The organism is Citrobacter sp. Igbk 17 (genome assembly GCF_028069775.1).
Lineage (GTDB): Bacteria > Pseudomonadota > Gammaproteobacteria > Enterobacterales > Enterobacteriaceae > Citrobacter.
Window position 1 is genome coordinate 1 of record NZ_JANEWI010000033.1, and the last position, 57,671, is coordinate 57,671.

Genomic DNA, 57,671 nt, shown 5'->3' on the forward strand with positions numbered 1-57,671 from the left:
TTATTAACTAAATTCTCCATTCACTGAGAAATATTAATGTGATAATTGGTTCTACCCACATAATGAGGCCCCAAAGCGAGGTTCTGATTTGCAAACTTTTCCAGGATGAGTACGCCACAGCTATAACATGTACACCTATCAATCCGCGACCAGCCAATAGGCAGTAGAGTGATGCCACTGGCGTTAATACCGCCCCTCATTCAACTAAGATTACCCGGTCCATATATAAAACAACCAGTAGCACTCTGCGTAATGACCCGGATCGGTACCCATCGCTGATGGAGATGCTTAATGAAAGCGATAAGGCGATGTACTCGGCAAAGCGCCGGAAGCACGTATAAGCTTTGGTTACAACGTCTGGATGCAATCAGTCACCGGGTAACCCAGCATGTATTCGTTTATCCGCCACGGAGTAGATTGTCCTGAGTGAGGTTTTATGTACAAAAGCGAATAAGACAAGCTCTCTGAAACAGCCTAGGGTGAAACGGTCCTGTTATTTTCCAGGAGCAAACGACAATTCTACGACTTGTCCTGGAAGCATCAGTCATCACGCAAAATTCAGCCCCAAAAAATATCAATAAAAAATCAAATAGATAAATAACACTTTCCATATCAATACCGTCGCCACCCTTTTTGCACCTTCCCTTCAACGCAAAAAATCAAAATCCCCAACAAACTCAACTACCTCCCCCACCAATTACAAGGACGCCAGCCAAAATTCTCCATCGGTGATTACCAGAGTCATCCGATGAAGTCCTAAGAGCCCGCACGGTGCAAGCCCTGCGGGCTTTTTTGTGCCCGTTACAGCCCGAGAACATCCAGCTAAATCCAGAGCAAATTGTGCACCGCCTCATGTGAGCGGATATAGCGATAGCGAACGGCAGTCTGGTTAATCTCCTATTTTGTCACGTCGATACTGTTGCGCAAACCCTGCATTCTGCGCAGGCTCGGTTCGTCACCGGCAATGAACTGTTCGCAATATTCCCATTCAAAGTCGGCCTGCCCACCAAACACCGGTGAAAAGCCCCTGGCGTAAGCTGAGGACGTTTTGTCTCTGTTCGGTTTAACCTTAGCCCCACAAAAATGGTGGTTAGGGCAACATATCACCTGCTTTCTGCCATTCAATTAGGCGAATAAAATAGAATGAATACATCCGATTTTAATATATATATCCACAAAAATGAAAATCACATGGCACAATAGATAATAATCATAACATCTAAAATAATGGTAAAGTTCTTAGTGAATTTAATAATAAATAAAAAACCGCGAACCATGAAAATTTAGCTTTAGTCAAGCAATAACAATAAGTTAGAACATCATTGATTGCATTAATAGAATGTTTCATGGACAATAAAAAGCTGTTCTCCATTTTAAATTCATGCAGGAGGCATGATGGAGCAGCTTGATAAACAGGTCATACCCATTCGTCAATTACTTTCTGTTAAGCAATTAGCGATTCCGAGTTACCAGCGCCCTTATCGCTGGAATAGCAAAAATATAGCTGACCTTTTTGCCGATCTGGGATCGCACCGCGATAAAACGGCCTATCGACTAGGTTCCGTTGTTTTCCATAAGCACTTGGAAGAAGAAAAAACGTGGCTGGATATTGTTGATGGTCAACAACGAACCCTGACCTTAATGCTGGCAGTCAAAGCATTGACAGAAACTCGCCTGCACAACCTCAAACGCAAAGACCTGGTCGAGCAACTTACCAAACTCAAACCTGATGTCGATGCTTTTATGGCACGTCAGCGTTTTGCCAGTCTGGATTCACAAGCCAATCTTCGACGTAATTACCTGGAGTTACTCAGGCTTGTTGAACGCACCGAGTTCAGCGAAGAACTTATCGACTTTATGCTGAACCGCTGCGAAGTTGTCACTTTCGTGTTGAATGAAGTTTCAGAAGCATTTCAGTTCTTCGATTCACAAAATGCACGCGGTAAAGATCTGGCTCCCCACGATCTACTTAAAGCCTTCCACTTACGTGAGTTTTCCTCTGATGAAGCTGGGCTAAAAGCTGAAGCCGTCGCTCACTGGGAGAGGATGCCTAGCGAAAGGCTGGCAACGCTCTTTGCCAATTACCTGTTCCGGGTTCGTCAGTGGGCAGAGGGTAAATCAGCCCGCTTCTTTGGCAAAGGTGAAGTTGACCTGTTTAAAGGGATCAATATTTCTCAGATCGCGCATTTCCCGTATGTGAGTTCATTGCGGATCGCCCACCACTATGTCGATGATTACAACAGTCAATACCAACGCAAAATTGACGGTCAGAGCCTAAGTTTCCCCTTCAGTCTGGATCAGATGATCATCAATGGCCGCCGTTTCTTTGAAATGGCTGAACATTATCAAAAGCAGGTCGCTGTTATTATCAACAGAGAAAAAGATGCTGATGAGAATAAGCCAATTACGCTATTGAATGAGGTGCTGGAACCCTGCGCAAGTAATATTCTATACACCCTGAACAGCTATGTCAGGCGCACCCGCACTGGCGATCGCTATGTCCGGGCGATGTTCGATTGCGCTCTGATTTTTTATATAGATAAATTCGGGACTCAGGAACTGTCTTTGGCGATAGAAAAATGCTTTATCTGGGCATATACCTGCCGTATCGGTCAGCAGGTAGTTCAATTAGCTACCGTCGATAACTATGTGCTACATAACAACCTACTACGTACTATCCGTGATGCACGCCACCCCAAAGATCTACATGCTTTCCCCCTGCGCACGCTCGGCATCCAGGATAATAAAAATAATCGCAATGGAACTGAAGATGAGCTAATCATGCTATTCAGGAAGATGAGATATTATGAGTAATTCCCACGTACGGCCTTTTTTTATAAATGATTTACTTAGTGACCGCGCAAAATATTTGATTCCAATGTACCAGCGTAATTACGCCTGGGGCCAGGGCGAAATCACTCAGCTTTTACAGGATGTGCTGGATTATCAGAAAAAATCCGCTTCCGCCAGGCACCCGCAGACTTATTACATCGGTACATTAGTGGTGTTTTCCCGGGGGGATGACTGCTATGAAGTTATCGACGGGCAACAACGCTTTACAACGCTCTCCCTACTTGCTAATTGGCTGAAATGCCACGCAGATAAATCTGTTGATATGCAGTGGTATCAAAAACTCAATCTTACTTTCGAAAGTCGCCCTGTCTCTACCCTCACCTTCGAAAAGTTATGGCAAGGCGTAGATGTGCAACATATGCGCGGTGACGATTATAACGAAGGTTTGATCAGAGGTTACGAAATGATCGGCAAAGCGTTGGCTGAGCTTCAGCTTAAAGGCCGCGCGTTGAAGGTGTTTTGCAAGTATCTGTTCAATCACGTGCAGATTTCTCGTATCGAAGTGCCCGCAGATACCGATCTTAATCATTTTTTTGAGGCGATGAACAATCGTGGCGAACAACTCGAAAAACACGAAATCGTCAAAGCGCGTCTGATGAATGTCCTGAATGGGATTAGGAATACCAAAGAGCGACACAAAAGTCTTGATACTCTGGCCAGAGTATGGGACGCGTGTTCGAATATGGAACGTTACGTCCAATACGGTTTTACGCCAAAAGAACGTCAACAACTGTTTGGCAAAAAGCATATACATCAATTTAATCCAACCAGTTTCTCCAATTTGGTTGAATTGCTGGATCAAGCGGGCTCATTTCCAGATACCGACGCCACAGAAGCACAACATCAACGCCAGGGGCAAACTCTGGAAGAAATATTGTGTGACACTCGTCTGGATAGTACTCTCCAGCAAGAGGAAGACAGCGCAGGCTCAGAGCGTTTTAACAGCGTGATAAATTTTTCAAATTTCCTTCTTCATGTACTCCGTCTTGTCAGCAGAGACCCAGGTACAACTGAGGGAGTGCCACTTGATGACAAACAACTTGTAGAGCAATTTGAATCACGCCTGCTGAAGCAGGAAAAGCCAATCGCCGCGGCAAAAGCTTTCATTTATAGTTTACTGAAATGCAAATATCTTTTTGATCGCTATATTATTAAACGAGAATTCACTCAGGGCACAGACGGATGGAGCCTGAAACGCTTATATCAATACTCGCCCCAAAGTGTAGGTTATATTAATACCTTTGATAATAACGAGGGAGAGTTTGAGGATATAAACCGCCAGGTCCTGATGTTACTATCAGCTTTCCATGTCTCAACACCAACGCTGGTTTATAAACACTGGCTCAATGGTGCGCTGACATATTTGTTTGATGAGCACAGCCCGGAAGATGAAATTGATGCTGGAGACTATCTGGCTTATCTTGAGAACATGGCTCGCCGCTTTGTCTTTATGAGATTTTTAGCCCAGGATGAAGCTGCATCATATTACAATATGATTTTTGGTGATGATGATGTTCTTCCAGAAATCATCTGCGACAAACGTTGGTCGCAGGCTATCAACGCTAAATTACGATTCGGGACTATCGAAAATAACTTTGTTTTTAACTATCTTGACTATTTACTGTGGAAAAAACAAAACACGAGTAATGATATTGCCCGCCGTTTTGAGTTTACCTTCCGAAGCTCGGTGGAACATTTTTACCCTCAGCACCCTATAGATGGCCATCCCAGAATGGATGAAGAGCAGTTACATGCTTTTGGGAATCTCTGCCTGATTAGCCACAGTAAAAACTCGCGGCTAAGCAATTTCCAACCCCAGCAAAAGAGAGAGCATTTTGAAGCCAGCCTGGCTCGAAAAGAGATCGACAGTCTGAAACTTCTGGCAATGCTCGAGTTGATGAAGCGCAATAAGCAGTGGGGTGAGGAGGAGATTATCAGTCATGGTAAGGAGATGGTAGCGCTGCTGGCCGAGGAAGTGGAAGAGATGTATTAATGCAGAAAGCCGCTCCCGGCAAGGTGTCGCGAGCGGATATAACATTGTCGGCGTATTATGGCGGAGCGGGCATCTATGGCGTCATGCTTTCATTATTTATCAATGTTGCCAGGCGCTTAATCTGTTGTCCTTCGCTATCAAAATTACGCTCATCAAGCCAAAGAGTGAACGCTTCGCGTAGCGCCGGATATTCACTATCAATGATTGAATACCATGCGGTGTCCCGATTACGCTGGTGTACGACAACAGCCTGACGGAATATGCCTTCAAAAGTAAAACCAAAGCGCGTGGCTGCCGCACGAGAAGGCGCATTAAGCGCATCACATTTCCATTCAACGCGACGATACCCCAGCACCTCAAAAACATAGTCTAACAGCAGCGACATGACCTCCGTTGAAACCCGCGAACGTTTCATGCGTGATGAATAGGTCACCCAACCCACTTCTATTACGCCATTCGATGTATCAATGCGCATAAGTGCCAGCGTGCCGACAGCCTGCATGCTGGCCAAATCGATTACGGCAAAATGCATGGGGTCGGTCTGCGCCGCAATCGTCGTTAAATAGCTTAAGAAAGAATCAAAGGTCGTGAATGGCCCTGACGCGAGATAGGTCCAGTCGCGAGAGTCAGGCGTATCGCAATAGGCGTCATAAAGCGCCTTTGCGTGGCGTTCGACGTTAATACGCTCAAGTTTGCAATAACGACCGGTGATGTGCTGAGCCGTGGGAAGTCGCGCACCTTGCCAGTCCGGTAACCCTAAACCAACGGGCTGCTGGAATTCATTAAACGTGGATGACATGCTATTTACCTCTCATAATAGAGTGTCAAATGACAGCAGAATAAGAGACATCTGACGGGGTAAAAAGAACCACAATGGATGTTTTTAACAGATCCACATGACAATGCTATACCCAACTCCAGCACCGTATTGCTTATCCACAATTAAAAAATACCGATCATGCAACTGTTGTGGAAATAAGAAATACGGCCATTAATGACATTATTACGCGCATCGCTATCAGCATCAAAGCGACGTTACATGGCATGGGCAAGACGACGAATACCCTCAACAATAACCTCTGTAGGGTGATTCGCAAAACCGATCAAAATCCCCTGCCGGGAGATACCCCCATGATAATAATGACTCAATGATTGAATCCCCATCCCCAACATTCTGGCTTTCTGTTCGACCTCATCGCCAGTCAACCCGTCATGCAACCAGCAGACAATATGCACCCCAGAATCAGAAGGCTGGACGGTCATTTTATCGGCAAGATAGCATTGAATAGCATTGACCAACGCCGTTCGCCGCTCGTAGCATGCCTTACGAACCCGTCGCACATGGCTGGCGTAATGTCCTTCTTCAATAAAACTCGCCAGTACCGCCTGCTCAAGATAACTGGAGCCGATATCGGAGAAATATTTAGTCACGATAAACTGTTCTTTTAATCCTGGCGGGACAACTAAAAAACCTAAACGAAATTCTGGGTACATCATTTTTGAAAATGTCCCTGAATAGATTACCCGTTGATGCTGATCTAATCCCTGCAAGGCTTGCAAAGAACGTGCGGCATAACGAAATTCACTATTGTAATCATCTTCAAATATCCATGCCCGGTTAACCCGAGCCCATTCCAGTAGCTCAAGTCGTCGGGATAAACTGAGTGTCCCGCTAAGTGGGTACTGATCGGAAGGAACAACATAGGCCAGTTTCGCATGAGGGAAATGATCAATGCCGTATTGAACATTCATTCCTTCGCTATCCACTGGCACAGGTCTCACCATTGCCCCTGTTGACATAAATACCCCGCGCGCACCTTTATAACCAGGGTCGTCCAGCCAAACGTCATTTCCTTTCGTAAGCAACGCTCGGGCAGTAATATTTAACGCCTGCTGAATACCGTTTACGATAATTATCTGATCTTCACTACAGTTAACCCCTCGCGTCGTTTTCACGTAGTGACAAATGGCTTTCCGTAAGGGATAAAAACCGCAGGGGCTGGTATGAGAGCCGAGTTGATGCCGGGATTGTCTCCAGACTCGTCCCAGTAACTTGCCCCATAATGAATGAGGAAAGAGATCGGTACAGCCCACACCAACGGCGAACAGACGGTTCATTTCACGCCCTTCAACATCGCCAGACCATAAACCGCGAACGGATACGATATCCGCATTTAGCTGCCCATCAGCGGGCAGTTCACCGCCTTGCAGCGCTTCAGGATAGAGACCGCTGATGCTGCGGTCAGGAAGACATGGCGTGACAAAGGTTCCAGCGCCTTTACGCGTCTGAATATACCCTTCGTCTAACAGTCGGTCATAACCCGCAATTACCGAGTTCCGTGAAATTGACATCATCTCGGACAGTCCCCGGGTTGAAGGTATCTTTGTCCCTGGCGGCAGACGGCCTTCTACAATTGCGTTGCGTAGCGCATGGTACACCTGTTCCTTAATAACGCCTTGCTCTAAAAAAAGTTCCTGAAATAAAGGTGCACTATTTTTTTTCATTGCACTCGCTCTTACGTTAAAAGTGGATCCTGGAAATATATGCAAAGTGTCTCTTTGCGGTGGCTTAAGCAATATTTAGGATAACCGCCATAGAACACCACTCTGACAAAAATTATCAGGAGACCTATGAGTAACCAAAACACAACTGCGCCGATTACCATCGAACCCGTCACCCAGCAAGACTACGCGGGCTGGCTGCCGCTTTGGATAAATTACCAGATTTTTTATCGTACTGAAATTTCAGACAAGGTCACCCAATTAACCTGGGGTCGTTTTCTCAATCCTGTGGAGCCTGTTTTCTGTGCTGTCGCAAAATCTGACGGTAAAATTGTCGGTCTGGTGCATTATCTCTTTCATCGCTCAACATGGGCGGAGTCTGATTATTGCTATCTGGAGGACTTATTTGTTAGTGAAGAAACCCGGGGCAAACACATCGGCAAGCAGCTTATCGAGTATGTTCAAAAGCACGCCCGCAAGCGCCATGCTTCAAGATTATACTGGCACACACATGAAACAAACCTCCGCGGTCAGCGCCTTTATGACTGGGTTGCCAGCAAGAGTGGGATGATCGAGTATCGTATGTAAAATAAATAACCCCCATTAAATCGGGTAGTTTTCTGTAAATATCCTCCCGTACTGCACCTTAATTTTTCAACACATCGTCTGCGGCTGTGTTTCGCAAAGCCGCAGAATCTGAAATTGTCCGATTTCCGAGGCCAAATACCCGCTACGCTGGGAAGTGACATATTCATATATATTCTAAATTATCCATCAATAAAAACATTACTTTTCAACATACTGCACATATCTTATTGCCCATGCGTTTTATTTCTACATAAAATTGCCCTACACTTATTTCTACATCTCTATATTGCCGGAGCGACCTCTGAACACCCCGCCGGGTTGCATCGGTGCGGCATGAGTTAATATATCAGTAAATATACTTTCTCATACTTTTGGGTGATAACAATTTGGCTCACTGGCGATCAGGAGGTGCTTGAGGAACTGGGTAGTAAAATAATAGCGTAACCAGGCAGGATATTTCCCTCAACGTTAAAAGCATCATTTTCACACACAAAGGAGAAAAATAGGGTGCCGGAATAGCAACTTACGCTGCCCTTCTGGTCGTAAGCGAAGCATTTGATTGATGGTGTAGAGTAAAATGAATCAAATACGAGAGTCATTACACAATGTTGTTTTCCCTGATATTATGCCCGACTTATGGCCTTATCAGTCCTGGTGTTCACCTGCAGATATTGATACCGATATCACCTGGTATTCTTTTACTGAACTCGATTTAATCCTTGATGTTTGGCCAGGAAAGGACTCGCTGGTCCCTGTCAGGAAGACCGTTTGGGGGTTCGTTTACGAGAATGAACCATTGGTCCAGATCAATATTAAAGATGAAATTGCTTATGTTGCAGTCAATCGAAGATTTTATTCATGGGTCATTATTGTGGCTGGCATCTACAATTTAAACATCAGCCTCGACTTAACGACCATATTTAAACACACCGCATTAGCTGATACGGCTCTTTGTATTATCGCCAATAGAGTTGACATAAAATCAGCAGATATATCACTTAACACAGCAAAATCTTTTATGAACTTCATTTTTTTCCATGAACTGGTTCATCTCACCTGCCGCCAGCATGAGTTGAGTAAGCATAACGGAAATCTGTTTCCCTACATCAGAACGATGGAATTTATTGCCGATTTTTTAGCCTTCGAAAACACGCTCATACCATTAGCCTATGCAGATAGCCGGCAAAAACAAAACAGGGATCTGCTGGCAAAAACATCCCGTTGCCTTGGCTTTGTCATTGCATCCTATTTTATTATCAAGACCAGGCAAATGAGCTATCTCAATCAATACCCAACCATGAATGAACGGACTATTTTATTGTTGAGTTATATATTAACACCCTATTTAAAGCGGAGTGAACGCGTCGGTATATTACTCAAGCATGAAGCCAAAGGAATAATGGACGCCTATAGCAGACGAGAAAAGCTAGGCTTTACTATCAACAATGATGACTTCATCATTACCCCTGAAAATACCGAGTGCCAATGCAATTGCTCTAAATGCAGTTCATTCACCAAAGAGGTATATAAAAGAGCCAGGCCATTAAATGCCGAGGTTTTAAATCACCTTGACGTTTATACAAATTGTTTCCCTAATAACAATGTTATACGCACCTATCCCGATCTGGGTGAAATAAACAGTAAGACATCTTATTTTTGCAGTTTAAAAAATCCGCTATTGTTTTCCTTAGAGAGAACGATTAAAGGTTTAATTTAACAGCATAACGATAAATCCTGTGACTCTGGAACAGCAGAGCCACAGGCGTTTGATACTAATCAGGCTTTACTAGGTATTGCACCTACGGCATGTGAACCTTTTACGGTCAACGTCACCACGGCGGAACATAACAGTGCGGCGATCATAAAGATAAACGCACTGTTGTAACTTCCGCCGCTGCTTTGGATTAGCCAGCCAATAATCGGCGCAGAAACTACCCCCGCCATCTGACCGCCAAAGTTAACGATACCGGAAGCCCGCCCCATGATATTGCTGGGGATGGTATCCATTAAAATGCCCCAAAATGTCGCCATGGCAAAGAACATAAACAACGCAGAGATACACTGATAAACCACCGCCATATCCGCACTGCTCACGCTGAAAGTCAGATACAGGAAGCCCGCCGCAATAACCGACGTCACGACATACAACGTTTTGCGCATCGGTTTGAATTTATCTGAGCAATATCCGCCGATTAATGTCCCACCCGCACCAAACAGGAACGGAATTGCCGCCATCACCCCCGTCTTCGCCAGCGAGAATTCACGAACGGTGATCAGATAGCTTGGCAACCAGGTTGAAAACCCCCAGAAGGTGATATCAAACAAGAACCAGATACTGGCCATCTGCCAGAGCACCGGCATCCTGAGCACGTCTTTAAACGCGATAGCGCTCGTGTTTTGCAGGCCCCCCTGATCGTCAGCAGCTAAATCGGCCAGATCCTGTTGCGTAATTGCAGGGTGATCTTTCGGGTTGTCACGCGTAAATAAGTAGATACCCGCAGCAATAAACAGGCCCGGGATCCCCAGCACAATAAAGACCATGTGCCAGCCAAACGCTCCGATAATACTTGCAGCGACCACCACCGCCAGTGCGGGGCCTAAGGTATTTACCGTTGACTGAATTGCTGTAGCCCGACCGCGCTCTTTCGAAGGAAAATAGGTGGAAATCATTTTCCAGGAAGCCGACGGGAAGCACCCTTCGCCAATACCGAAGAAGAAGCGAACAGCCAGCATCAACGGCAGCGTTAATACCGCACCGGTTAAGCTGGTGAAGACAGACCACCAGGCAATACCAATGGCCATAATTTTACGTGAGCCAAACTTATCCGCCAGTAAACCACCGGGGATTTGGAACGCGGCGTAACCAATGAAAAAGGCGCTAATAATTAAACCTTGTTGGGTTGTATCAAGATTTAAATCTTTGCCGATATAAGGCAACGACACACTCATGACCATTCTGTCGAGGAACGAGAGTAGCCACGCCAGCCAGATTAACGTCAGGACGGTATATCTTGCTTTCCAGGTCTTAGGTTTACCTGAAGGTAAAGATGTTTGTAGGTTCATTGTGATGTCCTTGGGGTGTAGTGATCTACCGCGGCCAAAAATGGTCGCGATAGATCAATGCGTGTTTAGCGTTATTTATTAATATTGTTTTCTGATAACAGTACCGCTACAGGCATAACTTTCCGTGCCATTAATTAAGGCAATGCGTCCATTAACCATCACAATTTCAATCCCTTCCGGATACTGATTAGGTTCAACAAATGTCCCCTTATCCGCAATAGTATTAGGATCGAACATCACAATATCCGCCGCATACCCTACCTTCAGTAATCCGCGATCCTGCAGACCCAACACCTCAGCGGGTTTGCCTGTCATCTTGCGGATTGCCGCTTCCCAACTCAGGCATCCTTCTTCACGCACGTATTTACCCAGCACCCGCGGGAAGGCGCCAAACACACGTGGATGTGGTTTACCCGCGCCCATCAGTCCGTCCGTGCACACGTTCTGTTCTGGCCGGCAGAGAAACTTAATAACGTGCTCTTCAGTACCGTAGAAATCGACCATGCCAACGGCGTTTTCTTCTTCAAACAACAGATCGAAGGTGGCGTTGTACGGATCTTTACCGCGCAATTCCCCGAGTTGAACAAGGTTCAAACCAACAGCATCCTGATTTTTCTCTGTCTTGACGCTGGTGACAAAAATCTGATCCAGACCTGCAAAATCAATGAAGTTATCCCAACCAGGAATGCCCTGCTGGATATCCTCTATCATTTTGGCGCGCAATTCAGGCGAGGCCAGACGCTCAAGTAATTTGTCCGTCCCGCCGGAGTGGACCCACGGTGGCAGGATCACGCCGAGCATGGTGCTTCCCGCCACGTACGGATACTGGTCGTAAGAAATACGGATCCCCTCTTCCTGGGCCTGCTCCAGCATGCCCAACATCTGGTCAATCAGCCCCCAGTTTTTCTTCCCACAGACTTTCATATGTGAAATATGCAACCAGACGCCGGTGGCTTTAGCGATATCGATCAGTTCCTGCGTTGAACTGATGATATCGTCAGCCTCACTGCGCTGGTGTACCACAAAGATCCCGTCATATTTCGCCGTGACTTTGCACAACTCAATCATTTCGGCGGTATCACCAAAGGCACACGGCATATAGATAAGCCCAGTAGAAAGACCAAACGCACCGGCTTTTAGCTCACGCTCAAGGACTTCACACATCTTCGCCACATCTTCACGTGTGGAAGGGCGTCCATCCAGGCCCATCGCTTCCATGCGTACGTTACCGTGTGGCACCAGATACGCCAAGTTTGTCGCCGGATGTCGGGATGCCAACAGGTTGAGATAGCCGTCCGTGTTTTTATATTTCCAGTCAATTTTGTCGGTGTCGCCGTCCAGCCCGGCAATATTTTTACGCCATGCCGGAATATATTCCTCCGGCAATGGTGCCAGCGCTACGCCATCCTGCCCCAGTAACTCGGTAGTAATCCCCTGACGGATTTTCGCTGACAGCGCAGGATTAATAATGGCTGACAGGTCAGAGTGTGTGTGAGTATCAATAAAGCCCGGACAAATAATTTTCCCTGTTGCATCAATAACCTGTTCATTGACACCCACATCAATTTGACCTATTTCGACAATATGCCCTTCATCAACCATTACATCGGCAATTCGGCCGGGATTACCCGTTCCATCAATCACATTTCCGTTTTTAAAAATGGTTTTCATCGTTATTCTCCATTGCGGTGCCGCAAAGCAGCACCACCTGTAAGGTAAGAGGTATTTATCTTTATTTTTTAACGGCGATAGAGTGTCTGGATGATGCTGTAATAGCCGCTGGCCGAGCCGGTCAACTGATCGATCTCGATATACTCGTCGATGGTATGCGCCAGGTTTTCACGCGACGGCCCAAACCCGATGGTTTTGATCCCCGCTTCCCCCGCGTAGTGGCTGCCGTTAGTGCAAAATGAGTACTGAGTAATCGTTGGCGAGAAACCCGCTTCGCGAACGCCCGCCAGAGCGGCCTGCACGAACTCGTCGGACTCGTCATAAACCCATCCAGGGAAGAAACGCTCACCCTCAATGGTGGCTCCGGTATAGCAAGACTCCTTGCCAACGGCGTAAGAGACGCAGGCTTTGAACTGCGGGTCCTGGGCGGTTAGCTCGGCAAGTGCATTTTCCAGTGGCGCAATAACGCTTTCTTTGGTTTCGCCCACCAGCAAGCGGCGATCGTAGGTGGCGCGGCAGTAATCCGGTACCACTGATGCACCTGGGTATGGCGACGATTTAATGTCTGTCAGTTCCAGGATACCGGGCCCAAGCACCGGGTGGGTTGGCGGAGTGATGGTGCGAATTTTGTCGATCAACTGCGCCATTTTGTACACCGCGTTAATTCCTGCCTGCGGGTTGGCGGAGTGTGCTGGCTTACCAAAGGTTTCAACCACAATTTCGGCCCGACCACGCTGACCGATTTTCAGATTCAGTTCAGAAGCTTCGCCAATGATGACGTAATCAGGCTTATAGCGCTCACTGACCAGGCGAGCGGCAATGCCTTCAAAACATTCTTCATGAACGATACAGGCGACGTAAATTTTCCCGGCGAAATTACGCTGATTATCCTGGCCAAAAAAGCCTACGGCGGAGATCATCGCAGCAACAGCACCTTTCATATCGGTGGTGCCACGGCCATAAATTTTGCCATCGTCAATATCACCGCCGTACGGGTTGCGGGTCCACTTCTCTTCGTTCACCGGCACAGTATCGATATGCCCATCCAGAACCAGCGTTTTCCCCGGCTTATTTCCCACAAGGCCGCCGACGATATTGCCGTATTTATCAACATGGATGTCGTCGAACTGGTAATGCTGCATCATTGTTTTTATGGCATTTACCACGTCCCCTTCCTGACCGGAATAGCTTTTTTGCTGGATCAGCGCCTGACAATTTTTAATAACTTCTTCAATACGGGTTGCAGATAACATGGGTTTCTCCGTTAATGCTCTCAATCAGGAAATTATTTATTGATGCCCGGGTACTGACCGCCCCAGACAATATCCAAATATTGTTGCGGGTCGGTATCACCTTCGGTACTGATCAGCAACACGCGGGAATGCTCATCCAGACCCAGTTGCTCACGGGTTGGTGCAAAATCCGGGCTGGTCATCAACAGCGCCAGAAGACCTGTCGTGACAGCCCCAGATTCACCTGAAATAATGTGTGGGTCGCCCGCCAGCGGGTTACCCAACATACGCATCCCCAGCGCTGCGACTTCATCAGGGCAGGAAGCAAATGCGGTGGCATAATCACGCAGTAACTTCCAGCCAATGCTGTTTGCCTCACCGCAGGCCAGACCTGCCATCACGGTCTGTAAATCGCCACCTACCGCAACAGCATCCCCCTCTTTTGCACGGGCTGAACGATAGAGACAGTCAGCAATTAGCGCTTCAGCGACGATCACTTTCGGACGATTTTCGCCCCACGCGGCCGTCACCATCCCCTGTACCATTCCCGCAAATGACCCCACACCGGCCTGGACGAAAACATGCGTCGGAGCAACCTGATGGAGCTGATCAATCGCCTCCAGCATCAGCGTGCCGTAGCCCTGCATAATCCACAGAGGGATCTTTTCGTACCCTTCCCAGGCCGTGTCTTGTACAACGATCCAGCCATACTTTTGCGCCTGATCCGCGGTCATGCGCACGGCATCGTCATAGTTCATATCCACGATTTCAGCGGTAGCGCCTTCATTGCGGATTGATGTCAGCCGCTGCTGTGAAGACCCTTTCGGCATGTAAACCACCGCATTTTGCTTTAACTGGCGTGCCATCCACGCCACGCCGCGCCCGTGGTTACCGTCGGTGGTGGTGGCAAATGTCACGGTCTTCAGGTCATGGCGTACTGCTTCACTGGTCATGACATCAAACGGTAATTCGCTGATATCCTTCCCCACTAATTCCGCGATATGGCATGCCATCGCGTAGGCGCCGCCCAGCGCTTTGAACGCTTTCAGGCCAAAACGCTGAGACTCATCTTTGAGGTAAATATTTTTTACGCCCAGTTTTTGAGAAAGTGCCGGCAGCGTATACAGCGGCGTCGGAGCATATCCCGGAATAGACCGATGAAAATTCAACGCTTTTACCAGTTCCTGGCGACTAAAGGGTGCCAGCGGTGCGTTAGGGTGTTCGGTAAACGGCGTCTGGTTGATAAAAAATGATAAGTTTTTCTGCATCATAAAACCTCATTGTCCTGGTAATTCATTCCCTGTAATCGGTGTAATACAGAGTTATTTACGCTATCGGTAATCCATAAGAGCAAAATGCTTACCAGTTTTTTAGAAAATGAGAAAATGCTTAGAAATAATTTAATAAATACCTTTATTTCAATACATTAAGAAATTTCTAAAGTTAACAAGGTAAAAATAGTCTGCGTTAGTTTATCGTCTGATTTTGATAAATTCTCATAAATGAGAAATAGTGTGATCACGAAGGATAAAATCAAAAAAACATACAAAAACAATGCGGTAGATTGATTTTTCGCAAATCAATTTTGCGATGATTCGCCTATTTATCATTTTCATTGAGAAATGAGACACCTTACCGGAGAAGTATCATGATTTCAGTACTGAGCAATATTCAGGATGATATATGCAATTATGCCGATGCTATTTCTGGCATTACCGGGACTGATGTAGAAATCATTGATGAATCTTTAATGCGCATTGCTGGCACCGGTAAATACCGACATATGCTCAATGAGAACGTGGCAAAAAATGGTTATATCTATCGGCATGTTTTGCAGGTCCGTGAGACGGTATTGATCAAAAACCCCGGTGAACATCCTCTATGTCAGCTGTGTGAAAAACACCATTACTGCTCTGAAATGCTGGATTTGAATGCCCCTATTTTTCTCAATAACCGTGTCATTGGGGTGATCGGTATTATTTGCTCCACGCAAATACAGCGTGACACCTTGCTTAGCCAGATCGATAAATTTGTCACCTTTATAGAGCAAATTGCCGTCATGATCTCCAGTAAGGTCTTTGAATGCCTGGAACGCTTACGCGCACAGGAGACGCTCGGCGCCTTTCGTCGTCTGATTGATGCAATGGATCGCGGCGTTGTGGCCATTGATGGCAAGGGCCGCATCTGGCATGCCAACCATTCAGCAGATCGCATACTTAACCGTGAGGTTCAGGGATTACCCCTGACCATTGAAACGACCGGAGACAGCTTGTATGGCGATGAGGAAGCATGGCTGACGCTTGAAGGGCAAAAACACCATGTGCTGTGTAAACAGATCTCGCTCTCGTCACTGGATAACGACCGATTAACCATGGTTATCTTTCGCGATGCGCACGACTACCTGAGCACGATTGCCCCCTCGCCATATGAGTCTGATACACAGGTACGTCTGATTGGCCATTCCCCCTCAATGGAACAACTCAGAAGTACCATTGGCAAAATCGCCAACAGCTATGCCAGTGTACTGATCACCGGGGAAAGTGGTTCAGGTAAAGAAGTTGTGGCATTTGCCATTCATCAGAGCAGTCCGCGTAAAGCCGCCCCCTTCGTGACCATCAACTGCGCCGCTATCCCTGAACAACTCCTGGAAAGCGAACTGTTTGGCTACGTACGCGGCGCATTCAGCGGTGCCGATCCCAAAGGACGAGTGGGAAAGTTTGAGCTGGCCAATGGGGGTAGCCTGTTCCTCGACGAGATTGGCGATATGCCACTGCATTTGCAGGCCAAGCTGCTCAGGGTTCTGCAGGAAAAAGCCATCACCCGTGTGGGGTCCAATAACACCATCAATATTGACGTGCGGATTATTGCCGCAACCAACAAAAACATCAGCGCGATGGTCGAGAATAATCAGTTTCGTGAAGATCTTTTCTATCGCCTGAACGTGGTGCCATTGGTTCTCCCTTCCCTGCGCGAACGACGGGCGGATATCGCCGTCCTGGCACAATATTTTGCCGATGAATTTTCGCTAAGCTACCAGCGACCGCCGCAAAAACTTCCCGATGATGTTATTAACCGCCTTTATGCCTGGCACTGGCCGGGCAACATCCGTGAACTGCGCAACGTCATCGAGTACATTTTTGTCATGCGTGGAGAAGCCGCCGGGATCAACGCCAGCCATCTGCCCCCTTACCTGCTTACCGCAGCCGATAGCAGAAAAAGCACCATGATGGCGCAACCTCGCCAGCTTGCCCATCAGGGTAAACAAGCAGAAAGAGATGCCATTGAAAACGTCATACAGCGATTTGGTTCAAGCGTTGAAGGTAAGAAACAAGCCGCGACAGAATTGGGGATCAGCATTGCCACGCTGTACCGAAAAATAAAACTGTACGGGTTATGATTTCCCCTGCGTCCGCCACGGGCAGTCAATGCCTGATGGCGCTGCGCTTATCAGGCCTACGTTTCACAGGCTTTAGTAGGCCGGATAAAGCATCAGCGCCGCCATGGGGCCGTTACGGCTATGCTTCTTAATCAAACACACCATTAATAATGGCGGTGACGACAGCGGTGCTCAGTGCAATCAACACCAGATTGTCACCGATAACCTGCCATTCATAGCCAGGATAATACGGGAGTTGATTCAACATAGAGGGCGGCACGCTCTTCTTCGCAATTCCAGGAGGGAGCGGTTTTCCTCGAGCCAGATTTTTTGCAATACCCGGTGGCAGTGACTTATACCCCGTCAAACCATATCGGACAGCGTATTGCCTTGCCACGTGATAGCTGATGTCACTATCGACGTGATCAGGTTTGCCATAATTTTTACGCTGATCTGACTGCTGATTGCCTTTGTGACCTGAATTTCCTTTCTGGCTACTACCATGATTACCGTTATTCCCGCTATTACCATGATTGCCGCTGTTACCATTCCCATTACCGTTTCCGGGGTTAGCAAATACCGGCGTGACACACATCGTCATCGCGGCAACAGCGACTAAAGCCGTTGCTAAAGTACGGAGCCTGGACATGATGATTCCTTTATCAGTGGTTACCTCTAAAAATGTACGGTATGGCGTGAATTTGAGCCATTGCTATAACTCCGATTTATGCGCCTCTGCATACCGGGAATACTGATGTAAAGCTCGTCATTCCCGATAACTCAGATCTTCACGTGACAGACAGGCGATCTGAGTTTTTGGGAATAATTTCGCGAAAATGGAGAGAAAACGGTGATTTTTTTCGGTTAAGCTATGTTCATGCTTTGGCGCTACCTCATGGTCAAATTCACTTTTCAGGAACCAACCCGTAATGGCTAAAAGTATTCCGCAGCTGCCGCATGATCCCCATATGTGTCGCAGCTATGAAAAAAAGACTCGTAGCCCACTGGCACTCTATTCAGAGTATCAGCGTATGGATGTCGAGTTGCGGGAGCCGCTGGCCATGACTTACAGTCACTGGCATGGGCAGGTTGAAGTGAATGTGCCATTTGATGGTGATGTTGAGTACCTGTTCAATGACGAAGTAGTACAGAGCAAACAAGGCTTTATCACACTGTTCTGGGCGTGTACCCCCCATCAGCTCACGAATGCAGGGCACTGCAAGCAGATGGCTATCTTCAACTTGCCAATGCATTTATTTTTGTCCTGGCCGCTGGATAGAGAGTTGATTAATCACGTGACGCACGGCAGGGTGATTACCTCGTCGGCATCCCAGCAGCTTAGCGCTTTTGAGGTTCAACGTTGGCAAAATGAACTCAACAGCGATAACGAACAGATTCGTCAGTTAGCCATTGATGAAATCGCCCTGATGCTCAAGCGGTTTAGCCTCTCAGGCTGGCGGACAGTATTGGGAAACCAAACTGTACGGACCCAGAAGAACAGCATTTCGCGGCATTCACAATTTTACGTCAGCCAGATGCTGGAATTTATTGCCGCCAACTGTGACAAATTGCTGACAGTCGAGGCCATTGCCGATCACGTCAAACTTAATCCTAATTATGCAATGGGTATTTTTCATCGCGTAATGCAACTAACGATGAAACAATATATTACAGCGATGCGTATCAACCATGTACGGGCATTACTCAGCGACACCGATAAAACCATTCTGGATATCGCGATGATTGCGGGTTTTCGCTCCAGCAGTCGATTTTATAGCTCATTTCATAAATACGTCGGTATGCCGCCTCAGCAGTATCGCAAGCTCAGTCAGCAACGCCGAAATCATCCACCTTATGCGGAGGGATAATTGACTATAAAATCTATCTCTTATTTTACTGCTGAAATATGAACATCATAACAGCAGGCCAGAACAGATCGCCTGAAACAGTTAATAAAATAGAGTTCAATTATCAACTCACGTAACTACGCCATTCTGTAATTGATTGGCCTGTAGCAGGTATTTCTTTGGCTTGTTCAACCGTTAACGATTGGGATGGAATTATGGAACAAAAGAGCTGTACCTCACACTACAGAAAAAAACTCTCTTTCTTCTGGTCAGTATTACCGATGGTGATCATGCTGGGCGGGATTAGCATCGGATATTTTATATTCAATATTCGCGCCGAACCTATGATCCTGATGGGAACGGCAGCCGCTTCATTTATCGCCATTGCTCATGGTTATACATGGGATGATATTCTGCAATCGATTTGCAATAAAATATCAGAAGCACTGCCAGTCATTCTGATTGTCGCCAGTATCGGTTTTTTGATTGGCTCCTGGATGGTATCAGGTACCATCCCGATGATGATCTATTATGGTTTGAAGTGGATTAACCCCCAGTATTTTTATATTTCAGCCTTTATGCTGGGTGCATTAATTTCAGTGTGTACCGGCACGTCGTGGGGTTCCATTGGTACCGTCGGAATTGCCATGATTGGTGTAGCCATTGGCCTTAATGTCTCTCTGCCCATCGCCGCCGGTGCCATTGTTTCAGGGTGCTGGTTTGGCGATAAACTCTCGCCTGTCTCTGATTCAACCAATATGGCGGCGCTGGCTGCCGGTGTAAATCTGTACTCCCATATTGGCCATTTGCTATGGACCACCGGCCCGGGATTCATTATTTGCTGCGTGGTTTATAGCTATATGGGTATGGGCATTGATGCCTCTGCCAGTGCACCAGAAAATATCACCCATTTAATGAACGCTATCGGCCAGATTTATCAGTTCAACATTCTGTTGTTGCTACCACCGATTATCGTATTGTACGGTTCACTGTCGAAAAAACCACCTATCCCGATGCTGTTTTTGTCCACCATCGTATCAATGATTCTGGCTCTGGTTTTTCAACAATTCAGCGCATCTTCGGTCGGCGAATCCGTGGTCAGCGGCTTTAAGCTCGCGATGCTCACCGGAGATCATATTCCTGCACTGTCATCTGATGTCTCACGCTTATTAGAGCGAGGCGGCGCAATCTCTATGTTCAGCAGTTTTGTGACCGTCTTCAGCGCCTTTAGTTTTGCTGGTGCCATGAGCGCGACAGGCTCCCTGCACACGGTCATTAACGCGCTGACAAAAGGGGTTAAATCAACATTCCGCTTAGTCGCTACCACCATTGTTACGGCGTTCACCATTTGCGCCTGTACCGCCAATGGAACCTTACCGTTGTTATTGTGCGGTGATGCCTTTAAAGATGAATACAAAAAACGTGGACTGGCCGCGAAGAACCTCTCGCGAACTACCGAAGATGCCGGAACCGTTGTCGAACCTATTATTCCGTGGTCTGCTTCTGGTGTTTATTGCGCCACTATGCTGGGCGTGACTACTCTTGATTACCTTCCATGGGCAATCCTCTGCTACAGCGGCGTTATTTTTGCCCTGCTATGGGCGGCAACGGGTATCGGTATTGCTAAATATGAACCAAATGAAGCTACAGAGCATATGGTTGAGCAAAAATCATAGGCTAATACGCAGATAAATATTAGCTATCACCAGGGTAAATTTAATATATCAATTAGATATACATAAACATTCTGCGCTTTTTGCGTTGCGCAAACTATTTTCAGAGACTTTCCAGGAGTTAGCAATGTCTTTGTTTGATGATCTTGTCACAAGGGATGTTAATTGCCGTAAATACGGCCAATTGCAACAAATGTACGGCACTACCGATGTATTACCGCTGTGGATTGCAGACATGGATTTTCTGACGCCAGAGCCTGTCATGAATACACTGCGTTCGGTGGTGTCGCAGCCAGTGCAAGGCTATAACCTGGATTATCCGCAATGGAAAGAGTCCGTTATCCAGTGGTACGCAAAACAGTATGACGCCGAGCTTAAATCGCACTGGCTGCATTTTGTTCCCGGCGTCATAAAAACTATTGTCATGTCTTTGCTGGCACTTACCCGCACGGGAGACAATATATTAACCTGTACCCCAATATATGACCCCTACCCTAACCTGGTGAAAACCAGCGGCAGGCATTTACTCCAGACCCGTCTCATTGAAAAAGACGGTTGCTATGAATTTGACTGGCGAGATTTCAGCGAAAAACTTAAACAGTGCAAAATGTTTCTTTTTCCCTCGCCACACAATCCTGGTGGAATGGTGTGGTCACGGGAAACGCTTGAAAAAATCAGCCACTATTGCCAGCAGGCGGGCGTCATCATTCTCTCCGATGAAGTGCATAGCGACTTAACTCTGCCAGGTAAGCAACACCTGCCCTTTTTTACCCTCGATGACGCAGCAGGAAGTCAGTCAATCGTACTGACCTCTGTTAGCAAGACCTTCAACACGGCGGCGATCCAGGGAGGGATAGCTATTATAAAGAATGATGAACTGCGTCACCGGTTCTATCATTTTCTCGATAACTGTTATCTTGCAGAGACTCACTCACTGCAACAGGCAACGATTTATAGCGCCTATACCCATTGCGGTGACTGGCACCGGGAATTATTAGCTTATCTGGCTGATAACGTGGCATTTGTTAAAAGTGAAATCGAAATGCACTGTCCGTTGATCTCAATTGTCTATGGTGGCGCATCCTATCTGCTCTTTCTGAATGCCGAAAGAATGGCGCTTAGCGAGACGCAGCTAAGCGATTTTTTTGTCCATGAAGCCAGACTTGGCCTGTCACCGGGGTCACAATATGGTCCAGGCGGAGAGGGGCACATGCGTCTGAACGTTGGCTGCCCGCGCGCCGTCCTGGTGGACGCAATGAACAGACTAAAAACGGCATACCAGAAACGGCAGAACATGTAACGCAGACCGCTACGCTTGCCCTGCTTCGTCAGGGCAACATTGCCCAAAGATAGTGACCGAACTGCTATAAAGTCTTTCCCTTCTGTCGGCTGGTGTTAAACTGGAAAGTGTGATCTTCATCATAACCTGCTTAAACAGAGAAAAGAGACACTGCTATGCAACATATCATTGAGGGCTTCCTCAACTTCCAAAAAGAGATTTTCCCTCAACGCAAGGAACTCTTCCGCAGCCTGGCATCCAGCCAGAATCCTAAAGCGCTTTTCATCTCCTGTTCTGACAGCCGACTGGTGCCAGAGTTAGTGACGCAGCAAGACCCAGGACAGCTTTTCGTTATCCGTAACGCCGGTAATATCGTACCGTCTTTTGGCCCGGAACCTGGTGGCGTGTCTGCCACCATTGAGTACGCGGTCGTTGCTTTAGGCGTGACTGATATCGTTATCTGTGGTCACTCCAACTGCGGCGCGATGAAAGCCATCGCAGAAAGCCAACCCCTGGATCCGATGCCTGCTGTCGCCCACTGGTTGCACTATGCCGATGCCGCGAAAGCCGTGGTTGAAAAGAAAACCTGGGCTAACGAAATCGATAAAGTGAATGCCATGGTGGAAGAAAACGTGATTGCCCAGTTGAACAACATTAAAACGCATCCTTGCGTGGCTGTTGGTCTGCGTAACAACGCGATTCGTCTGCACGGCTGGGTCTACGACATCGAAAGCGGAGAAATTCGTACGCTGGATAAGAACAGCAAAACTTACGTTTCGCTGGCCGATAATCCACACGTCCATTTCGAGTAAATCAGCACTGGAGCACGGATGCTCTGGCAATCCTCCCACTACGATTTCTGTCAGTAGACAAACACTCCTCTTGCGACTAGCTTTTAAACTAGCCATCAGTGTGGCCGTCGTGGAACCCGCAATAGATTAAGCGATAAAAAGGAGCCGTTACGCATGCGAACGAAAAATAACAGACTGATTAATATGTTATTTTTTCATGAGTCGTGGGATATTATGATCCTAAAAAATAATGGTTCGCATACCTTTCCCACTAACACGCTGGAAATTCTGAACAACACCCGAGCCCAACAGCTCAAAAAGAAATATACCTTTCAGGCCGATCCTTTCATTATTGAAAAAGACAATAAAGTTTATGTTTTTTATGAAGCACTAAGCTTTCGTAATTCGCAAGGTATTCTGCGCTGCCGTATCCTTGATGCTAACCTGGTTGAGCTTGAGGATGTGAAACTCGATGGTTTTGATAACCTAAAATGCCATTTATCATTTCCTTTTTTATTTTACAGCAACGATCAGCTTTTCATGATCCCAGAGTCTTCAGAAAGGAAAGAGGTTATCTTATTCCAGTCGGTAGCGTTCCCTACGCGCTGGAAACAGGTAAAAGTATTAGTACCGGACCAGGCACTCACCGATAACGTCGTCGTCTCATTGCATGAAAATCTTTATCTTTTATCCACCACGATGGAAGATGAGTTAGTTATCCATACTGCCAGTGATGTAACCGGGCCATGGCAAAAAATCGAGCCCACGCTTAACCTGTCGAATCAACACCCACGGGGCGCTGGCGCACCACACTGCGTTGATAATAAACTCTATTTCCTCACCCAGGAATGCACACCAGAGACGTACGGAAAGTCAGTTTATATCAAAGAGCTAATCACGCTTAACGCATCCAGCTTTGATGAGCGTTTGATTGCGCAGATCAATGCCAGCATTAACCAAAGCGAGGGCGTTCACACGCTGAACTTCACCGATAACTATATCGTGTATGATAGTAAGATAAGCAAATTCAGCCTATTTTCTATACTTAAAAAAATATCTTATAAATGCAGGGTGAAATACCGGAATTACTACCTTAACCGACGCCACCAATAATGTTTATTTATGCCGGTGGCATTAATGAATTAATGATAGTTTGCAAAAAATATATCTGGAGACTGTATGGCAATTCTAGTCACTGGTGGTGCTGGTTATATTGGTTCACATACCGTGCTGGCGCTTCTGGAAAGAGGTGATGATGTTGTGGTCATCGATAACCTTTCCAACTCCTCACAAACATCCCTGGACAGGGTTGCGGAACTGACTGGCAAAGCGCCCATCGTTTATATCGCTGATGTGCTGAACAACGATGTTCTGAAAACGATTTTCTCTAACCATAACATTACCGATGTCATTCATTTTGCTGGACTAAAATCAGTTTCAGAATCAATAAAAGAGCCGCTGGCCTACTATGACAATAATGTCACCGGCACGCTGGTTTTGCTGCGTGAGATGTTAGCTGCGGGGGTGAAGCACTTTATTTTCAGCTCTTCCGCCACGGTATACGGTAATCCGGAAAGCGTTCCATTAAGTGAACAATCGCCAACCGGTGGCACCACCAATCCGTATGGCACATCAAAATTCATGGTCGAGCAAATTCTGGCAGACTTTTCCCGCGCACAACCCGATTTCCGAATCACCTGCCTACGCTACTTTAACCCAGTCGGCGCGCATCCATCGGGCAGGATTGGCGAAGATCCGAATGGTATCCCCAACAATCTGGTACCGTATATTTCTCAGGTGGCGATTGGCAAGCTGGAAAGCGTGTCGGTCTATGGAAATGACTATCCAACCCCCGACGGCACCGGTGTGCGTGATTACATCCATGTGATGGATCTGGCAACTGGTCATTTAGCGGCACTGGATTGTCAGCAAAAAGGTGCGGCATACAAAGTCATCAACCTCGGTACCGGTATCGGGTATTCCGTACTTAACCTGATTGCAGCCTTCGAGAAAGCGGCGCAAACCCGAATTAATTATAAGATTGTGGCCAGAAGGCCCGGGGATATTGCCGAATGTTGGTCAGACCCGTCGTTAGCACGAAAAGAGTTGGGATGGCAGGCCATCTACAATCTGGATGAAATGATACGCGATACCTGGAACTGGCAAAAAAACAATCCGGATGGCTATCACGTTTAATTTTCAACGACAAGGAGCCTGATTGACAGGCTCCTTACTACGGCAGGCTATTCCACCGTTACCGCGGAGACGCGATACCAACCGTTGCTCAGCTTCCCTTCATTGGCAAAGTTAATTCTTGCCGCACCGGATTTATCCACAATCGCCGCTTCAATAGCATATTTCCCTTTTGGCAGCGTCCCGGGCATCGGCATCGGGTAACTCAGTGGGTGTTTTCCGGGCAGCCAGTGACGTATATCTTCCGAGACATTCCCTTGTGCCACCACCTTATTGGCCTCATTGACCATGCGAAATGCCAGCGTGTAGGGAAGGTAAATCGGCGCGTTCCCTTCGTTATACCAGGTGCTTGTCAGGGTGAGTTCTTGTCCACCTTCCCAGACTGACTCGTGGCTCAGAGATGCTAAGCGAAACCGATAGCCCAGTTTTGTCAGTGCCTCGTCGACAATCGGACGATACTCACGGGGCACTGTTCTCGATTTCAGGTTAATCGTACTGGTATGTTGCTTCACCGCCCAGTCAAAAATCCCCTGCACTTCCTCTCGCGTATAGTGAAACGTATTTTTCCAGTCCTGCATGTACGAGCAGATCTCAAAACTCACTGGCGCATGTTTCCAGGCATCGTTAAATCCTGAATAGCTTTTCTGTGCGGCCTGCAGCCGTTGCGGGTAATCATCCGCCATATGATTCCATGAAGCAGAAAACACGCGGAGATCGCCCAGGCAGTCCGCACGCCAGCCCGCCCCGCGCGCGACCGCATTCGCCAGACTTTGCCCACCACTCATTAACATGATTTTTGGCGTACTGGGGAAAGCAGAGAAATGCATCGCCACATAGCGATCTAACTGCGCCGTGGTGTAGCGCTCCAGCAATGGCTTCAGCATCGGGAAGTTGCTGTTATGCCACTCTCCCCACGACCCCACCATGCCGATATCCACGAAAGCCAGGTTCTCGTTATCATCATAGCGTTTACCCATTGCGTTCAGCAGGCGCTGGCTATATTCAATAAATAGGGGATCGTCTAAATCAGGGATAAAGGTTTTTTTGTCAGGCGTCCAGGTTCCCTTTACGCCTTTTTTAATCAACCAGTCGGGAATTTGTGAACCCGTTTCCGGCTCAGCAAGCGCCATAAACCGCAGTCCGACGTTCATCGCCGGTCGATGTGCCGCGGCATACTTGAAGGCATCATCAACCAGTGCAAAATTGTACTGGCCTTCGACAGGCTCAAGGTCACGCCAGTAAAAGCGCTCATATTCAAAGCCTGTGTCGGGATAATCCGCCAGTCCAAGCGTTTCACCATATCCCTGATGAAAACTGGCGACCCCGATACCTGGGTTTGTCAGTGGGCCCGTCAATGCTTTGGGGGTTACGGTCGTTAATGCGGCCAATACCGTCAGCGGACAGAACAGACACAACAGCGCAGAAAACCATTTACACTTCATCGCAGTGACGCCCTCCACAGGTTTGTTAACACTAGCGGTTTTTCAGGCTTAACCACCAGTCCCAAATACCCACGTGAAAATGTTGGAATACATCAATACCCAATGCGGATTTGATCATATATAGCGTCAGTAATACGCAGCAGGTGACAAACAGCGTACCTAGCAGCAGCAAAAAAGTAAGCAGCATGGTCGATAAGGTCGACTCCTGACGATGCCGCTGACGTAAGTCTCTGCCGAATAAAAAAACCAGATAAAAGCGATTACCGAAAAATGGAAAACTTCTGCGAATATCGATCCGATGCCTTGATGCCAGAGTGCTGGCGACGATCGCTTTCTCGATCCCGTCTTTTTGTTCCGGAGTCAGTCCCTCCGATATATGCTCATCAAGTTGCGCATAAAATCGTTCGATGACGGGGGGGCGATTCTGAGGACTGGTCAAAATTAACCTATATCTTTATCAATTGAGTGATAGACATTGACTGTTTTTCTGGCAATTTCTTGCCAGTCGTAATTTTGCAAATAGACACGATAGTCCACGCTATTTGCGCTGGCCCAGGCAGTTAATTTCTCAGCAAGGCTGGACAATGAGCCGACCCGAAAATAGGCCTCAGACGGCAACTGCACTTCCAAATTTGCGGGAATATCGCTCACCACCGCAGGGAGGGAATACGACATCGCCTCCAGAAGCGCAATCGGTAGCCCTTCATGGTAGGAAGGCATAACGAAAAGCCTGGCCTGCGAAAACACCGCCTGAAGTTCATCTCCCCTTAAAAATCCGGTCATCACCACGCCAGGGGTATCAGCGGCAAGTTGCTTGAGTCGAATACTGTATTCCGTTGGGTGATCTGCATCGCCAATGAGCACTAGCGGCTGTTGCAAACCACTTTGTTTGTACGCGGAGATCGCATCATGCATCCCCTTTTCTTCCACAAACCGTCCGACCACCACGAAATAATTTTTCGCCTCGAGTCCAAAGCGGGAAAGCGTGGCATGAAGGGTTTGATCTGACAACGGACGAGGCTTATTGACACCGTTGAAAATCAAATGCGCATCATAGCGAGCATGTTTTTTCTGAATCAGTTGGTTAATGACCTCAGAAATCACTATCACCTCATTGGCATATCTTACCGCCCAGCGTTCACCCAGCAGCAATATTTTTTTGGCGACAAATCCCCATTTTTGACGATCGTAATCAGGCCCGTGGTGGGTAAAAACCACCTTCTTACCTAACACGCGTAATAATGGGATCACCAAACCCGGCCCTATAGCATGGACATGCACAATATCAGAACCGTCGACACAGGTTCTAAACGCCGCTAAAACAGAATGCACAATCGCTTCCAGTGACCGTTTTTTGGGTGCCCACAGCGCATAGGTCTCAACTTTCTTATAAGAAGATCGTTTGTAGCTAACATACGGCGAGCGGGCGATAACACAAATATCAACGTCAAACTGTTGTTTAATCGCCGGGTAAAGATTCTGGCAGTGGGTTTCCACACCGCCCAGGACATCCGGAATACCGCGAGTACCAAAAACCGTTATTTTTTTACTCATTCTATGGCCTGCTCAGAAGTTCTTTATATAGCGCCTGTAAGGTATCCATATGTTTGCTAAGCGCATATTTTTCACTCAGGCGCGCACGCCCCCGTAAGCCCATGACGCGTGCTTTATCCGGGTCATCAACCAGAGCATCCATCGCCTTCGCCAGTTCCTGCGCATTACCCGGCTCAAATAAAAGCCCTTCAATACCGTCGCGTATTTGTTCGGGGATCCCGCCAATGCGCGACCCGATCACCGGTTTCGCGAAAGACATCGCCTCCAGTACCGCCATTGAGCAGTTTTCATAACATTCAGAGGGGAGGATCACCACGCGGGCATGCTTAATGAGCGTATTGAGGGCATCCCCTTGTTGTACATAACCTAAAAACTCAGCTTCCGGGTATTTCGCCACTAACTCGTCATGCAACGGACCGTGTCCCACTATTTTCAGCGGAGCCGGGTTACGCATTTTCTGATGAGCGGCCAGCAACGTTGCCACACCCTTTTCACGGCTCAGGCGGCCGAAGTACAGTATATAACCGTCATCGACGACCTCATCGATGGGCTGGCTATCATCAACACCATTGACGATCACATCGATTCGCGATTTCGGCAACGTTCGGAGTAACACGCCGCGTAAAAAGACGCTGGGTGAAACAATCACATCCAGAGCCTGATAATTTTGGGCAATGTATTGCCAGGTCGCTTCTAACGAGAGTAGCAAGCTTTTCGAGGCAGAGCCTTCCTGACAGCGATAGCGGAAGGCATTGAAAACGGTACCGGTGATACAGGCATCACACACCTTCCCATCACGTAACATGGAGTATGCGGGACAGACAATCTTATAGTCGTGCGCCGTCAGCACCGTTTTACAACCAAAATTACGCGCCACTTTAATTAACGCCGGCGTCAACTGATGGTAAATATTATGAAAGTGAACGATATCAGGGCGTTCTTTTTGTAAAAGCGCCAGCATTTTTTTGCAGGCCTGGGTGTTATGAATAAAGTTAACCGCGGTTTTGATACCCCCCAACAGATTACTCTCTTGATGGTAATCGACATTGCTGACGAAATAATCCGCATAATCAGAGGGGAAATTTTTCTCATGCTGCATGGAAAAATCAATGACCTGGACACCAGCCTGTTTCAGCATGTCGCGTTCTTGAAAATAAACCGTTTCCGCGCCGCCTTTGATGAAAAAAAACTTGTTAACTAATAATACTTTCATGGCGCCTGCCCCGGTTATTCATGAATGATTTTACTGTTGGGCGGAGTCAGCGGATCGCGTACCGGATAAAAAATACCTTTGATCAGCCCCGCTGAGCGTACGATTAAATTAATAACGCTTTGCAGCCCATCTGTTAACGAGCGATTTTGCACAATCTTCAACAAGGCAAATGCCAGTAATGGGAGAAGCGCAACGGCAAACACGTCGATATTAAAAGTGAGCAGCGCAACAAATAAGAGAATAAGGTAGAGCGCAAATACCGCCTCATTCTTCACGATGTTGAATGACTGGGAAAACCAGGGTTTCCCCCAACTACAACGCAGAAGCTCACCCGGAGCCTGGTAATAACCGCTGGTCCAGCGGCGCGCCAGCATCTTAAACGTCGGCAGCGTATGTGACGTATGGCTGAAGTAAGGAATATCCAGACGCCGCAGTTTATAGCCCGCTTCGATTAAACGCAGACCCAGCTCAGCCTCTTCATACGCGTGCAAATTACGGTTGGTCAGATAACCAATTTTTTCAATTGCCGACCGACGATACAGTCCACCGCCCCCCAGATGATCGCTATCGCCAAGAGGATAGATTTTATTGATCCGCTGCTTACGAGACTTAAATTCATAGTTAACGGCATCATCCATTTCGACGGTACCGGCCACCCCGGCATAGTCTGGTTCCGCCTGCAAAAAGGCAATAGCCTGGTCAATGAAGCCATCTTCCAGCTCCATATCTCCATCCATCAGTAATAAATATTCCCCTTCGCTGTACAGATAACCCAACTGATGTCCCACTCCACAACAGCGATCGCCAGGATCGGTGAGTGACACTACCGTGACGCCCTTATTGGCAGCCAACTGCTGGGTGTTATCTGTCGACAAACTGTCAGCCACGATAATCTTATGCGGATACCCGACCAACTGACGCCGAATGCTGTCGATCGTTTTCTCAATGCCTTTAGATTCGTTGAGCGTTTTGATACTCACTGAAATAAATGGTTTATTGTCCATACCATCCCCCTGCGCTGCGCAGTACGGTTCGACGAATCACTAAGCTCGCCCCCAGCGATAAATAGAACAGGAACTGTAACATCGGCGTAATCATCAATATCTGACTGTAAGGTAAACTGATTAAACAACTGATAGCGAAAGCGTTAAATGCTGGCGCAAAGCTCAGTAACTGCAGATCCTGTTTATCCAACTGTTCCAGCATCAATACTGGTTTTGGCTGGCACACTTTCAGAATATAAATAAACAAGCCAATAAACAGCAGCGTGCCGATAATGCCAACTTCCCACAGCAGCATACTCAGAGCAGTCGAGTCTAAAATCAGGTTATAGATAATGTTCAAAAACCCAGGGGAGACCGTACTACCACTGTTTGTAGCATTAAGCCCATAGCCAAATAATGTGCCCGACAGTCCCCATAGATCGTTATTTTTTAACCAGAACAGAAACGTTGTGAAACGCCCCAACTCTCCGGTCGACATGATGTAGTTCGGATCAAAGATATAGCTCAATGAATCAATAAAAATGCTTAATGAGCCTTGCGTCGGATCGCTGCCAAAAGCGGAAGAGTAGTACCAGGCCAGTATCATAATCGACAGGCCGATGAGCACCAGCATTCCTGCCACAATGACGAATAACGTCTTCAGGTTTACCTTACTGACATCTTTAACATAGCTCGGCGATATCCACACCCATGCCAGAAATATCGGTGACAGCAGGATGACAAACTTGACCTCACCAATGATACATAACCCTATTCCAAGGATGATATGCAGCGCTGCGGATTTAAACGTCGTAAGCCCGTGCTTATATTCAGAGAGTTTCAGCAACATAATTAACAGGCAAAATAACCCCATCGCCGCTGTATTGCCGCCCCCCATCGGGTCTCCGCCGAATGTGCCTACCACGGAGTCCCATTTTTCATCTTCCCCGCGCACAGCCACACGCTGAGGAACAACCAGCAAAACCTGATAAATCATCACCGGAATTTGCGCATAAAACACCCAGTACAGATAGCGCGTCGCCCGATATATCTGCGATTCACGGCAGAAACCCAACAGCAAACAAACCATCACCAGCGATAACGCGATTTCGTTTTTGAAGGCCACAATTGCCACGGTGACCCCGCCCTGAATCAGGGTCGATGTTCCCGCCAGCACCAGAAAGGAAAAATACAGCGCAAGGATAATGGTTTCCTGTGCATCCAGACGCAGCACCCCGTCTCGCGTCTGCATCACCAGTAATCCCACCATCAGTAATGTCAGGAAAAACGGGATCCACAACACAGATTGCATGCCGGTGAAATACTGCACCAGACCACACAGGATCAGCGTTATAAAAGTGTAGACCTGTAAATAATTTCCGGTATTCAGTGTCATGGCGTCACCGGCTTGTTTTTCAGGAGATTGGCCCGCTTGTTCATTTTCAGGTAAATGAACGCATAGCGAATAAATGTCAGTGAAGAGAACAATATTACTGACGCCGCATAATCATGGTAAAAATAGGGAACGACCACAAACGCCAGAAGCACAATCGCCAACTGTTCAAGTTGGATACGCAGAAAATAGCGGTGCGAGCCAAAAATAAGCTCAATCACCGTTAAAGGACTTATCGCCAGCGCCGGGAACAAATAGGGCAGCATGTAGCGCGACGTCTCAATGGAGTTAATCCAGTCTTCGCTAAAACCCAGTCGCATCACAATGGGATAGAAAATAAAGACACCTAAGGTACAGACAACCCCCAGCACTAACAGCAGCATACGTACCTTCGTATACTCCTGATAATTGAAGGTGTTATTTCTGAAGTCGATGGACCATTTAGAAAAAATGGTATTGCGTACCGCGTTGCCGATAATCACTACCGGTGCCAGACAGAACCGGCTTACAACGGAAAAATACCCCGCCGTCAGCGCCGAAAACCAGAAGTTAATCAGCATAATAGGCAAGTTACTGCTCGCCATGGCCAGCACCTCAGCGCTACCGACTTTAGTGATGTGATGAATATTCTGTTTAAAAAATCGCAAATTACTTGCCGGGCGCAAATGCTGCGACGTCACCGAGCGAATATCAAACGAATGTAAAATACAGCTAGTGGTCAGCAGTATCATGGCGCAGGCCCATGACCAGTAAAATGTCTGTACCTGGTGCGTGAGCAGTACCGAGAGCACCACCACCACAGAGACAGAAATACGCTGAAAGATCAGAAAATAAAAGTTGGCTGTCCGCAGCGATAAGTTTTCCGATATTAACGCCCACGCCGTTGAAAGCGTCAGCAAATAGAGAAACAGTATGTTCTGGTGAAACAACCACGCGGTCAGGACGGCATACGGTAATGCAATGAGTGCACTTTGCAGCAAACAGAACACTACATTTTGCGCCAGCTCTTCATCCTGCTGTTTGGGAATCAAAAGCTGGGAGGCAAAGGTACATACCTGTGCCCCCACCACCGCGATACTGTAGTTGAGCGCATACAGCCCAACCTCTGCCATATCGTACTTATGTGAGATCAACCAGATAGACAGCGCACCAATCAGCTGCGAAACGACTGATGAACTGGCTATCGTAGAAGCGCTCTTCAGTAAACTCATACACGACCTGGCGTAGTCATCAGTTGGTCAGTATTGAAGTTCAATGAGCGCAACCCTTCCTGCGTTTCAAGGTTTTTTTCCTCTACCGCATTCAACACAGCGCCAATCACCACGCCCTGATTATCCTCAATTTTATCCAGCGCGCCGGCGATATTCTCCGCAGAACCGGTCCCGGCTTTCACGATAAAGATAACCCCATCAACGGCTCGTTTGATCAGTTGGATATCCTGACTCTGATTCACCGCTGCAACGTCAATAATAATGCGTTGATACTGCGACTTCAGTTCGCGCATCACGGGTTCAACGTGCTCTGACGACAGCATCAGTAAAGAGGAAATGGTCGTCTTACCGTGGGGGATGAAATCAAGATTTTCAGCGATCTTAACCCGTGCTTTTTCTAGCGGAGCCTCACCCCGCAACAGCTCCGCCACACCCGCAGACGTCGCCGATGCCAGTTCAGAAGACAGGCCGTTGGTATTGAAGAAATCTGCATCAATAAGCAACGTTTTCTGATCGAAGCTGAATGAGCTGGCCAACAGATTCGCCAACAGGGAACGCCCTTCCCCCTGCTCCGCCGAAGCAATAGCGACCGTTTGCAGCGGCCGGTTATCCAGCATAATTCGGGTGCGAATACCGTGGATGATATCGGCATTCAGCGGGTTCTTCAGTATCATATCCCGCACCTGTGCGCGACCCGAAGTACCGGTAAATCGACGAATTTCGCCCAATGGCTCGACATTGAGACGTTTCTTCAGACGGCTCAGGGTGCTAATTGAATTATCCATTGCCGCTTTGACGATGAAATACATGATGCTGAATACCACAACCAACATCACCACCATCACGAGCAACAGCGATTTATTCGGCTTAGACGGCTTTAACGGAGGAACGGCGGGATCATACAGCACCGCATCCGCATTAACCCCGGACAGCGACAATTCCTGAGTCCGCTGATAAAGCGTCTTATACAGATCTTCCATTTTATCTAACGCCAATTTTTGGCTGTTATAGGCATCCCGTTTTGATGCCATCTTCTGGAAGATCTCTTTTTGCTCAGCAACCTGCTGCTGGTAATTCTTTTCGTCGGCCAGTGCAGCCAAATACTGCTGACGTAAGCCAAGTTTTAGCTCACCCAGCACCCGACCCGTTTGATTTTGGATTGATTGCACATCGGCTTCTGCTTTTAAAATATTGGCACTTTTAGGGCCATACACTTTGCGCAGTTCCGACAACGTTCGCTGCGCCTGAATCAGCGCAATGCGTAAATCCTGAATCTGCGCATGGTCAGAAACTGATGGCAGCGAAATGATATCGCCTGAAGATTTCCCTCGGCTATTGACTTCATTGTAAACAGACTCCGCAGCGACACGGCGTTGGGTCGCATCGGCAAGACGGTTGGTCACAATGCTTAACTGCTCTGTTTCAAAACCATCAATACCACGGAAGGTCAGCAGCCCAGAGTTTTTCAGGTAGCTATCCATTTCCTCTTTTTGTTTCGCTATCGATTTCTGAATCTCTTCCATTTTTTCAAAGTTGAGATTGCGAGCCTGCTCGGCTTTCAGACGCTTTTGTTCTACCGTGTAGTTGATAAAAGCCTGAGCGACGCCATTGGCTATCTCAGCTGAAAGTTGAGGCGAGGAAGATTCATAAGAAATAGAGGCCAGATTAGTGGTACGGATACCGATGACCTTCAGGTCTTTCGACAATGTTTTCAGCGCTTGATCAACCCTCAGTTGCTGATCTTCACTGCCCGAGCCGGGCTTCATCCCGGTAAAATCCGGGTTTTCATCCAGCTTCAGATCGCGGACCGCCTGCTCGAGGATAATGCGAGACTGCATCAATGCATACTGTGTTTCGTAGTAACCACTCCGCGTTGAATCAAAACCATCAACCTGGGGAAAGGGCGACACATTATCAGCTTGAGCCTTAATCAACACCGTGGCAGTCGAAACATATTTGGATGACATCATGCTGATTAATGGGTACGCGACAACCCCGGCAATAATACCGGCCAGCGCGATTTTCCAGGCGTTCTTTTTCAGTTCTTTGGCAAAGCGGGAGAAATCGACGGAGTTTTCTCGTTGCTTGCCATTTTCCACTATAGATAGTTTCATCGTTAGAAGAACCCCATGCCAATAATCACGACATCCCCAGGACGAACAGAGTGCGTTAAATCAACATTCTCAAGTAGCTGGTTGCTACCGGAGAGGCGAATGTTGATATCTTTGCGATCTGCACGGTCAGTAAATCCACCCGCCTGAGCAATCGCTTTCTCTACCGTAAGTCCCGGCTCCCAGGCGAATCCATTCGGGCTTTTCACTTCCCCTGACACGTAGAATTTGCGGAACTCGGCAAGACTCACTGTCACCATGGGATTAACCATATACCCATTGCGCAAGCGTTGAGTTAATTCAATATTCACCTGTTCTGGTGTTTTATCTTTTAAACCCAGCACGCCGATATAAGGGAAGTTTATTGTTCCACTCTTATCCACGATAAATTTCATCGTCATCTCGGGCTCCCCGTAAACAACGATATTGACAGTATCCCCCGCCCCAATTCGGTAATCCTCTGCCACCGCAGCAGGATCGTCCATTAATGGTGGCCTGGACGTTGTGCATCCGACCAACAGGATACTGAATAGCAAAAACGCGCACAGTTCTATTATTTTCATTTTAGATCTGAACCTTAGCTTTAAGCATAATCATAGAATTATCATAACCCAACGTTCTAATGACTTCCTGACTGTCATTGGGACCGATATAAAACGAATCAGTATCCTTATTCGAATTCAAGGTATCTAATTGATATTTAATCTCAAAATTGACAGACGGCGTGTAGTCATAGCTCATGGTTACGCTAAATACACCATTTTTATCATGTCGATCCTTGTTCTGTTTTTTATAGTCTTCCGTGGTGTATGAGTAGTCCAGCAAAGTAGAAAAACGATTACCCAGCCAGAAATGCTGGTAAGAAATCCCATACTCAGTCACTAAAATATACCCCCCAACTTCCGAGGGGTCTTTAATGCTTTGAGCAGAGTGGGCAGTGAAGACTGACTGATTTAACGGCTTCCACTCCCCCTTTATATCCCAGTTTAGACCATTAAAATCACTCGAGTTTGCGGCATTTTCAAATGTTTTGTACAGCCACGAAATATTCATGTCGACGTTGGTTTTCCCCGTCAACTGCGATTTCAGACCGTAAAGCAAATAGTATTCATTACTGTCTTTTTCTGAGTTGTTATCATAGTGACGCTGATTAGTAATAAAACTATAGCGAAAGCGCGTTCTGGATGTGTATTGGTCAAAAACTTCAGCAACCAGACTATTTTCATGCCATTCCTGCTGCTGAATATAATTGTAAAAATCCGGGCTGGTATCCTGCACATCCGAGGTATTCCCGAACGTCAGTTTTTTATATAACAGTGCCAGTTCCGCTTTACCGCGTCCATCTGGTGCGCCATAGCTATAGCGCAACTCACTGTTGATAAAATTATTCGTCAGCGGAGAGTTAATCCCATACTGACGGAACTGGCTCGGCAAAAAACCCTCAGTGATATCGCGACCGCGAGATTCATGTCCAATTGAATCTTCCAGATTCAGGGTTAAGCCGTGCATTTGCCCATAACGCCAGGCACCGTTAAAACGGAAAAAATGGTCGTTATAGTTATCGGCAGAATTGCTTGAGTAGTTACGATAATCACCTGAATACATTAGCAAATATTTATCCTGACCGCGCTCACCGATCATACTAAACACAGGTGCCGCGCTCTGGAAAGCTGAACCTATCGCATCGCGGTTATGGGGCTGATAAGTCACGTTATCATCATAACCGTAATCCACAGCAACTTTGCCCTGGAAGTCGATCCCCGCAAAGCCAATGTGTGATTTCGGCGTTAGATCAGCCCATGCGGACTGCGATATCACGATTCCGGTAATAACTATTAATTTAGTATGCATTCTTACCGACAAATCCTTTGAAAATAGTTTTAATAATAATTTTTATATCCAGCCATAACGACCAGTTTTGAATATATTCGATATCATACTGAACGCGCTTTTCCATCTTATAAAGTGCATCGATTTCCCCACGGAAACCGTTAATCTGCGCAAGCCCGGTGATCCCCGGCTTAACTTTATGGCGGATCATGTAGTTTTCGACCTGTTTACGGTACTGTTCGTTGTGCGTAACCGCATGGGGTCTGGGACCGACAATAGACATACTTCCCTGCAATACATTAATGAATTGCGGGAGTTCATCAAGAGAAGTGCGTCGCAAGAAACTACCAAATTTTGTCACGCGGGGATCATTTTTGGTGGCCTGGATAACCGTATCGGAATTCTCCATAACTCGCATCGAGCGAAACTTCCATACCTTAATTTTTTGTCCACTCAGGCCGTATCGATCTTGTTTGAAAAACACCGGGCCACGGGAGGTCAGTTTAATACCAATAGCAATCGCTAACATCAATGAGGAGATCATCACCATAATGACGCTACCGAGAATCAGGTCTTCCGCACGTTTAATAAATGAACCTGCCCCTTCAAACGGCGAGCTAAAGATGCCAATGGTTTGCAGATTGTGGATCGAGCGCAGCTTGGACATATTGTTACTGTAGGTATAAAAATCAGGAACAATATAGGTATCTACCGTGGTATCTGACATCATGGCCAAAAAGTGACGAATACGATGTAATGCCACCATCGGTAATGCGATATAGATCTCGTCGATATTCCCTTGCTTAGCCTCTTCAACCAGATTGATGACAGGGCCGCGAAAGGGACTTTTTATCTTATCCACGATATCACCACAGCGGGACAACGCGCGCTCGTCATAAAAAGCCAAATCTAATTTGATATTGGAGTATTCAGCTATCAATGCTTTTTCAGCTGCCACACCGTTGTCGGTAAGACCAATAATCGCCACACGAATGCTTTTTTTCGTTGAATATTTAAAAATGAAAAAACGAATAAAATAAAGAAAAGGTAAAGGAATGAAATACCAATAAACAATAGGGGATAAAAAAGACGGTGTCAGACTTGCCAGGTATCCAAGTGACTCCGGTTCGGCCACCGTCATGCTGATCACTTCGTTGAACGATATCGCCAACAGTGTACAAAAAAGCAGCCGTTTTTGGTTGCGTATGCCGATGGTTTTTATCTTCTGCTGATACATTTTTGTGTATTCAGCAAGTAGCAGGAAAAACACTGAGAAGAGGATGCTCAGAATGACAATGGTCTTAAACGGCACCATATCTAACAGATGGGCGCTAAAAATTAACGTAATATTAATTACAATAAAATCGACCAGTTTCAAAAAGACTGGATATCCTTGACTGCTAATCTTTAGCGAATTTTTAAGCATATCTCAGCCCATTATTTATTGATATTTAATTGTTTTTTTCTCTTTTCATGTTGCTAATTATATCACAAGTCTAAAAAACGCAATGGCACATTGTCAGTAAATGTAAAAAATAATGTTGATTAGTGTGACTATCACCCACCTGTCATTTATATCATCATGATTTTAATCATTAATTTATGAGCGAGCGTTTTATCGCCACCACCAAAAAAGATGATAATTTACAACACAAACGTTATTGACAGATAACAATTCGTAGACTATGAAAAGCCGTTATATGTATGATGAATAACACGAAATCGTTTCTCTTTTTCCCCTAAATAGCCGTTAAAATTAATTAACCGCGACGCAATACAAATAAAATCAATAAATCACATGCCGTTATTATTACTAATATCTATCTTTCTTATTTGGAATTTTCTTAAGAATAATCTGCACTCGGGAAATAAAGATATCAGTTCGTGATGCTTAAAAATCGTACTCGTACGCTCAATCCCCCTAGCGTATCGCTGCGCGACAACTGCGGGTGTGTGCGGTGTAGACGCGCAATATCGTTGACCAGAGCCAGGCCTATTCCTGCGCCTGGGACGTTGCCGACGTTATCCAGGCGATGAAACGGCAACAGCGCCTGATGCACCCGTTGCTCATCAATGCCTGGCCCGCTATCTTCAACCACCAGCACCACGGCTTCCCCCTCGCGCACTAAACGCGCCGTCACCACGCCCTGCGCTGGCGTATATTTCAGCGCATTATCCAGCAGATTTCCGCACAATTCACCGAGTAGCACCTCGTCCCCTTCAATCCACAGCGCCTCCTGCTTCCCCTCATACCCCAGATCGATGGCTTTACTGCGCGCCTGCGCCAGACGGGTAAAACAGCTGGTTTGCACCACGTCATACAGATTAACGGGCGAAAAGTGCCTCTCCCCCTGCTCTTTACGCTTCACCGCTGAAAGCTGTAACAACCTTTCCGTCAGTTGAATAGTGTTATCCAGCGTTGAACTCATCGCCTGTAAGCTCTCATACCATTGCTGCGGCTGCGGGCTCGCCAAAGCTACTGCCGCCTGCGTTTTTAGCACTGCCAGTGGTGTTTTGAGCTGATGGGAAGCATCTGCGCTGAAGCGCTCCTGGCGGGAGATAAGCCCTCGCAGTCGATCGATATAGCGGTTGAACGCGACAATCAGCAGACGGGTTTCCGACCACGGCAGTAACTCCGGCAATGGCGTCAGCAGTCCTGGTTCGCGGCGAACCATAAGCGATGACAACTGGCGCATGGGGCGCAATACCCGACGTAATAGCCAACCGACCAGCACCAGCGTCAGGAGAACTAATAGACCTTGTGACACCCATGAGGAAAACAGCAGTTGCCGCGCCAGATAACGCCGTGATTGCAGCGTTTCGGCGACATAAATTTCGGCCATGCCAACAATCCCGCCCTCATTGACCGGCTGGAGCAGGCGTGCCACGCGGATCGCCTCACCGCGATATTCCGTATGATAAAACCACGCTAACGCCGGATACAGCCGGGTACGCGAGGTCGCGGGCGGCATGGCCGGTAAATCGTCATAACCTGAGATAACCTTCCCCGCCGGATCGACCACCTTGTAATACAGCCTGTCGTTCATGTTCAGTTCAAAGCTGTCCAGTACCACCCACGGCACGTTGACTTCCAGGTGCTTATTGCGTACCACCAGCCGTTCAGAAACCGTTCTGGCCGATGAGAGCAGCGTCCGGTCATATGCCTGCGTCGCGGCCTGTAATGCGCTAACGTAGCTGTTAAACGCCGAGAGTCCCCACAGCAACAGCAGCGGTAGCCCCAGGAACATCAGCAATTGCAGGTACAACGACTGGGGCTTAACCCACCTCATCACAGCGCTCCAGCACATAACCCAGACCACGCAGCGTCGCGATACGCACGTCGCTCCCTTGCAGTTTCTTCCGCAACCGATGGATATACAGCTCAATACTTTCGGGGCTGACCTCATCACTCAAACTGAACACCTGCTCAAACAACTGTTGGCGTGAAACCGGGCGCAGTCGACGGTACATCAGCACGGTCAGCAGAGCCTGCTCACGCGGTGTCAGCGCCAGCGGTTGTCCTTGCAACAGAAAGTAACCTTCATCGTGAAACGCCAATTCTCCCAGTTGCTGTATCCCTTGCACCTGGCCTGCGCTACGCCGCAGCAAGGCCCGCAGCCGGGCATCAAGCTCTTCAAGTTCAAACGGCTTAGCCAGATAATCATCAGCCCCTACATTCAGCCCCTTCACCCGATCGGCTACCGCGCTGCGCGCCGTCAGCAACAAAACCGGCAGCGTCTGCCCGCGTTTGCGCAGGCGCTGGACGACTTCCAGACCATCCAACCCCGGCATGTTGATATCCAGTACCGCCAGCGCGTACGTTTCACTGTGTAAAAGATGATCGGCCGACTGGCCGTCGAACACGCAGTCAACGGCAAAGCCGTTTTGTACCAGCGCTTTCTCCAGCCAGTGAGCTAACTCACGATTATCTTCCGCTAATAAGAGACGCATATCACATCCTGTAAAGTTTCTGCCGCATTGAAAGGGAATTGAAAGGTTAATGTTTTAACAATCACGCAACCGAACTGCTACACATCGGCTCACATAATCACAAAAATCTTCTTCCGTACCCGAAAATCCGGTTTTCCGGCGTGAGGATAAACAATGAAAAAACAATTACTTCTTACCCTTACTGCAAGCATTTTATTGATGAGTACCTCTGCTTTAGCTGAACAAGCGCCATCGCGCACCGAATGCATTGCTCCGGCGAAACCCGGCGGTGGGTTCGACCTCACCTGTAAGCTGATTCAGGTGAGCATGATGGAAACGGGTGCCATCGAAAAACCGATGCGCGTAACCTATATGCCCGGTGGCGTGGGTGCCGTGGCCTATAACGCTATCGTCGCGCAACGTCCTGCCGAAGCCGGAACCGTAGTGGCATTCTCCGGCGGCTCCCTGCTAAACCTGTCGCAAGGTAAATTCGGCCGCTATGGTGTCGATGACGTGCGCTGGCTGGCGAGTGTAGGCACCGACTACGGCATGATTGCCGTGCGTAGTGATTCCCCCTGGAAGACGCTGAAAGACCTGCTGACTGCCATGGAGAAAGATCCCAACAGTGTCGTTATTGGCGCGGGAGCCTCTATTGGAAGTCAGGACTGGATGAAGTCGGCGCTGCTGGCGCAAAAAGCCAACGTCGACCCGCACAAAATGCGTTATGTCGCCTTTGAAGGAGGTGGCGAACCGGTGACCGCGTTGATGGGCAATCACGTGCAGGTGGTTTCCGGCGATCTCAGTGAAATGGTGCCCTATCTCAGCGGCGACAAGATCCGCGTACTCGCGGTGTTCTCTGACGAACGTCTGCCGGGCCAGTTAGCCAATGTCCCTACCGCCAAAGAGCAGGGTTATGACCTTGTTTGGCCGATTATTCGCGGCTTCTATGTTGGGCCAAAAGTGAGCGATGCGGATTACCAGTGGTGGGTTGATGCCTTTAATAAGCTCCAGCAGACCGATGAATTTAAAAAGCAGCGTGATTTGCGTGGCCTGTTCGAGTTCAACATGAGCGGTAAGCAACTCGATGACTACGTGAAGAAACAGGTCACCGATTATCGTGAGCAGGCAAAAGCCTTCGGCCTTGCGAAATAAGCCCGGGGGCAAAGATGATGAGCGATCGTATTTTCGCGGGTATCTGGCTGTTGCTCTGTATAGCCGGGCTGTTCGTGGCCTGGCAAATCAGCAGCGAATACAGCTATGAACCCGTCGGGCCACGTCCCTTTCCGCTTGGCATTATCAGCTTGATGCTGTTGTGTGCCGTCGCGCTGCTGTTGCGCCACCCGGACACCATCAGTTGGCCTCGCCGCCACGTGCTGCAAAAGCTGCTCACGATGGTGATTGTGTTGTTGATGTACGCCTGGGGGTTTGAATGGTTAGGCTTTCCCATTGCCACTGCCATTCTCACCGTGGTGATTGGCATGCTGTTCGGCGCAACCATCCCGGCAGCGGGCATTTCCGGTTCGGTTCTCGGCATTCTGCTGTGGTATGCCTTCGACCGACTGCTTGACGTCACCTTACCACTCGGCGCCTGGCTGGGTTAACGGAGAAACGATGGATACCTGGATTTATCTTTCTCAGGGTTTCGCGGTGGCGATGACGCCGGAAAACCTGGTTATCGCCTTGATCGGCTGCTTTGTCGGCACCATTGTTGGGTTGCTACCGGGTCTGGGGCCAATCAACGGTGTGGCGATCCTGCTGCCGCTGGCCTTCGCTTTGCATCTGCCTGCGGAGTCTGCGCTGATCCTGTTGGCGACTGTTTATATCGGCTGCGAATACGGCGGGCGCATCTCCTCTATCCTGCTCAATGTTCCTGGCGACGCGGCAGCCATTATGACCGCCCTTGACGGCTATCCAATGGCTCAACAGGGACGCGGCGGCGTGGCGCTTTCTATCTCAGCGGTCAGTTCTTTCTTCGGTTCGCTTATCGCTATCGGCGGTATCATTCTGTTTGCCCCGGCGTTAGCACAATGGTCGCTGTCATTCGGTCCTGCAGAATACTTTGCCTTAATGGTCTTCGCCATTGCCTGTCTCGGCAGCATGATGGCACAGAATCCACTGAAATCATTTCTGGCAGCGCTTATCGGTCTCGGGCTCGCGACCGTCGGCGTAGACGCCAACACCGGGGTTTATCGCTTCACCTTTGACAGTGTTCATCTCTCCGACGGTGTGCAGTTTATCGTGGTAGTGATTGGGCTGTTCTCTGTCTCAGAAATATTATTAATGCTGGAACATACCAGCAGTGGCCAAACGCTGGTGCGTAAAACGGGCCGCATGTTGTTTAATGCCAAAGAAGGTATGCAGTGCGTGGGCGCAACGCTGCGCTCATCGGTGATTGGCTTTTTCGTCGGCGTCCTGCCCGGCGCCGGGGCAACCATCGCCAGTGCTATCACCTACATGACCGAGAAAAAGCTCAGCGGTAACAGCGACAGTTTTGGAAAGGGAGACATTCGTGGCGTTGCCGCACCAGAGGCAGCCAACAATGCTTCGGCCTGTGGCTCGTTTATCCCAATGCTGACGCTCGGCGTACCCGGTTCGGGCACCACGGCGGTAATGATGGGTGCGCTGACGCTGTACAACATCACGCCAGGGCCGGCAATGTTCACCGAACAACCGGATATCGTCTGGGGACTGATCGCGGCGCTGCTGATTGCCAACGTGATGCTGCTGGTCATGAACATCCCGTTAATCGGTCTGTTCACCCGCATGCTGACCATTCCGCTGTGGTTCCTGGTTCCGGCCATTGCGGCGGTTTCGGCGGTCGGTGTGTATGCCGTCCACAGCACGACCTTCGATCTGGTACTGATGGTTGGTCTCGGCGTACTGGGATACATTTTGCGTAAAATGCACTTCCCGATGTCTCCGTTGATTCTCGGATTTGTGCTCGGGGAAATGCTGGAGCAGAACCTGCGTCGTGCCCTGTCCATCAGTAATGGCAGCATGGATATTCTGTGGGCCAGCGGCGTGGCGAAAGTCCTGCTGGTGATGGCGGTCATGGTTATCGTTATCCCGCCAGTACTGCGCCTGATCCGCAAACGCAACAATAAGCCGCAGGTGGATATCGGCTAACGAATTGCCGGATGGCGGCGCTATTGCGCCCTATCCGGCCTACAACTTGGCTCGGTTGTAGGCCGGATAAGCGCAACGCCATCCGGCATTTTTATTTTCCGCGCAGCCCCTGCGTTCCTTCCAGCACATGTTCAACAAATTGCGTCAGCTTGGGCAGTGGGCGCAAATCCTGTCGCCACAACAAATGAATTGGCCGCGGTTGCGGCGTAAACCCCTCCAGCACCCGGACCAGCCGGCCATTCGCGAGCTCTTCTGCCAACAAAACCTCTGGTTGTAACAGCAGCCCGGCTCCCGCTACCGCTGCCATGCGCAGGCCATGGCCATCGTTACAGCGCAAAATCGCGTCACGTTTCCACCTGACCTCACCCGCCACACCCGGCAGTTTCCATTCATTACGTGCCGTCCACACGGTATGTGACAAACACAGATGATCCACCAGATCCCCTGGCGTGCGTGGTGTACCGTGTCGGGCAAGATAGTCCGGTGACGCACAGATAGCCATACGGTACGGACACAGATATTTCGCCACGACATCCGTCTGATGAATATCCCCAATACGTATTGCCAGATCGACCCCTTCATCGACCAGATCCACCATTCGGTTGGTCAGATCCAGTTCAATGCGTACTTCTGGCCAGGTTTGCAAAAAATCCGCAGCCAGCGGCGAGACAACACAAGCCCCAAAGGAGGTTGGTGCGCTGATGCGTAGCGTACCCGCCGGAGCCCGCCGTAGCCGTTCGACCGAACGTTCAGCGATCGAAACCTGCTCCAGTACCCGACGCGCTTCTTCAACGTAAACGCGCCCGGCATCGGTCAGACTCTGACGGCGAGTGTTACGTTCCAGCAGACGCGTACCAAGCTGCGTCTCCAGCAGGGCGATATATTTTCCCACCATCACCGCTGATATCTCCAGTCGCGTTGCCGCACCGGTAAAGCTTCCACTTTCCACCACCGCGATAAACGTTTCCATGCCGCGCAGCTTATCCATATTGCAAACCCCTGGTTAGTAATCATCTAACTTTTAGCCAGTTTATCTGATTTCATTTTCATTAAAGAATAGCGGCTCACACTATTGCGGAGGTGGTTATGAAAATCGTCATTATTGGTGCCAGCGGTACAGTCGGTCGTGCAGTCACAGAGACGTTGAGCCGTAAACATGAGGTGATCCGCGTGGGCCGCACGCAGGGTGATTACCAGGTCGATATCACCTCACAAGAGAGCGTTCAGGCGCTATTTGAAAAAACAGGGCGCGTGGATGCGATTGTTTCCGCCACCGGCAATCTGTTCTTTGGCCCGCTATCGACGATGACCGACAGTGAATTTAATCAGGGTCTGCAGGATAAGTTGTTAGGCCAGGTGCGTCTGGCTTTAACCGGACAACATTACCTGAATGATGGCGGTTCCATTACGCTTATCAGCGGCATTATCGCCCATGAACCCATTGCCCAGGGGGCAAATGCGGCGACCATAAATGCCGGGCTGGAAGGATTTGTGCGCGCAGCAGCCTGCGAGTTAGGACGCGGCTTGCGCATTAACCTGATTAGCCCGACCGTATTGAGTGAATCTGCTGAAGCCTACGATGGATTCTTCCCTGGTTTTGAAAGCGTGCCAGCGGCAACCGTGGCCAATGCTTACCGCCGCAGCGTGGAAGGCATTCAAACCGGACGTATTTATAAAGTCGGTTACTAACATTTTTACTGCCGCTGTGTCCCAGCAGCGGCAGCATTATTAATCCTCTGTTTTTAAATAACATTCTCCTGTTTATCTCCCGCGTTTTTCAGTTAACCTCACCCTTTATAATGTTAAATATTTGTTGCTTTTGATCACAAATAATAAACAAACAAGCTCATTCTGTGCGCGTTTTTCAAAAATGTAGATATTTTTAATTTATGGCTACGAAACGAGCATCGCCATGTCTCCCTGACAATCTACTGAGAGGATCGATTCTGATGAACGCACTGACTGCCGTACAACCGAACGCTGAAGATCCAGCCCAACACTACAGCGGCTTCACACTGAAACCATCAGCCCAGTCGCCACGCTTACTGGAGCTGACTTTCTGTGCTGAGACAACGGAGCAATTTCTGCAAGCCGTCGCGCAGTGGCCAGTACAGGCCCTGGAATACAAATCTTTCTTGCGTTTCAAAGTGGGTCAGATCCTCGACGCCCTGTGCGGCAATCAGTTGCAGCCTCTGCTACTAAAAACCTTACTGAATCGCGCTGAAGGCGCACTGCTGATCAATGCCGTGGGCGTTGATGACGTGGCACAGGCAGAAGAGATGGTCAAACTGGCAACTGCCGTCGCGCATCTTATCGGACGCTCCAATTTTGATGCAATGAGCGGTCAGTACTATGCGCGCTTCGTGGTGAAAAACGTCGATAACTCAGATAGCTATCTTCGTCAGCCGCACCGTGTCATGGAGCTACATAACGACGGTACATACCTCGAAGAAATCACCGACTATGTACTGATGATGAAGATAGATGAGCAGAACATGACTGGCGGTAACTCGCTGCTGCTCCATCTCGATGACTGGGAGCATCTGGATCAGTATTTTACCCACCCGCTGGCACGCCGTGCCATGCGCTTTGCCGCACCGCCAAGCAAAAATGTTAGCCAGGACGTATTCCATCCGGTGTTTGACGTTGACCAGTTGGGCCGTCCGGTCATGCGCTATATCGACCAGTTCGTCCAGCCAAAAGACTATGAAGAAGGCGTCTGGCTGAGCGACCTGTCTGATGCGCTGGAAACCAGCAAGAACATTCTTTCCGTTCCGGTATCGGTCGGTAAATTCTTGCTGATCAACAACCTGTTCTGGCTGCACGGTCGCGACCGATTCACCTCGCATCCTGACCTGCGTCGCGAACTGATGCGTCAGCGTGGCTATTTCGCCTATGCCACTAACCATTACCAGACCCACCAGTAAGCGCGAAGGAAAATAGCGGATGTATGATTTTGTGATTATTGGCGGCGGCATTATCGGCATGTCGACCGCCATGCAGCTGATCGATGTCTACCCGGATGCCAGAATTGCGTTGCTGGAGAAAGAGCCCGGTCCAGCCTGCCACCAGACGGGCCACAACAGCGGCGTGATTCATGCCGGGGTCTATTACACCCCCGGTAGCCTGAAGGCGCAGTTTTGCCTGGCCGGAAATCGCGCCACCAAAGCCTTTTGCGACCAAAACGGCATCCGCTATGACGTTTGCGGAAAAATGCTGGTTGCCACCTCTGCGCTGGAAATGGAGCGAATGCGCGCGTTATGGGATCGCACTGCCGCTAACGGTTTAGAGCGCGAGTGGTTAAACGCCGAAGAACTGCGTGAGCGTGAGCCGAACATCACTGGACTGGGCGGTATTTTTGTCCCCTCAAGCGGAATAGTCAGCTACCGCGAAGTCACCGCTGCGATGGCGAAGATTTTCCAGGCCAAAGGTGGTGAGATTATTTACAACGCGGAGGTCAGCGCGTTAAAGGAACACGCCACCGGCGTTATCGTGCAGACCCGTCAGGGTCAGGAGTATGAGGGTTCGAGCCTGATTACCTGTTCCGGCCTGATGGCCGATCGGCTGGTGAAAATGCTTGGCATCGAGCCCGGATTCATCATCTGCCCGTTCCGCGGCGAATACTTCCGCCTGGCGTCAGAACATAACCAGATAGTCAATCATCTGATCTACCCGATCCCCGACCCGGCGATGCCATTCCTCGGTGTGCATCTCACCCGCATGATAGACGGCAGCGTTACGGTGGGTCCGAACGCCGTACTGGCATTTAAACGCGAAGGCTACCGTAAACGCGACTTCTCGCTTAGCGATACGCTGGAGATCCTCGGCTCTTCCGGCATCCGCCGCGTGCTGCAAAACAACCTGCGTTCCGGGCTTGGTGAAATGAAAAACTCACTGTGCAAAAGCGGATATTTGCGGCTGGTGCAAAAGTATTGCCCGAGCCTGACGCAGAAAGATCTGCAGCCGTGGCCTGCAGGTGTGCGGGCACAGGCGGTGTCACCGGACGGCAAGCTGATTGACGATTTCCTGTTTGTCACCACGCCGCGTTCGATTCACACCTGTAACGCCCCGTCTCCCGCGGCAACGTCAGCTCTCCCGATCGGCGCGCATATCGTCAGCAAAGTTCACGCCCTTCTGGAGAACCAGAGTAATCCCGGACGCACGCTGCGTGCGGCACGTAGCGTGGAGACATTACACGCCGCGTTCACCCGTTAACCTTTTTAAGACAGGAAGCAATCATGCAACTTAACGATCCCACCTTGTTTCGCCAGCAGGCACTGATCGACGGACACTGGCGTGACGCCAACAGCGGCGAGACCATCGCGGTGACCAACCCCGCGAATGGTCAGCAACTGGGTAGCGTACCGAAAATGGGGGCGGATGAAACCCGCGAAGCCATTGAGGCCGCGAATCGCGCCCTGCCCGCATGGCGAGCGCTGACCGCGAAAGAGCGGGCCAATATTCTGCGTCGCTGGTTCAATCTGATGATTGAGCATCAGGACGATCTCGCCCGCCTGATGACGCTGGAACAGGGTAAGCCGCTGGCTGAGGCCAAAGGCGAAATCACTTATGCCGCCTCATTTATCGAGTGGTTTGCCGAAGAGGGCAAACGTATTTACGGCGACACCATTCCCGGCCATCAAGCTGATAAGCGTCTGATCGTCATCAAACAGCCGATCGGCGTTACCGCCGCTATCACACCATGGAACTTCCCTTCCGCAATGATCACCCGTAAAGCCGGTCCGGCGCTGTCGGCAGGCTGCACGATGGTGCTCAAACCCGCCAGCCAGACACCGTACTCCGCGCTGGCGCTGGCAGAACTGGCTAATCGCGCCGGCATCCCGGCAGGTGTTTTCAGCGTCGTGACCGGCTCAGCCAGTGCTGTTGGTAATGAGCTGACTGGCAACCCACTGGTGCGCAAGCTGTCGTTTACCGGCTCCACTGAAATTGGACGCCAGCTAATGCAGCAGTGCGCCAAAGATATCAAGAAGGTGTCACTCGAACTGGGCGGCAATGCGCCGTTTATCGTCTTTGATGATGCCGACCTTGATAAAGCCGTGGAAGGTGCGCTGGCATCGAAGTTTCGTAATGCCGGGCAGACCTGCGTCTGCGCCAACCGCCTGTATGTTCAGGACGGCGTGTATGAGCAGTTTGCCGACAAGCTCCAGCAAGCGGTGAGCAAGCTGCACCTCGGCGACGGTCTGCAACCTGACGTCACCACCGGGCCGCTGATCGATGAAAAAGCCGTCGCCAAAGTGCAGGAACACATCGCCGACGCGCTGGATAAAGGCGCACGCATCGTGGCGGGGGGTAAGGCTCACGCACTGGGCGGCAACTTCTTCCAGCCCACTATTCTGGTAGATGTGCCTGATAACGCGAAGGTCGCCAAAGAAGAGACCTTCGGCCCGCTGGCACCGCTGTTTCGCTTTAAAGATGAAGCTGACGTCATTGCCCAGGCCAACGACACCGAGTTTGGGCTGGCCGCTTACTTCTATGCCCGTGATTTAAGCCGGGTATTCCGCGTTGGCGAAGCGCTGGAGTACGGCATCGTCGGGATTAATACCGGCATCATCTCAAATGAAGTGGCCCCGTTTGGCGGCATTAAAGCCTCCGGTCTTGGCCGCGAAGGTTCGAAGTACGGCATCGAAGACTACTTAGAAATCAAATATATGTGTATTGGCCTTTAATAAAATAAATACTGGAGAACACCTGATGAGCACCAATAAAGAACTCATGCAACGTCGCAGTAACGCCGTTCCTCGTGGCGTAGGACAGATCCACCCGATTTTTGCCGAACGCGCAGAAAACTGCCGGGTTTGGGACGTTGAAGGCCGTGAGTTCCTCGATTTTGCTGGCGGTATTGCAGTGTTGAATACCGGTCACCTGCATCCGCAGATTGTCTCTGCGGTAGAAGCACAGTTGAAAAAACTGTCACATACCTGCTTCCAGGTGCTGGCCTATGAGCCGTACCTCGAACTGTGTGAGATTATGAACAAGAAAGTGCCGGGTGATTTCGCCAAGAAAACCCTGCTGGTCACCACCGGCTCTGAAGCGGTGGAAAATGCGGTGAAAATCGCCCGCGCGGCCACCAAACGTACCGGGACCATCGCCTTTAGCGGTGCCTATCATGGCCGTACCCACTACACCCTCTCATTAACCGGGAAAGTGAACCCGTACTCTGCTGGCATGGGGCTGATGCCGGGTCATGTGTATCGTGCGCTGTACCCTTGCGCGCTGCACGGTATCAGCGATGACGATGCGATTGCCAGCATCCACCGTATTTTCAAAAACGACGCGGCCCCGGAAGATATTGCCGCTATCGTCATTGAGCCCGTACAAGGCGAAGGTGGTTTTTACGCCGCCTCCCCGGCCTTTATGCAGCGCCTGCGCGCAATTTGTGACGAACACGGGATCATGTTGATTGCCGATGAAGTGCAGAGCGGCGCAGGGCGTACCGGTACGCTGTTTGCGATGGAGCAAATGGGTGTGGCCCCCGATCTGACTACCTTCGCAAAATCCATCGCCGGTGGCTTCCCGCTGGCCGGTGTCACCGGACGTGCTGAGGTGATGGACGCCGTCCCACCGGGTGGTCTGGGCGGTACCTATGCCGGTAACCCGATTGCCTGTGCCGCCGCGTTAGCTGTGCTGAACATTTTCGAGCAGGAAAACCTGCTGCAAAAAGCGAACGACCTGGGCAAAACCCTGCGCGATGGTCTGCTGGCCATTGCGGAAACGCACCGCGAGATTGGCGATGTACGCGGGCTGGGCGCAATGATTGCCATCGAGTTGTTCGAAGATGGCGACCACACCAGACCCGATGCCAAACTGACAGCCGACGTCGTCGCGCGTGCACGTGACAAAGGGTTGATCCTGCTCTCCTGCGGGCCTTACTACAACGTGCTGCGCATCCTTGTTCCACTCACCATTGAAGAGGCTCAAATCCGTCAGGGTCTGGACATTATTGCTCAGTGTTTTGCCGAGGCGAAGCAGGGGTAACCCCCGTATCTGAACGGGGATTGTAGGCCGGAAGCAGCGCATGCGCCGCTTCCGGAAATATTGTGATGCCCGGTGGCGCTCCGCTTACCGGGCCTACGGGTAAGGTGCAGGAAGCGACGTCAATAACAATAACGAGGTTTAAAGATGGGGCAAGTGTCACAATCACATGATTTAGGGGGCGGGCTGAAATCACGCCACGTCACCATGTTGTCCATTGCCGGGGTTATCGGCGCCAGTTTATTTGTAGGCTCAAGCGTCGCGATTGCCGAAGCCGGTCCGGCGGTGCTGTTGGCATATCTGTTCGCCGGGTTACTGGTGGTCATGATTATGCGCATGCTGGCCGAAATGGCCGTTGCCACACCCGATACAGGTTCCTTCTCCACCTACGCCGATAAAGCTATCGGGCCATGGGCCGGTTATACCATCGGTTGGTTGTACTGGTGGTTCTGGGTGTTGGTGATCCCGCTGGAAGCTAACATTGCGGCCATCATCCTGCATTCATGGATCCCTGGAGTGCCTATCTGGCTGTTTTCCCTGGTTATCACCCTGGCATTAACCGGCAGTAATTTGCTGAGCGTCAAAAATTACGGCGAGTTTGAATTCTGGCTGGCGCTGTGTAAAGTGATTGCCATTCTGGCATTTATCGCCCTCGGCGCAGCGGCGATTAGCGGCTTCTATCCCTACGCGGAAGTCGGCGGTGTTTCACGACTGTGGGATCAGGGCGGCTTTATGCCCAATGGTTTTGGCGCAGTACTCAGTGCGATGCTAATCACCATGTTTTCCTTTATGGGCGCGGAGATTGTCACCATTGCCGCCGCGGAATCCGACACCCCGGATAAACACATCGTACGGGCGACAAACTCGGTTATCTGGCGTATCTCAATTTTCTATCTGTGCTCCATTTTCGTGGTGGTTGCGCTGATCCCGTGGAACATGCCGGGACTTAAAGAGGTTGGGTCGTACCGCTCGGTACTGGAGTTGCTGCATATTCCGCATGCAAAGCTGATCATGGATTGCGTCATTTTGCTGTCGGTAACCAGTTGCCTGAACTCCGCGCTATATACGTCATCCCGTATGCTCTATTCCCTGAGCCGTCGTGGCGATGCCCCTGCCTTTATGGGTAAAACAAACCGCAGCAAAACGCCGTATGTGGCAGTACTACTCTCTACCGGGGCGGCATTCCTCACCGTTATCGTCAACTATTACGCGCCGGCCAAAGTATTTAAGTTTCTGATCGACAGCTCCGGCGCCATCGCACTGCTGGTCTATCTGGTGATTGCTATTTCTCAGTTACGGATGCGCAAGATCCTGCTGGCGCAGGGCGGTGAAATTAAACTGAGAATGTGGCTCTTTCCATGGCTTACCTGGCTGGTGATCGCCTTTATTGTCTTCGTATTAGTGGTGATGCTCTTCCGTCCGGCGCAACAGCTGGAGGTGGTGTCGACCGGGCTACTCGCCATCGGGATTATTTGCACCGTGCCCATTATGTCACGCTGGAAAAAACTGCTATCGTGGCAAAAAACACCGTTGCAAAATACGCATTAAATCTGATCCCGGCGCAGGCCGGGACATTTATTCAGGAGTAAGAACATGACCGCCATTTCCCAACCGACGGCCATTGATGGGTACCGCTGGCTGAAGAACGATATCATCCGCGGTATATATCAGCCTGATGAGAAACTGCGTATGAGCCTGCTGACTTCACGTTATGAACTGGGCGTTGGGCCACTGCGCGAAGCGCTTTCGCAACTGGTTGCAGAGCGACTGGTCACGGTGGTCAATCAGAAAGGATATCGGGTGGCGCCGATGTCCGAGCAAGAGTTACTCGATATTTTCGATGCCCGCGCCAATATGGAAGCCATGCTGGTGGGTCTGGCTATCGCACGTGGCGACGACGCCTGGGAAGCCGAGATTCTGGCGCGTGCGCATATGCTCAGCAAGCTGGAGGCCGTTGACGCCAGCGAGCAGATGCTTGATGAGTGGGATCAGCGCCATCAGGCGTTTCACACGGCGATTGTTGCTGGCTGTGGTTCGCAATATCTGCTGCAAATGCGTGAACGGCTGTTCTCTCTGGCGGCACGATACCGTTTCATCTGGTTGCGTAAAACGGTGCTGTCGGTAGAGATGCTGGAAGATAAGCACGATCAACATCAAACGCTGACCGAAGCGATTCTGGCACGCGATGCCGCCCGCGCCAGCGAGTTAATGCGCCAGCACCTGCTGACGCCAATACCCATTATTCAGCAAGCCATGTCCGGCAAACTGCTGACGGGAAAAGCCTAGTCGCGAGTTTGGACCCAGAAGGCATGGATAAGGCCTGGGATGTAGCCCAACAGTGTCAAAACGATATTGAGGATAAATGCCCAGCCGAATCCTTTCCCCAGCAACACGCCAAGCGGAGGCAGAATAATAGTAAAAACGATTCTCCAGAAACCCATACACACTCCATACAAGCAAAAAAAATAATCATTTCTTAGAAATCTAAGGTTAGTGAGTTTATCCAACTCTGCCTGGCTTCCCCTGCTGTTTTACCCTCCTTTACGCTCTTTACGCTGGCGTACGATGCTCACTTACTTTAGAATTACCTTAACTTAGAAAACACTAAAGTATATATGACTGAACTCGAACACCTGCAGGCCAGCGCTGAACAGGCTGCCGCCCTACTCAAAGCGATGAGTAATCCAAAACGGTTACTGATTTTGTGCATGCTTTGTGGCTCACCGGGTACCAGCGCGGGAGAGTTAGCCCGCGTTACTGGTCTTAGTGCATCGGCCACCTCACAGCATCTGGCAAGAATGCGCGAAGAGGGGCTGATAGACAGCCAGCGTGATGCCCAGCGCATCCTTTACTCCATTAAAAATGCGGCCGTGAACTCGCTGATCGCCACATTAAAAACACTGTATTGCCCATAAGGAACCACTATGACCATTGGGATGATTTCCCCCCACGAGGCGCAGACGCTGTTAGCTCAGGGCGCAAAACTGATTGATATCCGCGACGCTGACGAGTATCTGTACGAGCATATTCCCGAGGCGCACCTGGCACCGCTATCCACCCTGGAGCAGGGTTCACTCCCCGCAAACTTACGGGCTGAGCGCATTATTTTTCACTGCCAGTCAGGCAAGCGTACACAAAACGCGGCGGCAAAATTGAATGCCGCCGCCGCGCCAGCACAGGTCTGGCTGCTTGAGGGTGGAATCGACGGCTGGAAAGCGGCAGGTCTGCTGGTTGCAAAAGATAGCTCACAACCGTTGCCGCTAATGCGTCAGGTGCAGATTGCCGCAGGCAGTCTTGCCTTGCTTGGCGTCATTCTCGGTTATGCCGTTAACAGCGGCTTCTTCTTACTCAGCGGTTTTGTTGGTGCGGGGCTGGTACTTGCGGGTGTAACTGGCTTCTGCGGTATGGCGCGACTGCTCGACAAAATGCCCTGGAACCGACGTACTCATTAAGCGGTAATAGAAGAAACAGCGCTGTACCCGCCGATTGACGTGATCTATGGTGGGCTTTGTGATTAAGAAAGGAGCGCAATATGTTTAAACCTGGCGATCTGGTGCAACCGCGTATGGGCGGACCAAAACTGAAAGTTGTCGAAGTGAAAGACGAACAAATTGTGGCTGTACAAGCCAGCAATGAAAGCGGCGAAAAATACACCCTAAAAACTGCTGATGTCACGCGATATTCTGAAGAAGGCGATTTCGGCGTCTGCTGAAAATAAGCGGTGAGGTTCCCCTCACCGCATTGATATTAGATCAAAAAATCATCGAGAGATTTACCGGCAGCCAGCGCCTGCGCAATCGGCTTCGGCGTGCGGCCTTGTCCAGTCCATGTTTTTGTTTCACCATTGGTATCCGTAAAACGATATTTCGCCGGACGTGGTTGACGTTTTTTAACCGAACGCGACATTGCCGCCGACATGCTCAACAGTTCTTCAGGATCAATCCCATCGGCTTTCATCATCGCCAGCAGTGTATTAATTTTTTCCTGCTGTTCTGCACGTTGGCGCTGCAGCTGTTCTTCTTCGTCACGTCGTTCTTTGGTGACTACCCGGAGTTTTTCCAGCATATCGTCCAGAACCTCGACGGATAATTCACGCGCCATGGCACGTAGCGATCGAATATTATTTAAGTTTTTTAACATTGAACTCATATTAATAAAACCTCTTTAACGCAAAAACAAAAATCGGTATTACGACGCAAATTGTATGCGAGTGTTTTTTCTTTTTCCAGTCTCTTTTTTGTCGCAAGATATTAAAACGACAATCGCTAATATTATTTACCTTGTCATACAATGAATTTTAGTCACCGATATTTTATATTCGGCCAGCAACCAGAATAAATAGACGTCGTGATATCTCACTGCCGCACCAGATAAACCAATATAGGCATCGCACAGGCGTTGCGGTAGATATGCGAAATATTCGTCAACATTCAAAAAGGAGCGCAAAAAGTTCAGAAAAACAAGTCAAAACAACTTATTGATTTTTAATGATTTTAATTTGCATGACAACGAAAATGCCAAAACGAACAAAAAACAAACCACCACAGAGCATTTTATCGACAAAAAGGCAATAAATAAAAATTTTAAGCTAGTTGCTAGTTATTATGTAGGCAGATATCCTATTAAAACGCGAAAGCGACAAGACAAATCACTAGCAACAAAGGTATTGAAAACCTTTTTTCCCCTTTTTACAAGGAGCATTAACATGTTCTCTCCGCAGTCACGCTTGCGTCATGCTGTAGCAGACACGTTCGCGATGGTTGTTTATTGTTCTGTCGTGAACATGTTGATCGAGATATTCCTTTCAGGAATGAGCTTCGAACAGTCACTGTATTCCAGACTGGTCGCCATCCCCGTCAACATCCTGATCGCCTGGCCATACGGTATGTACCGCGATTTGTTTATGCGCGCGGCACGCAAAGCCACGCAGGCAGGATGGGCAAAAAATCTGGCGGATGTGCTGGCCTATGTCACGTTCCAGTCACCGGTGTATGTGATTATTCTGCTGACGGTTGGCGCTGACTGGCACCAGATCACGGCTGCGGTAAGTTCAAACATCGTGGTCTCAATGCTGATGGGTGCAGTATATGGCTACTTCCTTGATTATTGCCGCCGCCTGTTTAAGGTCAGCAGCTACCACCAGGCTAAAGCATAAAACATCTCATCGCGACTGGCACCGCCAGTCGCGTTATCAGTTTGAACTCACGTCGCCAAACAACCCATTCAAATAACGTTCCAGCGCGATACGCGAGCTAAAGCCGTGTGGAATACCATAATGTTCATGAGTATCGCCGGCTAAATAAAGCGGGAATTGCTGATAGTGATCGCAGGTTTTAATATCCGTGGCTGGTTCTGCCAGTGAAGAACTACGCTCTTTTAGCGTGGGATGAATAACCAATGCGGTACGCCCCATCCGCGCTTCACGGTTTACGTATACATAATTCTCGCCACGTCGATAACCGTATGTTTTCTGTGTGACTACATCAACGGTAAAGCCCACTTTTTCAAGTACGCGCGCCACCTCATCAGGTCGTAAATACATATTATTTTCCTCGTTATCTTTTACTGCGGGCTTACCTTACCTGATTCAGCATTAGCAACGCTTTCAGAAAAGTCCATAAACGAGTGCAGACGGTGAGATGAATATCTTAAGAACAACGCAAATTTATGTCAGCGCCAACCGGAGTTGATATGCAGCCTGCTGCGCCATTTCCGCCGTTCGGATATTGGTGAATGACAGTAATATTCCCCCCTTACCTGCTGAGGTGATGCGCCACCGGCTTAAGGCCTGAACCGCCAACCCGACCTGATTCGCTTTGCGTACTAACGCAGTGTCATCCCCCGCCACGGCGATCACCAGTTGGATCCCGCCCTCTTGTGGTACCACGCTAAACCCCTGCTCTGTCAGAGCGCTTTCCATCCATTGACGCCGTTGGGCATAATGCTGGCGCATCCGTTTTAAGTGCCGCCAGAAATGACCGTCGCGCATAAAATCAGCCAGCGTTTGTTGCCATAAAACCGGGACACTGCAAGCCGTTAGCGCTGCCTGTTGGCGAAAATGTGCGACCTGAGTCAGCGGAACCACCAGCCAGGCTGTGCGTAAAGCGGGAAATAACGATTTACTGAACGTGCCCGCATAAATCACCCGCTGCGGCGCATCCAGACTTTTAAGCGGTGGTAACGGTTTGCCGTGGTAACGAAACTCACTGTCGTAGTCATCTTCGATTACCCACGCCTGTGCGCGGTCAGCCCATTCCAGCAACTGGTGACGGCGGGCCAGAGAAAGCGCCACGCCCAGCGGGCTTTGGTGTGCGGGTGTCAGCAAGGCAAAACGCGCCTGTGGGTAGTCACGGATCCCGGCACTGACATCAAGGCCATCGGCATCAACCGCAACAGGCATCAGCTCAATGCGTTCCTGGGTGACCACGGGCCGAATCAATGGAAAGCCGGGATCTTCGACCCACATCCCCTCGCCGGGTGTGGCCAGCGCACGCAGGATCAACATCATTGATGCCGCATAACCCGACGTAATAAAAACCTGCTCCGGAAGACATTCAATGCTGCGTGACACTCGCAGGTAATCAACTATCGCCTGGCGTAGCAGCAGTTCACCACAAACATCCCCCACTGCGAGGTCAAAACGTGTTTGGGTGCGCAAACGTCGTCCCATGACCCGTGCCCAGATATCGCGCGGAAAAAGATCAAGCGCTGGCAATCCCATCTGAAAAAGCTGTGGTGTACCGTTTTCTCCGGCGAATACGGTAGGGGTTGAGGGCGAGGTTTCCAGTCGCAATTGCTCGCTGACAAAGGTTCCCGCCTGACCG

At 49.2% G+C, this 57,671-nt stretch carries 50 protein-coding genes (1 of these 50 running past the window's edge); 25 read left to right on the forward strand and 25 right to left on the reverse strand.

All coding sequences use genetic code 11. From position 1 onward, the window contains the following. Positions 1-1,392 precede the first annotated feature (1,392 nt). Both NNO08_RS17725 and NNO08_RS17730 read left to right on the forward strand, forming a co-directional pair. On the forward strand, positions 1,393-2,814 hold the full coding sequence (locus NNO08_RS17725; RefSeq protein ID WP_271457214.1) for a DUF262 domain-containing protein: 1,422 nt from the start codon (positions 1,393-1,395) through the stop codon (positions 2,812-2,814). Continuing rightward, positions 2,807-4,846 (forward strand): DUF262 domain-containing protein, encoded by a 2,040-nt coding sequence (locus NNO08_RS17730; protein ID WP_271457215.1) that lies wholly within the window; start codon positions 2,807-2,809, stop codon positions 4,844-4,846. Before NNO08_RS17725 ends, NNO08_RS17730 begins: the two co-directional genes overlap by 8 nt. 73 nt (positions 4,847-4,919) lie before the next feature. Here the strand turns inward: NNO08_RS17730 and NNO08_RS17735 are convergent, their stop codons facing one another. Together NNO08_RS17735 and pdxR (NNO08_RS17740) are read right to left on the reverse strand one after the other, a co-directional pair. Then, complete coding sequence (locus tag NNO08_RS17735) at positions 4,920-5,645, reverse strand: GNAT family N-acetyltransferase (protein WP_271457216.1); 726 nt, start codon at positions 5,643-5,645, stop codon at positions 4,920-4,922. A 236-nt stretch (positions 5,646-5,881) separates the two neighbouring features. Then, complete coding sequence (pdxR, locus tag NNO08_RS17740; RefSeq protein WP_271457217.1) at positions 5,882-7,351, reverse strand: MocR-like pyridoxine biosynthesis transcription factor PdxR; 1,470 nt, start codon at positions 7,349-7,351, stop codon at positions 5,882-5,884. A gap of 126 nt (positions 7,352-7,477) precedes the next feature. On the opposite strand from pdxR (NNO08_RS17740), the gene NNO08_RS17745 reads away from it, so the two are divergent. After that, a complete protein-coding gene (locus NNO08_RS17745; protein ID WP_271457218.1) occupies positions 7,478-7,936 on the forward strand; it encodes a GNAT family N-acetyltransferase in 459 nt (152 codons plus the stop codon). A gap of 577 nt (positions 7,937-8,513) precedes the next feature. Beyond that, positions 8,514-9,653: a hypothetical protein gene (locus tag NNO08_RS17750; RefSeq protein WP_271457219.1), complete on the forward strand. Its 1,140-nt coding sequence runs from the start codon at positions 8,514-8,516 to the stop codon at positions 9,651-9,653. A gap of 59 nt (positions 9,654-9,712) precedes the next feature. Here NNO08_RS17750 and NNO08_RS17755 read toward each other — a convergent pair whose 3' ends face one another. The 4 genes from NNO08_RS17755 to dpaL all read right to left on the reverse strand — a co-directional run bounded on the left by NNO08_RS17755 (position 9,713) and on the right by dpaL (position 15,170). Next, on the reverse strand, positions 9,713-10,999 hold the full coding sequence (locus tag NNO08_RS17755) for an MFS transporter (protein ID WP_121584944.1): 1,287 nt from the start codon (positions 10,997-10,999) through the stop codon (positions 9,713-9,715). 78 nt (positions 11,000-11,077) lie between these two features. Next, a complete protein-coding gene (locus tag NNO08_RS17760) occupies positions 11,078-12,670 on the reverse strand; it encodes an N-acyl-D-amino-acid deacylase family protein (protein WP_137383618.1) in 1,593 nt (530 codons plus the stop codon). Between the two features lie 68 nt (positions 12,671-12,738). Beyond that, positions 12,739-13,923, reverse strand: a complete 1,185-nt coding sequence (locus NNO08_RS17765) for a YgeY family selenium metabolism-linked hydrolase (RefSeq protein ID WP_271457220.1) — start codon at positions 13,921-13,923, stop codon at positions 12,739-12,741. Positions 13,924-13,955: 32 nt separating this feature from the next. Then, positions 13,956-15,170: a diaminopropionate ammonia-lyase gene (dpaL, locus tag NNO08_RS17770; protein WP_271457242.1), complete on the reverse strand. Its 1,215-nt coding sequence runs from the start codon at positions 15,168-15,170 to the stop codon at positions 13,956-13,958. 380 nt (positions 15,171-15,550) lie between these two features. Between dpaL and NNO08_RS17775 the strand changes: the two genes are divergently transcribed. Further along, entirely contained in the window at positions 15,551-17,299 is a 1,749-nt protein-coding gene (locus NNO08_RS17775; protein ID WP_271457221.1) for a sigma-54 interaction domain-containing protein, read from the forward strand. 127 nt (positions 17,300-17,426) lie between these two features. On the opposite strand, the gene NNO08_RS17780 is transcribed toward NNO08_RS17775, so the two are convergent. Beyond that, on the reverse strand, positions 17,427-17,927 hold the full coding sequence (locus tag NNO08_RS17780) for an anti-virulence regulator CigR family protein (RefSeq protein ID WP_271457222.1): 501 nt from the start codon (positions 17,925-17,927) through the stop codon (positions 17,427-17,429). A gap of 280 nt (positions 17,928-18,207) precedes the next feature. Here NNO08_RS17780 and melR point away from each other — a divergent pair, with 280 nt between their 5' ends. The 6 genes from melR to galE all read left to right on the forward strand — a co-directional run bounded on the left by melR (position 18,208) and on the right by galE (position 25,064). Beyond that, positions 18,208-19,146, forward strand: coding sequence for a transcriptional regulator MelR (gene melR / locus NNO08_RS17785; protein WP_137383572.1), 939 nt, complete (start codon positions 18,208-18,210; stop codon positions 19,144-19,146). Between the two features lie 194 nt (positions 19,147-19,340). Further along, a complete protein-coding gene (gene nhaC / locus NNO08_RS17790) occupies positions 19,341-20,801 on the forward strand; it encodes a Na+/H+ antiporter NhaC (RefSeq protein ID WP_271457223.1) in 1,461 nt (486 codons plus the stop codon). Positions 20,802-20,925: 124 nt separating this feature from the next. Continuing rightward, a complete protein-coding gene (locus NNO08_RS17795; protein WP_271457224.1) occupies positions 20,926-22,098 on the forward strand; it encodes a MalY/PatB family protein in 1,173 nt (390 codons plus the stop codon). 155 nt (positions 22,099-22,253) lie between these two features. After that, complete coding sequence (locus tag NNO08_RS17800; RefSeq protein ID WP_271457225.1) at positions 22,254-22,889, forward strand: carbonic anhydrase; 636 nt, start codon at positions 22,254-22,256, stop codon at positions 22,887-22,889. Between the two features lie 153 nt (positions 22,890-23,042). Next, positions 23,043-23,981 (forward strand): glucosamine inositolphosphorylceramide transferase family protein, encoded by a 939-nt coding sequence (locus NNO08_RS17805; protein ID WP_271457226.1) that lies wholly within the window; start codon positions 23,043-23,045, stop codon positions 23,979-23,981. 66 nt (positions 23,982-24,047) lie between these two features. Continuing rightward, positions 24,048-25,064: a UDP-glucose 4-epimerase GalE gene (gene galE, locus NNO08_RS17810; RefSeq protein ID WP_271457227.1), complete on the forward strand. Its 1,017-nt coding sequence runs from the start codon at positions 24,048-24,050 to the stop codon at positions 25,062-25,064. Between the two features lie 47 nt (positions 25,065-25,111). Here galE and NNO08_RS17815 read toward each other — a convergent pair whose 3' ends face one another. From NNO08_RS17815 to tctD, 13 genes are all read right to left on the reverse strand, one after another. Further along, positions 25,112-26,503, reverse strand: coding sequence for a DUF4832 domain-containing protein (locus NNO08_RS17815; protein WP_271457228.1), 1,392 nt, complete (start codon positions 26,501-26,503; stop codon positions 25,112-25,114). 31 nt (positions 26,504-26,534) lie between these two features. Further along, positions 26,535-26,942, reverse strand: coding sequence for a hypothetical protein (locus NNO08_RS17820; RefSeq protein ID WP_271457229.1), 408 nt, complete (start codon positions 26,940-26,942; stop codon positions 26,535-26,537). A gap of 2 nt (positions 26,943-26,944) precedes the next feature. Next, complete coding sequence (locus tag NNO08_RS17825) at positions 26,945-28,057, reverse strand: glycosyltransferase family 4 protein (RefSeq protein WP_271450317.1); 1,113 nt, start codon at positions 28,055-28,057, stop codon at positions 26,945-26,947. 1 nt (position 28,058) lies between these two features. Beyond that, a complete protein-coding gene (locus NNO08_RS17830) occupies positions 28,059-29,270 on the reverse strand; it encodes a glycosyltransferase family 4 protein (RefSeq protein ID WP_271457230.1) in 1,212 nt (403 codons plus the stop codon). A 14-nt stretch (positions 29,271-29,284) separates the two neighbouring features. Next, positions 29,285-30,274, reverse strand: a complete 990-nt coding sequence (locus NNO08_RS17835; protein ID WP_271450315.1) for a glycosyltransferase — start codon at positions 30,272-30,274, stop codon at positions 29,285-29,287. Beyond that, entirely contained in the window at positions 30,264-31,649 is a 1,386-nt protein-coding gene (locus NNO08_RS17840; RefSeq protein WP_271457231.1) for a capsular biosynthesis protein, read from the reverse strand. The genes NNO08_RS17835 and NNO08_RS17840 overlap by 11 nt, the downstream gene beginning before the upstream one ends. Then, positions 31,646-32,857, reverse strand: a complete 1,212-nt coding sequence (locus tag NNO08_RS17845; RefSeq protein WP_271454844.1) for a lipopolysaccharide biosynthesis protein — start codon at positions 32,855-32,857, stop codon at positions 31,646-31,648. Before NNO08_RS17845 ends, NNO08_RS17840 begins: the two co-directional genes overlap by 4 nt. Beyond that, positions 32,854-34,971: a GumC family protein gene (locus tag NNO08_RS17850; RefSeq protein WP_271442513.1), complete on the reverse strand. Its 2,118-nt coding sequence runs from the start codon at positions 34,969-34,971 to the stop codon at positions 32,854-32,856. The genes NNO08_RS17845 and NNO08_RS17850 overlap by 4 nt, the downstream gene beginning before the upstream one ends. Positions 34,972-34,973: 2 nt before the next feature. Next, complete coding sequence (locus NNO08_RS17855; RefSeq protein WP_048212978.1) at positions 34,974-35,531, reverse strand: polysaccharide biosynthesis/export family protein; 558 nt, start codon at positions 35,529-35,531, stop codon at positions 34,974-34,976. Position 35,532: 1 nt separating this feature from the next. Beyond that, positions 35,533-36,819, reverse strand: a complete 1,287-nt coding sequence (locus NNO08_RS17860; RefSeq protein ID WP_271442514.1) for an outer membrane beta-barrel protein — start codon at positions 36,817-36,819, stop codon at positions 35,533-35,535. Further along, positions 36,809-38,224, reverse strand: a complete 1,416-nt coding sequence (locus NNO08_RS17865; protein WP_271457232.1) for an undecaprenyl-phosphate glucose phosphotransferase — start codon at positions 38,222-38,224, stop codon at positions 36,809-36,811. Before NNO08_RS17865 ends, NNO08_RS17860 begins: the two co-directional genes overlap by 11 nt. A 451-nt stretch (positions 38,225-38,675) precedes the next feature. After that, positions 38,676-40,088 carry a sensor histidine kinase gene (locus NNO08_RS17870; protein ID WP_271457233.1) on the reverse strand — a complete coding sequence of 471 codons (1,413 nt, stop codon included), beginning with the start codon at positions 40,086-40,088 and terminating at the stop codon, positions 38,676-38,678. Beyond that, positions 40,075-40,749: a transcriptional regulator TctD gene (gene tctD / locus NNO08_RS17875; RefSeq protein ID WP_116360823.1), complete on the reverse strand. Its 675-nt coding sequence runs from the start codon at positions 40,747-40,749 to the stop codon at positions 40,075-40,077. The genes NNO08_RS17870 and tctD overlap by 14 nt, the downstream gene beginning before the upstream one ends. 153 nt (positions 40,750-40,902) lie before the next feature. Between tctD and NNO08_RS17880 the strand changes: the two genes are divergently transcribed. Genes NNO08_RS17880 through NNO08_RS17890 form a run of 3 tightly spaced genes read left to right on the forward strand, consistent with a single transcriptional unit; the run spans position 40,903 to position 43,854 of the window. Then, entirely contained in the window at positions 40,903-41,880 is a 978-nt protein-coding gene (locus NNO08_RS17880; protein ID WP_271457234.1) for a Bug family tripartite tricarboxylate transporter substrate binding protein, read from the forward strand. A 14-nt stretch (positions 41,881-41,894) separates the two neighbouring features. Continuing rightward, on the forward strand, positions 41,895-42,329 hold the full coding sequence (locus NNO08_RS17885; RefSeq protein ID WP_105242189.1) for a tripartite tricarboxylate transporter TctB family protein: 435 nt from the start codon (positions 41,895-41,897) through the stop codon (positions 42,327-42,329). A 10-nt stretch (positions 42,330-42,339) separates the two neighbouring features. Then, the gene (locus NNO08_RS17890; RefSeq protein WP_137383555.1) at positions 42,340-43,854 is read left to right on the forward strand and encodes a tripartite tricarboxylate transporter permease; all 1,515 of its coding nucleotides are present in this window, start codon (positions 42,340-42,342) and stop codon (positions 43,852-43,854) included. Between the two features lie 91 nt (positions 43,855-43,945). On the opposite strand, the gene NNO08_RS17895 is transcribed toward NNO08_RS17890, so the two are convergent. Beyond that, on the reverse strand, positions 43,946-44,842 hold the full coding sequence (locus NNO08_RS17895; RefSeq protein WP_271442306.1) for a LysR family transcriptional regulator: 897 nt from the start codon (positions 44,840-44,842) through the stop codon (positions 43,946-43,948). 98 nt (positions 44,843-44,940) lie between these two features. Here NNO08_RS17895 and NNO08_RS17900 point away from each other — a divergent pair, with 98 nt between their 5' ends. The 7 genes from NNO08_RS17900 to csiR all read left to right on the forward strand — a co-directional run bounded on the left by NNO08_RS17900 (position 44,941) and on the right by csiR (position 53,133). Further along, entirely contained in the window at positions 44,941-45,543 is a 603-nt protein-coding gene (locus NNO08_RS17900; RefSeq protein WP_271457235.1) for a short chain dehydrogenase, read from the forward strand. Positions 45,544-45,803: 260 nt separating this feature from the next. Beyond that, positions 45,804-46,781, forward strand: coding sequence for a glutarate dioxygenase GlaH (gene glaH, locus NNO08_RS17905; protein WP_271457236.1), 978 nt, complete (start codon positions 45,804-45,806; stop codon positions 46,779-46,781). A gap of 19 nt (positions 46,782-46,800) precedes the next feature. Next, complete coding sequence (gene lhgO, locus NNO08_RS17910; protein WP_271457237.1) at positions 46,801-48,069, forward strand: L-2-hydroxyglutarate oxidase; 1,269 nt, start codon at positions 46,801-46,803, stop codon at positions 48,067-48,069. A 23-nt stretch (positions 48,070-48,092) separates the two neighbouring features. Beyond that, complete coding sequence (gene gabD / locus NNO08_RS17915) at positions 48,093-49,541, forward strand: NADP-dependent succinate-semialdehyde dehydrogenase (RefSeq protein ID WP_271457238.1); 1,449 nt, start codon at positions 48,093-48,095, stop codon at positions 49,539-49,541. 25 nt (positions 49,542-49,566) lie between these two features. Beyond that, positions 49,567-50,850, forward strand: a complete 1,284-nt coding sequence (gabT, locus tag NNO08_RS17920; protein ID WP_271457239.1) for a 4-aminobutyrate--2-oxoglutarate transaminase — start codon at positions 49,567-49,569, stop codon at positions 50,848-50,850. Positions 50,851-50,994: 144 nt separating this feature from the next. Beyond that, positions 50,995-52,395, forward strand: a complete 1,401-nt coding sequence (gene gabP / locus NNO08_RS17925) for a GABA permease (RefSeq protein WP_137383548.1) — start codon at positions 50,995-50,997, stop codon at positions 52,393-52,395. Between the two features lie 45 nt (positions 52,396-52,440). Beyond that, on the forward strand, positions 52,441-53,133 hold the full coding sequence (gene csiR, locus NNO08_RS17930) for a DNA-binding transcriptional regulator CsiR (protein ID WP_271442299.1): 693 nt from the start codon (positions 52,441-52,443) through the stop codon (positions 53,131-53,133). Here csiR and NNO08_RS17935 read toward each other — a convergent pair. Beyond that, entirely contained in the window at positions 53,130-53,288 is a 159-nt protein-coding gene (locus tag NNO08_RS17935; RefSeq protein ID WP_006687217.1) for a YqaE/Pmp3 family membrane protein, read from the reverse strand. The genes csiR and NNO08_RS17935 overlap by 4 nt on opposite strands. 174 nt (positions 53,289-53,462) lie before the next feature. On the opposite strand from NNO08_RS17935, the gene NNO08_RS17940 reads away from it, so the two are divergent. From NNO08_RS17940 to NNO08_RS17950, 3 genes are all read left to right on the forward strand, one after another. Beyond that, the gene (locus NNO08_RS17940; RefSeq protein ID WP_271457240.1) at positions 53,463-53,762 is read left to right on the forward strand and encodes an ArsR/SmtB family transcription factor; all 300 of its coding nucleotides are present in this window, start codon (positions 53,463-53,465) and stop codon (positions 53,760-53,762) included. 9 nt (positions 53,763-53,771) lie between these two features. Next, positions 53,772-54,299 carry a rhodanese family protein gene (locus NNO08_RS17945; RefSeq protein ID WP_271442298.1) on the forward strand — a complete coding sequence of 176 codons (528 nt, stop codon included), beginning with the start codon at positions 53,772-53,774 and terminating at the stop codon, positions 54,297-54,299. Between the two features lie 80 nt (positions 54,300-54,379). After that, on the forward strand, positions 54,380-54,559 hold the full coding sequence (locus NNO08_RS17950) for a hypothetical protein (RefSeq protein ID WP_137383543.1): 180 nt from the start codon (positions 54,380-54,382) through the stop codon (positions 54,557-54,559). Positions 54,560-54,594: 35 nt separating this feature from the next. Here NNO08_RS17950 and stpA read toward each other — a convergent pair whose 3' ends face one another. After that, entirely contained in the window at positions 54,595-54,996 is a 402-nt protein-coding gene (gene stpA / locus NNO08_RS17955; protein ID WP_271442297.1) for a DNA-binding protein StpA, read from the reverse strand. 556 nt (positions 54,997-55,552) lie between these two features. Here stpA and alaE point away from each other — a divergent pair. Then, a complete protein-coding gene (gene alaE / locus NNO08_RS17960) occupies positions 55,553-56,002 on the forward strand; it encodes an L-alanine exporter AlaE (protein WP_003037259.1) in 450 nt (149 codons plus the stop codon). Positions 56,003-56,038: 36 nt separating this feature from the next. On the opposite strand, the gene NNO08_RS17965 is transcribed toward alaE, so the two are convergent. Together NNO08_RS17965 and pdxR (NNO08_RS17970) are read right to left on the reverse strand one after the other, a co-directional pair. After that, a complete protein-coding gene (locus tag NNO08_RS17965) occupies positions 56,039-56,389 on the reverse strand; it encodes a DUF2002 family protein (RefSeq protein ID WP_005122944.1) in 351 nt (116 codons plus the stop codon). Positions 56,390-56,512: 123 nt separating this feature from the next. After that, on the reverse strand, positions 56,513-57,671 hold the 3' portion of the coding sequence (gene pdxR / locus NNO08_RS17970; RefSeq protein ID WP_271457241.1) for a MocR-like pyridoxine biosynthesis transcription factor PdxR. 176 nt of this gene lie beyond the right edge of the window; 1,159 of the gene's 1,335 nt are visible here — the last part of the coding sequence; its start codon lies beyond the right edge, outside the window — the gene reads right to left on this strand; its stop codon occupies positions 56,513-56,515.

What these genes read in the sequence shown, in the direction of transcription:
- NNO08_RS17725 (WP_271457214.1), top strand. Translation starts at nt 1,393, where the DNA reads ATGATGGAGCAGCTTGATAAACAGGTCATACCCATTCGTCAATTACTT.
- NNO08_RS17730 (WP_271457215.1), top strand. Translation starts at nt 2,807, where the DNA reads ATGAGTAATTCCCACGTACGGCCTTTTTTTATAAATGATTTACTTAGT.
- NNO08_RS17735 (WP_271457216.1), bottom strand. Translation starts at nt 5,645, where the DNA reads ATGTCATCCACGTTTAATGAATTCCAGCAGCCCGTTGGTTTAGGGTTA.
- pdxR (WP_271457217.1), bottom strand. Translation starts at nt 7,351, where the DNA reads ATGAAAAAAAATAGTGCACCTTTATTTCAGGAACTTTTTTTAGAGCAA.
- NNO08_RS17745 (WP_271457218.1), top strand. Translation starts at nt 7,478, where the DNA reads ATGAGTAACCAAAACACAACTGCGCCGATTACCATCGAACCCGTCACC.
- NNO08_RS17750 (WP_271457219.1), top strand. Translation starts at nt 8,514, where the DNA reads ATGAATCAAATACGAGAGTCATTACACAATGTTGTTTTCCCTGATATT.
- NNO08_RS17755 (WP_121584944.1), bottom strand. Translation starts at nt 10,999, where the DNA reads ATGAACCTACAAACATCTTTACCTTCAGGTAAACCTAAGACCTGGAAA.
- NNO08_RS17760 (WP_137383618.1), bottom strand. Translation starts at nt 12,670, where the DNA reads ATGAAAACCATTTTTAAAAACGGAAATGTGATTGATGGAACGGGTAAT.
- NNO08_RS17765 (WP_271457220.1), bottom strand. Translation starts at nt 13,923, where the DNA reads ATGTTATCTGCAACCCGTATTGAAGAAGTTATTAAAAATTGTCAGGCG.
- dpaL (WP_271457242.1), bottom strand. Translation starts at nt 15,170, where the DNA reads ATGCAGAAAAACTTATCATTTTTTATCAACCAGACGCCGTTTACCGAA.
- NNO08_RS17775 (WP_271457221.1), top strand. Translation starts at nt 15,551, where the DNA reads ATGATTTCAGTACTGAGCAATATTCAGGATGATATATGCAATTATGCC.
- NNO08_RS17780 (WP_271457222.1), bottom strand. Translation starts at nt 17,927, where the DNA reads ATGTCCAGGCTCCGTACTTTAGCAACGGCTTTAGTCGCTGTTGCCGCG.
- melR (WP_137383572.1), top strand. Translation starts at nt 18,208, where the DNA reads ATGGCTAAAAGTATTCCGCAGCTGCCGCATGATCCCCATATGTGTCGC.
- nhaC (WP_271457223.1), top strand. Translation starts at nt 19,341, where the DNA reads ATGGAACAAAAGAGCTGTACCTCACACTACAGAAAAAAACTCTCTTTC.
- NNO08_RS17795 (WP_271457224.1), top strand. Translation starts at nt 20,926, where the DNA reads ATGTCTTTGTTTGATGATCTTGTCACAAGGGATGTTAATTGCCGTAAA.
- NNO08_RS17800 (WP_271457225.1), top strand. Translation starts at nt 22,254, where the DNA reads ATGCAACATATCATTGAGGGCTTCCTCAACTTCCAAAAAGAGATTTTC.
- NNO08_RS17805 (WP_271457226.1), top strand. Translation starts at nt 23,043, where the DNA reads ATGCGAACGAAAAATAACAGACTGATTAATATGTTATTTTTTCATGAG.
- galE (WP_271457227.1), top strand. Translation starts at nt 24,048, where the DNA reads ATGGCAATTCTAGTCACTGGTGGTGCTGGTTATATTGGTTCACATACC.
- NNO08_RS17815 (WP_271457228.1), bottom strand. Translation starts at nt 26,503, where the DNA reads ATGAAGTGTAAATGGTTTTCTGCGCTGTTGTGTCTGTTCTGTCCGCTG.
- NNO08_RS17825 (WP_271450317.1), bottom strand. Translation starts at nt 28,057, where the DNA reads ATGAGTAAAAAAATAACGGTTTTTGGTACTCGCGGTATTCCGGATGTC.
- NNO08_RS17830 (WP_271457230.1), bottom strand. Translation starts at nt 29,270, where the DNA reads ATGAAAGTATTATTAGTTAACAAGTTTTTTTTCATCAAAGGCGGCGCG.
- NNO08_RS17835 (WP_271450315.1), bottom strand. Translation starts at nt 30,274, where the DNA reads ATGGACAATAAACCATTTATTTCAGTGAGTATCAAAACGCTCAACGAA.
- NNO08_RS17840 (WP_271457231.1), bottom strand. Translation starts at nt 31,649, where the DNA reads ATGACACTGAATACCGGAAATTATTTACAGGTCTACACTTTTATAACG.
- NNO08_RS17845 (WP_271454844.1), bottom strand. Translation starts at nt 32,857, where the DNA reads ATGAGTTTACTGAAGAGCGCTTCTACGATAGCCAGTTCATCAGTCGTT.
- NNO08_RS17850 (WP_271442513.1), bottom strand. Translation starts at nt 34,971, where the DNA reads ATGAAACTATCTATAGTGGAAAATGGCAAGCAACGAGAAAACTCCGTC.
- NNO08_RS17855 (WP_048212978.1), bottom strand. Translation starts at nt 35,531, where the DNA reads ATGAAAATAATAGAACTGTGCGCGTTTTTGCTATTCAGTATCCTGTTG.
- NNO08_RS17860 (WP_271442514.1), bottom strand. Translation starts at nt 36,819, where the DNA reads ATGCATACTAAATTAATAGTTATTACCGGAATCGTGATATCGCAGTCC.
- NNO08_RS17865 (WP_271457232.1), bottom strand. Translation starts at nt 38,224, where the DNA reads ATGCTTAAAAATTCGCTAAAGATTAGCAGTCAAGGATATCCAGTCTTT.
- NNO08_RS17870 (WP_271457233.1), bottom strand. Translation starts at nt 40,088, where the DNA reads ATGAGGTGGGTTAAGCCCCAGTCGTTGTACCTGCAATTGCTGATGTTC.
- tctD (WP_116360823.1), bottom strand. Translation starts at nt 40,749, where the DNA reads ATGCGTCTCTTATTAGCGGAAGATAATCGTGAGTTAGCTCACTGGCTG.
- NNO08_RS17880 (WP_271457234.1), top strand. Translation starts at nt 40,903, where the DNA reads ATGAAAAAACAATTACTTCTTACCCTTACTGCAAGCATTTTATTGATG.
- NNO08_RS17885 (WP_105242189.1), top strand. Translation starts at nt 41,895, where the DNA reads ATGATGAGCGATCGTATTTTCGCGGGTATCTGGCTGTTGCTCTGTATA.
- NNO08_RS17890 (WP_137383555.1), top strand. Translation starts at nt 42,340, where the DNA reads ATGGATACCTGGATTTATCTTTCTCAGGGTTTCGCGGTGGCGATGACG.
- NNO08_RS17895 (WP_271442306.1), bottom strand. Translation starts at nt 44,842, where the DNA reads ATGGATAAGCTGCGCGGCATGGAAACGTTTATCGCGGTGGTGGAAAGT.
- NNO08_RS17900 (WP_271457235.1), top strand. Translation starts at nt 44,941, where the DNA reads ATGAAAATCGTCATTATTGGTGCCAGCGGTACAGTCGGTCGTGCAGTC.
- glaH (WP_271457236.1), top strand. Translation starts at nt 45,804, where the DNA reads ATGAACGCACTGACTGCCGTACAACCGAACGCTGAAGATCCAGCCCAA.
- lhgO (WP_271457237.1), top strand. Translation starts at nt 46,801, where the DNA reads ATGTATGATTTTGTGATTATTGGCGGCGGCATTATCGGCATGTCGACC.
- gabD (WP_271457238.1), top strand. Translation starts at nt 48,093, where the DNA reads ATGCAACTTAACGATCCCACCTTGTTTCGCCAGCAGGCACTGATCGAC.
- gabT (WP_271457239.1), top strand. Translation starts at nt 49,567, where the DNA reads ATGAGCACCAATAAAGAACTCATGCAACGTCGCAGTAACGCCGTTCCT.
- gabP (WP_137383548.1), top strand. Translation starts at nt 50,995, where the DNA reads ATGGGGCAAGTGTCACAATCACATGATTTAGGGGGCGGGCTGAAATCA.
- csiR (WP_271442299.1), top strand. Translation starts at nt 52,441, where the DNA reads ATGACCGCCATTTCCCAACCGACGGCCATTGATGGGTACCGCTGGCTG.
- NNO08_RS17935 (WP_006687217.1), bottom strand. Translation starts at nt 53,288, where the DNA reads ATGGGTTTCTGGAGAATCGTTTTTACTATTATTCTGCCTCCGCTTGGC.
- NNO08_RS17940 (WP_271457240.1), top strand. Translation starts at nt 53,463, where the DNA reads ATGACTGAACTCGAACACCTGCAGGCCAGCGCTGAACAGGCTGCCGCC.
- NNO08_RS17945 (WP_271442298.1), top strand. Translation starts at nt 53,772, where the DNA reads ATGACCATTGGGATGATTTCCCCCCACGAGGCGCAGACGCTGTTAGCT.
- NNO08_RS17950 (WP_137383543.1), top strand. Translation starts at nt 54,380, where the DNA reads ATGTTTAAACCTGGCGATCTGGTGCAACCGCGTATGGGCGGACCAAAA.
- stpA (WP_271442297.1), bottom strand. Translation starts at nt 54,996, where the DNA reads ATGAGTTCAATGTTAAAAAACTTAAATAATATTCGATCGCTACGTGCC.
- alaE (WP_003037259.1), top strand. Translation starts at nt 55,553, where the DNA reads ATGTTCTCTCCGCAGTCACGCTTGCGTCATGCTGTAGCAGACACGTTC.
- NNO08_RS17965 (WP_005122944.1), bottom strand. Translation starts at nt 56,389, where the DNA reads ATGTATTTACGACCTGATGAGGTGGCGCGCGTACTTGAAAAAGTGGGC.